Origin of the sequence: Hyphomicrobium sp., assembly GCF_041674905.1 — a bacterium.
Classification (GTDB): domain Bacteria; phylum Pseudomonadota; class Alphaproteobacteria; order Rhizobiales; family Hyphomicrobiaceae; genus Hyphomicrobium_B.
The window spans coordinates 55575-111977 of the sequence record NZ_JBAYUV010000008.1; the positions used below are offsets into that span (position 1 = coordinate 55575).

The following is a 56403-nucleotide window of genomic DNA, read 5'->3' on the forward strand; positions in this document are numbered from 1 at the left end:
CGCCAACGCTTCAGAATGCAGACTACTGACATCCGTATGCTGCTTCAACAGGCCTAACAGAACTAAAACTTCGTCATCAAGCTCCTGCCCGACTTTCTCTATCCGGCTTGAAGCTGCATCGTTGTCCTTTTTTCGGCGAATTTCATTGCCGGTGAGGAACTGCCAGGCTCCAGCCACGAACGCGACGAAGCAAACCGAGATCGTTCCCGCCAATATCGCGATCGCCATTGGATGCGACCCAAGGCGAATGATGCGGCCGCGAGAATCGACTTCCGCAACTTGCCAGCTGACGTCCGACCAGTCCGCCCAAGTCGAAAGGCCGAAGTCGGCGCGCATCCACAAGGTCCAAAGAAAATACGCAGAGCCGATTGCAAAAAGGCTCATCAGCATGATCACGGCGGAAAATGGGAACTGCCTGGATGTTATCGTGCCCATGGGTCCTGCTCAATCAAGATTGCAATATATTCGGTTGCGATATTAGAAAACGCCGTAGCTGTTTAATTCCCGCTTTTCTATTACCATTATCGGCAAGTTCACGGAATTGGATATGGCTGTTAAACTCGGCACCGCCGCGACATATCAAGCACAATTGGAAACATTGACCGCTACTTAAAACCAGTCGCAATTCGAAGGTATAACTGCTCGGTAAATACCTTCAGCAAGCTTCCGCTATAGCTTCCGGTCATCAGAATAATGAGAAATCCGGCGATGATCTTCGGCACAAACGTCAGCGTCATCTCCTGGACCTGCGTCAGCGCCTGAAAAAAAGCGACGCCGACGCCGATGATCATCGCGGACGCGATCACGGGGCCAGCAAGGATGATCGTCAACCAGATCGCCTGTTGAACAATCCCGAGCGCGTCACCCTCTGTCATTGATACCCCAATACGACGCCTTGGGTGATTGGAACTTCCTTGCCGTTATTGAGGATTGCCGTCGAGCCGGAGGAATCAATGCGCACCGACGTGACGACACCGGAGACAGACCCATCCGCCGAGGTCAACGACAATCCGATCATCGTGCTCGCCTGGGAAATGTTCGAATTCACGAGAAGCTGATCGAGCTTGGCATTTGTATTGATACCTTGCTCAACACTCGAGAATTGCGCGATCTGCGACATGTATTCGGTGGAGTCCGTCGGATTCAACGGATCCTGATTCCGGAGCTGAGCCACCATGAGCTTCAGGAAATCATTATAGTTCAGGGTGGAATTTTTGGTTGCGTCGTTTGACGCCGTGTTTTGCGTTCCAGACGAATTGCCTGTTGCGGGAATCGTGGTCATGCGACCTCCTTGCTCGGTTCATGCGTCCTTGCGCTTGCAGCCTCCAACGGAAGGAGCATACGTACTTTCTTCAAAGCTTCGAACGCCCGATCCGTGTCGAGCAAATCACTCACTTCGACCAAACTCTGCAGCATTTTTCCGTCGCTGATGCTGAGAAGAAGACTTGCGACGGACTCCTTCGCCATCGTGCGCGCTTTCATGTGCAGCGCCGGGTCCATCAGCATCATCTGCACCATGAAGTAGAGCTGGCGGAGTGGCGTCGTCGTTTCCTCGGGTTTCATGACGTGCTGCTCGAGGAGAAAGATGACGTCGTTCATCAGCTCGATGCTGACTTTGCGATCAACCTTGAGCACGCCACCGTTTACGAAAATGCGCTCGCCGGCACGCAGGGTGATTTTCAATCCGCCGGCCATCACAGACCTTCCGCGATGACGTTCGAGATGTCGATCAGCCCCGAGAAATTCTTTGATCTTCCACTGCTGATGGCGTCCGCCTCTTTTAACATCCAGATTCCGATCGATATCAAATTGGCTCTGATATCATCGGGAAGCGCGTTCTCAGGCTTGACGAGATCTTCAAGAAGGAAGCTCCAAAGCCGATTAAGAAAGCAGATTGCGTCGACGGCCTCGCGCGAATTCGCGCCGGCCTTTTCCGCGGATCTGAGCATGGAGACCGACTGCTCGATCGCAAGACGCTCGTTTTCGCGCTTGCGACCAGCCGAGTCACTCAACGTCTCTTCATATGAGAACTTATACATGTTTCAGTCCGGTCATTCGGTGCTGCATGCGCCGGGTTGTCACGAGAGGAAGTCCATGATGCTTAGCTTGCTCAGTCTATTCGTAACGCTGTAGGCAGCTTCGAGCGCGGTCGAGAGATCGGAGATTTGCGTCGTCACCTCGGCAGGATCGACCGATTCAAGCCCGCCGATCGACTTGCTGAGAAAATCTACCTGCGTATCGATCTGATCGTTTGCGTCGGACACGCGCTGCTGCGTCACGCCAAGAAAGGACTGAACCTTCGTCAGTCCTCCGATGCCGTTGCTGACAAGTTGCGTCGCCTGCTGCATGACAACTTTCTGCGCAGCGCTATTGAGATTCTGGAATCCGAGGCCCGCGACCATCGCGAACGCCTGGGCTAGCTGCCGAAAGGTCGGGTCATTCGCCGTGACGGAGGTATTCGCCGTTTCCGTTCGCGAGATTCGGCTGTTTACGGATTTGTCGGATGCATCCGACCAACTCGCCGACCAGTTCGTATCGGAGAACAGATTGGCGAACTCGTTGTTGAGGAAATCCTGCATATCGGAAGCCGAGATCGCGGAGACGCCCGGATCATCCGGCGTCATGCCGAACTTTGCCGCGAATGCGGCGCTGACCGCTTGCGTGCTCGTTGCCGGAGGATTTGCGAAAAAATTATCGAGCGGCTTGACGTCGGAATTGATGCCCGCGAAGAGATACTGACCGTTCATCGACGAATTGAGCTGGTCCTGAAGCGACTGCATCGCTGCGTTGGCCTGCTGCAGGATCGTATCGGGCATCGTGCCTGTCGACTGAGCCGGCGTCAGCGCGTTCAAGAACGTCTGGCTCGTCGTTGCGAGCGTATTAAGCGCCGCCTGCGACGCTTGCATACGCGTCAGGACCAGTGAGTTGGTATCTTTGATCGACTTGATTTGCGCCATGTCCTGGCGCAGCGAGACGGCAACTCCGGTCTGGGCGCCGAGTGTCAGCCCGACATCCGCATGACGCCCGGTCGCGAGTTCCTTCTGAGCATCGACAAGGCGTTGCTGAATTCTCGCGATCGAGGCTTTTGTCTCGCTCGATAAAGCTGCCGTCGATATGAACGTCGGTGCGAGCATGATTTTAGCTCAATGACTGGATGAGAGTTGAAAGCATTTCGTTGACGGTATTGATCAGCCGCGATGACGCTTGGAACGTCCTTTCCAGATCGAGAAGATTGGTCATTTCCTCGTCGAGATTGACACCAGTCGCTTGCGAGAGCGAAGACGTGGCGCGTTGCGCAACAGTGCTTCGATAGTCGGCCTCGGCAGTTGCCGACTGGCGCAGCGCCTCAAGCCAGGAAATCGAGTTTTTTGCGTAATCCATCACCGACGACGACGATGGGAGCTGCGTTGAAGCATCGAACGCTTGCCCTGAGTTCAGACTTGAAATCAGGCCCTGGATGCGATCCGTAAATGCCGGCGCATTCGCCGCATTATACTTGTAGCTCGCGCCCGAGATCCCGCCGTCGCGGATCAACTCGGCATTGCCGCCTTGGCCGGGATCCACGGCCGCGTTGATTTTGATTGAGCTTGCGAGGCCAGCGACCACGCCGGTCGGGAGCGCGGGTCCACCAGAATACGTAAAGAGACCGGTGGCCGCAGGCAACGTCGGCGTTGCGGATTGGTCTGTTTCGGAAAACGCGTTGATCAGCCCCCTTGCCATCTCATCGAGCTGGCTCTGGTAGGTCACCGTGATGTCGTCGCGAACGGACATCAATCCGGCGAGCTTGCCGGACTGAATCTCCAGGATATGCGATGTCCCTGCGATCGGAACGCCATCGGCATAGACGGCAGCGCCGGACGCTCCGGCTGCAAGGTTCTGCGTCTGCTGGAACGTGACTGCGCGCGGCACCTTGTCGAACAGCGTCACACCGCTATCGGTATAGATCGCCACGTCGCCGTAATCGCGCGAAACGGTTCGAATTCCGACTTCGCTCGAAAGTTGCTTCAGGACCGCGTCGCGCGAGTCGAGGATGTCCGTGATATCCCGACCATTGCTCGATCCGCGGACGACCTCGTTGTTGAGATTCTGAAACTGCGCGAGCAGATCGTTGATGTTGGCGACGGATGTCGCGATGTCAGCATCGGCCTGCTGCCGCACCTGCGCGACCGTGTTGGATGCGGAATTGAGCGCGTTTGAGACATCCTTAGCGGCGGAAACGACGCTTGCGGCAACCGCAGGGTTCTGTGGATCTCCGGAATAAGTTTGAAGCGTCGCGCTCAGCTTCGACATCAACGCCGCGGGCGAGTGCTCCTGATCGGTATCGTCGACGGTACGTTGCATCTGGCCGAGCGCAGACGCGATCGATGTCTGCGCCTGGCTCGCCGAATTGGCCGTCAGGTAGGTGTTGAAAAGCAGCTGGTCCGACGTGCGATCGATACGGGGAACGCTGACGCCGACGCCTGGGCCGCTGACGAGCGTCGCGGTTTTGCGTGTTGCGTCTGCGTCGTGAACGCGCGCGATGTTGCGCGACACCACCGAGATTTGCTCGGACGTTGCCTGCAGACTTGAGCGCGCCGTGTCGGTACTCAGCGTCAACGACATATGCGGGACCTTCCCCTAGAACTCCCGGCTACCGGACAAGATTGACGAGCACGTCCAACAGCTCCGTGCCGGTCTGAAACACCTTCGAGTTTGCCGTGTAGCTGCGTTGCGCTTCGACCATCGTCGTCAACTCGGAGGCGAGATCGACGCTCGATTTTTCAAGAGCACCGGAAACGATTTTTCCAAGTGATCCGGAGTTCGCGGTTCCGAGCTGAAGGTCGCCCGATTCCTTGTTCGTCGCGAACACGTTCCCGGAAATTGCCGTCAGGTTGTCGGGACTGGCGACGTTCGCCAACGGAATTTTGAAAGCGTCGACGCGGGAACCGTCAGCATAGACGGCGGTGACGATGCCTTGCGCGCTGATCTCGAGCCGATCGACCGCGGACGGTCCGTTGCCGTTTGCCGTGGCGTCGACCGGAATGTAGGCGCCGGCGAGCTGCGTAGTATTGCCCATATTGAAATTCAACGTTGCGCCATTGGGAACGTTGACCGAAAGCGTTGCGGGCGACGGCGATGTCAATTTTCCGGTGGTTCCGCTGAACGTCAGCGCCTGCGTCGTGAGTTGCGATGCGGCCGTATATGGGAATCCGCCTCCAGCGCTGGCTCCGGCATTGTCATAGACCGAGATTTCCCACTGATTGGGACCAGTCTTCGCCGAGTAAATATCGAGCGTAACCTTATGACCGAGATTATCGTAAGTGATGATCGACGTCTTGCCTGCGAAATCGGCGCCAGCCGCGTTCGCGGATGGAAGGCTGGTCGAGACGTCGGCATCGGAGGGCAGGTTGACTTGGAAGTTACCTGACGTCGATGGCGTCGCTTTCAATCCGAGACTTGCAGTGCCGACCGGAACCAGACCAGCGGCGCTATTGATGACCGACGTGCTTCCACCGTTCAGAAGATCGTATCCGAGCAATGTAAATCCGGCGGCATTGACGAGTTCGCCGTTCGTCGAAATGAAACTGCCGGCGCGCGTCAGGTAAGGTGTTCCTGACGGGCTCTGGACCATGAAGAAACCGTTGCCGCTAACGGCCAAGTCGGTCGGCGAGTTCGTATAGGTCAAGTCGCCCTGGTGCGTGATGGCACGGCGGGCAATGGTCGAGACGGAGCCGGGGACGTAGGATGCAACGTGACCTTCCGCGACGAGCGTCGCAAATTCCGCGGAAGCTTCCTTGTATCCTGTCGTGTTGACGTTCGCGATGTTGTCCGCGACGGTTCCCATACGGTCAGACTGGACAGCCATGCCTGAGATGCTGGTAGTCATTAATCCGTAAAGCCCCATCGGCACTCTCCTGCTCGGGAATGATAGATTGCTCAAGAGAAGCATTCGGGCCTTGCGTGAGACTGTTTGCAGTCTCTTCGGATGAGGACATTTGCGCCTCTCCGGAAAATTCCTTGAGGCGGTAACCGAGGAACCTCTGGGAATCGATGGGATCGTGACCGAGCCGCTGCTTCAACCGCTTGCGCAGACGGCTGATGTGGCTCTCGATGACGTTCTCGTGGATCTCATCGTTGAAGATGCCGTAGACGCGATTGAAGATCTGGGTCTTCGTTACGCGCGTGTTGCGGCTGAGGACGAGGCATTCGAGGATCCTACGCTCGCGTCGCGGCAGCGCCAGGACCTCGCCGTTCACCAGCGGGTCGCGGCCATCGAAAAAGATCCGGATGCCCGCGATGTCGACGCATTGCTCGGCCATCTTCATCCGGCGGCGGATCGCACCGCTGCGCGCCAGGATCTCGCGGACGTGGAATGGCTTGGCGAGCACATCGTCAAAACCGAGCGAAAAAAGATCGAGCGTTTCGCTCAACGCTCGTGCTTCGATCAGACCGATAAGGGGCGCCCGGCATCGTGCGCGGACGCGGGATGATATTTGCCGCCGATGTTCGACCGAACCGATCAGGAAGCCTTCGATGACGGAGAGGTCGGAATCGTTAACCGACTCAAACCATTCGGGAAACTCGACCGGATCAACTGCAACTGCTGCTATGCCCTCGCGCTCGAAACACGCGACGCAGCCCCCCGCGACCGTGGACCGGTCGTCCAAAACTACGAACATCAAGCCTCCCCGCCGTAATTCAATTCCCCACTTTTCAAGGAGATACAGTGATTCATGTGACTTATTAACAATTATTTCGTAATTGCATGCGTCGCAAATAACACACCAAATCAACTTGAAGAGTTTAATTCATAAGCCTCGATAGTTGTATGCGCTCGGCGTTGAAATAATCCCGTCCGCGCGCGGCGGCACCTGTGGGACGGCCCGCCATTGACATGCTTCTCAAATATTAAATCGATGCGTTCAATTCGAATAATTTAAATAGCGATATCGTAGAGAATTTGCGTTTCAATACGGGGTGATATTCATCGTCGTATTTGTGCCCAGTCGGGCTCCCGGCCTTACGGCGCATCACAGAAATTGAGTGTGATGAAACAGACGAAAACGCGCAAGATTCGCCGGGAGGCGCTCAACCGTGACATCGCGACGGCTGAGGACGTGCGCGGGTTCGAGCGACGCAATGATTTCCGCTATTCGGCAAGCCAACATGCGGCGATGCGGTTTCGCAACGCCAACATGATTTGCGATCTCGTCGATTTGTCTGAGACGGGGGCGAAGATCCGCATTATCGACGGAGCTGTACCCAACATCGACGAGCGGGTTGTTTTGACCCTGTTCGATGGCACGCCCGTCGACGGGCATGTCTCGTGGATAAAAGACAAATATATCGGTCTTGCCTTCCGCAGCCCGGTCATGAATGTCGATGATCGCCTCGACTTCGAGAACCTCGGCAGCGCGTTCTTCGGGAAAGCCGTTACGCTGCAGAAGTCGACGCGGCGCTCTTAACGCATCACCGCGCGACGTAAGCGTTCCGCAAGGCGCGCGTGTTAATTCAACGTTGAGGCCAGGGTCAGCTTTAGACGTATCATGCGCATTCGCACGCCGCTGCCCTCGAATTTCGAGGCGCTTCTTACGGATTTCTTCAATGACGCCGATGAGGCGGGAGAAATCCCGCAGCCTTTGCATCGCTTCTCCATCGGCAGTCTCGAAGCCGCATGGGACGTTGCGGCGCAGGCTCGCGCGTTGCCTCGGCGCGAAGAATACCATCGCGATGCTCGGCAAATGGCCTACCGCGACGAGAGTGAAATCCCGCTCGCGGCCTTGCTCGATCCGCACAGAATTCTGAGCGAGCTCGGGCTGCATTCCGATGCGACGGAAGGCGAAATCTCGATGCTCCGGCGAGAATTCGCGCTGCGCAATCATCCCGATCGCGTGCCTGCCGACCTCAGAGATATCGCGACACAACGCATGATGATCGCGAACGACCTTATGGACCGGCATCTCGCCAAGCTTCGCCGCTCGAACGGTTAACGACCGGTAGCCAGACTTTGTTAAAATGCGACCTGCCCCGTTCGCGATGTTGCGACGAATATCGCGTATGGTCTCCGGTATGGCTCGAGACGGCCGATCGAAATCACGGGGACTACGATGAGCGAGAATAGAGTCGATTTGCAAATCCTGCGCGCGCGCATGACGGGCCTTGGAGAGCGGCTCGACGGCGTCTGGTCAAGCCAGCTGCGCGAGCATCGCCATCTCGATCGCGACACAACGGAATGCGCGTACTGGCATTCGGGTTATCATCAGGCCCTCGCGGATCTCGTCAACCTCATCGAGGGCCCGCGTCCTATCTCCGGCATTTCGGGCAAGTCCAATCCGTCCCCGCTGGCCGGCCAGGGTGCAGAAAATTTCCAACCGGCATGAACTGGTGGAACATCTCGCATTCTTTTTCGAAGGCCTGCTGCGGCTGAGCGAAATGACGGAACTTGAACTGCGAAGCCGTGCCAATTCGCTGCTTTAATACTGCTTTCAGATCGTTGCCGTCGCTGCCAACGAACGTAATTGAAAAGCGGCCGAAATTATCGATGAAGCCCAGGGCATAAGCACCAGGGCAATTCTCGACCAGCTCTTCTTCGATCGTGTCGGCGACCAAATCGAACGGGCCTCGCAATCCCGTGCCGAGCACTTCCTGCTGCGTCATATCAACGGATCCTAAATATAGATCGCATTCGCCTGCCGCCCGCTCGCAACCTCGGCGGCAGATGACTTTTGACTGTCATCGCGCCGTCGTTGCTGCGACTGATCGGGCATTCCACCCTCACGCCGCGGCATGCCGTCGTCTTGCCGTCCACCTAGGTTCGCGCGCGCCTGACTTCCGTCCTGGAACGACGAGCCGCCGTTGTTCAGAGAACTGTTCAAGTTTGAATTAAAGCTTGCGGAAATATCGGAGACTTTCAGGCTCTTCACATCGTAGCCCGCATCGCGCAGGCTTTGCTCCAAGCCCTTGCGGTCGTCGTCAAGAAGTTTGGCCGTCGCCGCCTTGGACGTTTCGGCGTTGATATCGAGAGCGCTGGCTTTGAGAGTGAGCTTCAATCTCACCGTTCCGAGATCAGGTGGGGAGAGCGTCAAATCGATCGTTCTCAAAACCTGCCCTGCGACGGGCGGCCGGTCCGGTATCTGTCGCGGACTGAAGGTCTCGGCGCTGCCGCTATCGTCGGCAAGAGCCGTCAGCACGCCGCTACGAACCTGTTGCGTGGCAGCGGACATGATATCCGGTGTTTCCGGGGTTTCGTGGGTGATGTGCTCGGCGGGCGCCACGGCGGACGCGTCCGAAATTCGGCGTGGGCTTGCGTCGCTGGACCCAGACTGCTCGCGCGAGCCTGATCTGCCACCCTGGGCGCCGTTGAAGTTTTGCTGTGGCGCTGCATCAGCCGCAGGCGTCTGCTCTGCTCGCGCCGCGAGCGTCATATCGCTGGAGAGCTTGGCCATGCCGTCATCGCTTTTGCTCGCCGTAGCGGCGGCCAATGCAGACAACGGGTTTTCCGTAATTCCCTTGTTCGCCGAAGTTTCAGAAACTCTGGCGCGCGATCCGGCATTTGGATCGTCGAAAATCCAGTGCGCTTCGCGCGAATGAACCGCAATCGGTGCCGTGACTGTTTCTTCGACCGCTGGCTTAGTCGCGGGCGTCGTGTCTTGCGCCGCCATCAGCCGCTGCCTGGCGTCCAGCAACGCAACAATGCTGGCTTGCTTGAGTATGTGACCTGGAATTGTCGCGCTCTTGACGTTCGGCGCGGCGCTCTGGCTGTCGTCGTTCGACGTCTGATCCTGCGCGGCCCCTTGTGCAGGTGCCGTATTCCATACGGTGGGCGGATTTGCCAAAATCGTGGCTTGCGCATTTCCGGAGGACGCTTGGCTACCGAGCGTGTCGATGGTCGCCTCGAAAGATGTTTCCGAACCATCATCCCCTTCGTTTTCGCGATGGGGCTTTTCCGAAACTTTCGCGGATGTATCGACCGATTTTGAAGCGGCGCGCTGATCACGGACGTCTGCCTTGTCGGCGGGACGATCGCGCACCTGATCGTCCGCCACATCGGCATCGTGCGCCTTTGGGGTCGACCTCGAGGCGGCGCGCATTTGCGCACCCGGTTTCGACGAGCCCGACCGTGAAATCGTATCGATAATGCTTTGGCCCTGCGCGGCGCGAGAAGCGACTTCGGTCATTTTATATTCCCGGACATGATCATATCGGCTTCTTCGATCGCGGCATCGGCGCTTTTGACGGCACTCGAAACGCGCGACAACTCGTGCGGCGCACTCGAATTTTCAGCGCCCGCTTTATCACCGGCATTGCGGGTCTCGTTTCCTGTCGCAAATTTATCCAGCGTGACGGTTTTCGCGATGTATCCCGCGACCTCGTGAATTTCGACGTCGTTGCCCGAAAGGCGATCAGCCGTGATTTGATGCAAGGCCGTCAGCGCATCGGCCGCGCGCGTTGTCGGCGCGTTCGCCGCAGCTTCATAAAGCGTAGCTCGGACAAGATCTTCGGGCTTATCCGGCTTTAAAGACAGAGCTTCGCTCGCCGCGGCTCGTGCGAAAATGATCCGGCCGGACGGCAGGCTTTCCGCAGCCATCGCCAGGAGCAGATCAATTCTCGACTGACGATCTGCGGTCGATGTTGCCGCCGTGAGTTTGTCGACCATATCGCGACTATCGACTTCATCGCGCTTGGAGGCGGCGACCGAAAAGTCGCGAAAGAGTTTCCGGGCGTAGATGGATTTTCCAAAGCGCCGGAGATAGTCGGTCAGCAGCAGCATGGCGCGGGGCGTATCGCCCTTGCCGACGAGAACCGGAATTTCGCGCCGAACGGCCGCTTCCTCGATGGCAGTATGAGGACAGGCGAGACGTGCTTCATCGAGGAGCGCGAGGGCTTTTTCGTCGTCGTTGCCGATGTAAAGAGACGCTCGCGCCAATGCGAAGGGCCCGACCAGGCTGACGTCGAGGGAGCGCGGATCGACGTCGACCCAAAGTTTTCGCGCCGCGTTCGTCTGACCCTGCGCATACTTGATGATGCCTTGCGCCAGCGTGCGGTCGGCCTCATAGCGCGTCTCATCGTCGGCTACCGGCTTCAATACGCCGTAGTCGCCACCGCTCAGCACGTAAACGAACGCGTCGCGAACTTGGGAATGATTGTCCCAATCAAGCTTTTCGAAATTGCGCAAGACGGCGGAGATTTCCGTCAGGAGCCGGCCTTGATCCGCAAGCGCGCCGTCATCGCCGCGCACGACACGATCCTGGACGGCGCCCAACCGTTCCAGTAACCGGCCGAGATCGGCACCTTTTTGCGTATTGACGCCGAGACCGCCAATGGCTGCTTCCATTCTGGCATTTGCAGGTGCAGCTGGTGTCGCGGAACTCGCGGTTAGCATCGGCATCAGATAGACGTACGCGCCTGCCCCTATGCCGGAAAGCACGACCGCAGCGCCGGCGATCATTGCCAGGCGCTTCATTTCTTTGCCTCTTTGATGAGGATATCGATCCTGCGGTTTTCCGGCGCCTCGCGATCGGATGGGATCTTTGGATCTCGGTCGGCTCGGCCTTCGATCGCCGTGAAACGCGTTTCCGAAATGCCTCCGCGCACAAGCATATAGTAAGCCATTTGGGCGCGCGCGGCGGAAAGCCTCCAGTTGTCGTAATTGCCATTTTTATAGGCGCGGCTGTCAGTATGACCGCGAACAACGATGCTGCCGGGCAAGGATTTCAGAACGTCGCCAACCTTGCTCATGGCGAGAACCAGCGCCGGACGCGGCTTTGCGGAGCCGACTTCGAACATGCCGAAGTTGGCGCCATCGAGCAGACTGACGAGCAGCCCTTCGGACGTCGCTTTCACCTCGATCTCGGGCGCCGCGCGAGAGCCTTTCGCCAAGGCGCTGCTGATATCGTCTTGCAACTTTTTGGCTTTTTCTTCGGCGGCTTTATCAGCGGTCTCTAACGGCTTCGGCGCATTTGCGGCCTGGCTCTGATCCTTGGCGTTGACCGCGGCTCTGGCTTGCTTCGTGTCCTGCGCTTCCGGCGAACGCGCATTCTTCATTGCGTCCTTACCCGACACGCCGGAGGGCGGCGGGGACGCTTTCGATGTTTCCGCTTGAGGCACGGGAGCGGCCGGAAGCGGCTGCGTCGCGGGTTTTTCGGTGGCCGACGATTTTCCAGTCCGGCGATCGGCGCGATCAAACGGATCGCTGATGTTGCCGTCAACTGAACTCGCCGCCGTCATGGCCTGACTAGTTTTGGCTTCATCCGCGAGCTTATCCAGAAGCTCACCTGGATTGTCGAAGAGCGCTTCTTCTTTCTGCGCTTGCGAACTTTTTCCACCGGCTGCAGCGCTTGTCTTTTGCGCCTCCTCGTCCATCGCCTCGCCGACGTGGGCTTTGGTTGCCTTGGGCGGGCTAAGCTTTTGTTTTTGATCCGGCTGTTCGCTTAAGCCTTTTTCGCTATTTTCCTTATTTTGCTTGGTATCGATTTCGTTCAGGTCTTCAAGACCCTTGGGCGCAGCAAAGCGATCCGTCAGGCGCATCGGATTGAAGTAGGCCGCAACCTGGACAATGGTTTTCTTGTCGGCGGCATTGATCAGCCACATGACGAGGAAGAACGCCATCATGGCGGTCATGAAGTCGGCGTAGGCGATCTTCCAGACGCCGCCGTGATGCTCTTCTTCGTGGCTGCGGCGACGACGTACAATGACCAGCGGTTGCGATGAAACGTCTTCCTGGCCATTGCTCATGTCGACGCCTCAAGCTCCGAGATCCATGTGGCAATGTTCGCTTCGATGACCGTATCCTCGATGTGTGCGCGCACGTCGGACGACGCGCTTTCCGAATAGCCGATCTGAAACGCATCGTTCGGCAACGAGCCGCGCAGGTGCTGCAACATTTCGGCAGGAGCTTCGATATGAACTTTGGCGCCTTCGACGAGCGCTCGCGTGATGGCGCCTTCCAGGTCTCGCATGGCGCGCTCCCGCAATTGCTCGACCAGCCACGGGCGAAGAAGCGTTGCGACGCGCTCTCCGACACTGCGCTCGATCAGCTTCACTGCGCCGTCCAAACGCGCAGCAAGAACGTCGGCGCATTCTTGCCGGAAACCATTTCGTTCGAGATTCAGCCGTTCGAGAAACAGCGTCTCCGCTTCCGCAAGTCTCACGTCCGCGTCGGCCTGGGCTTCGGCGCGCCCCTCGGAGAGTCCCTGCTGATAGCCGTCGTCAAATGCGGTTTTGAGTTCGGTTTCGTGGTCGGGCTTCGCCTCGCCGGCGTGCGGACTATCGAAGTCCGAAAGCATCGGAAATGCCCGACTGAGCGCCCTGGCCGTCATCCGTTCTTGACCCAATGCTTCATGATGGCCGTGGCCTGATCTTCATCGCGATCGATGATCGCGCCGAGCTTTTCGACGGGGCCAAACGCCAGCGAACGGCCTAACGAAAACCCGTCGCCGGCAAAGCCCGACGAACCGAAATCGGCTTCGAACGGATTGGCCCCAGGTTCGAGCAGCGGCGACGCCATCTCCGGCATGTCGAGAGGCGCGGTGACGCCATCCGCCATCGCCGGTCCTGAGAGCGCCGCGATCGAGCCGCCTTCGATAGCGGTCGCGCTGCCGGTCAGCAGCATCCGCATCACGGGTTTGAATCCGGCGAGCACGACGATGGCCGCGACGAGAAGGATGGTCAGCGACTTTATTCCGGTTCCGGCAAGCCCCATCAGCATCGGGGTCCAGTCGCTGCTCGACGCCGAGGTTTCGCCGAAGGGCGATTGCGCGAATTCAACCGCCGCTACGCTGATGCGATCGCCGCGCTTGGTATCGAGACCCGCGGCGGACAGCGCGACCTTCTCTATTTCGGCAACCTGCTTGTCGATGTCTTCGCTTTTGGCATCCTTGCCGATGATTTCGGCTATGCGCTTCTTGTTGACGACAACAGCAAGCGAAATACTGTCGACCTTATAGCCTTCGCTCGTGGTCGAGGCGGAACGCGAACTGATTTCGTAGTTCGTTGTTTCCTCTTTTCGGTCCTGCGCCCGCTTGCTTTGCTCTTTTGAAGTTGGAGCCTCGTTGGGAATATTCTGCTCGACGCTGACATCGGTTTTGCCGGAACCATCGGTCGAGCTTTGTGCTTCCTTGATGACGCGCGTCGACCGTTCGACCCTGGATTCTGGATCATATTTCGTCTCGGTCGTCTGGTGCTTGTCGATGTTGAGGCGCGCGATCGCGCTCACTTCGAAATTGTCGATGCCGAGGTACGGCGACAGGGCGCGACGCACGCTATCTTGCACCTGCTTCGAGATCGTGCGCTCGAGATCGAGCATTTGGACCGGCACATCGCCGGTCGCGCTGCCGCTGCCGCCGAGTAACGTTCCGTCCGTGCCTATAACCTGGACGTCTTCCGGTTTCATGTCCGGAATGGCCGCTGCGATGAGATGCTTGATGGCGGGCGCCGGCGTTGCATCGCTCGCGACGTCGGTTTTAATGACGACAGATGCCGTCGGCGTCTGCTTTTTTGTCCGCAAGCCGTTTTGATCCGGCAGATAGATGTGTACGCGAGCGGCGCGAATGCCCTTCAAGTATTGGATCGTGCGCGAAAGCTCGCCCTCAAGTGCGCGGACACGCGTCACTTCCTGCATGAACGAGGTAAGACCCAGCGCGCCGAGTTTGTCGAAGAGTTCGTAGCCGGCGTTCGGACTTCCGGGCAGGCCTTTTTCGGCGAGCAAGGCGCGAGCCTGTTCGGCTTGCCCGATCGCCACACCGAGCTTCGTTCCGTCCAAGCTGGCTTCGAATGGAATTCCGGCCTGCGCCAGTTCGCGACCCATGCTGCTGATGTCCGGCGGGGTCAGGCCGACGTAAAGCGTCTCGAAGCTCGAGCGCGAGGCAAAATAGCTGCCGATCGAGATCAGCGCGAATACCAGAAAGCCCGCCGCGCCGAGCGCCATCAAGCGCTGCCGTCCCAGACCTGCGAGACTGCTATATAGATTCTGGAATTGACGCAAATCCATCTCTCGGACCCTACCGGCATGGTTCCAGGCCGACGGTAGAGAGCGAACCTTGTGTAAAGGTGACGGGCCGCCCGGTCCTCGCCTCGGCTGCAAAAGCAACCAGAGCGCGGACCGTCGACCCGTCTCGATAGAAAGGGACGTGAGATAGGTTCGGAGCCTGTCAGCGCCGAACCTTATTCATCAGCCGCGGAAGAGCGAGAGGATGTTCTGGCTCGACTGGTTGGCAATGCTGAGCGCCTGGACGCCGAGCTGCTGCTTAACCTGCAATGCCTGAAGTCTCGTCGATTCTTCGTTCATGTCGGCGTCAACGAGCTGCGAAACGCCCGTCGTGATCGAATCGCGCAGCGTCGACACGAAGTCGCTCTGCAGATTGATACGGGTCTGGTTGGCGCCAAGCCCGGTCGCCGCAGTCGTCATTTCGTCGAGTGCCTTGGAGACCGCCTGGACATAACCCGAGAGCGTCGCCTGGTCGGTAGCGCTGTTGGTCAGGCTGCTGATGTCGATGTTCATGAGCGACGTGCCGCCCGTCGCGACAACGGCGCCCGCCGAATCACGCTGCGAGTCGAGGATACCGCCGGCTCCGGTGCCGGTGCTGGCATCGAACAGAATGGCTTTCGACGTATCGACCGTGATGTAACCGATCGAGACGGTGCCGCTCGAATTGCGCGTGAACGACGAAACGATCGATTTCGTCGCGTTGTAGCCGGTAACCGAAGAGTCGACCGAGAGCCAGTTCTCGCCAGAGAAGCTTGCCGAATCGGCAACGCCCTTGAGCTGGTTCTGAAGTTCCGTGATATCCGACTGAATCTTGCTCTTATCGACGCCCGGTCCGAGAGCTGCGGCCAGCTTCTGCTTCATCTGCGAGACGAGATCGATGCTGCTGTTCATCGCGGTGTAAGCGACGTTGACGGTGCCCTTGCCAAGGCCGAGTGCGTCCTGAACCGTCGAAAGCGCGGCGTTGTCGGAGCGCATCGACGTCGCGATCGACCAATAAGCGGCGTTGTCGGAAGCGGAAGCGACGCGCAAGCCCGTCGAAATGCGGCTCTGCGTGGTCAGCATGTCTTTCGACGTCTGCTGCAGTGACTGCAGCGCGGTCATCGCTGCAACGTTGGTATTAATGCTATTCATGCCCATGTCCCTTGTCCTTCTACTCGGCACTTAATATGCGCGTTACTGGGGACATACCGGGTTTGCCGGCCTGGCAGATCGGCTTCATGCCTGTGGTTCGACTCGACCACTCTGTCATGGGCAATGAAGTACCGGAGAGTTATTTCTTAATGGTTACCAGCCGGGCCCGTGGCGAAAACAATTGCCAAGCCCAGGTGCCGCGGCGGCGCGAAAATTCGGCCGCTTTATGTGAAAGATTTGACGAGCGCTCCGACGAGCAAGCTCCAGCCGTCGACAAGAACAAAGAACAATATTTTAAGTGGTAGAGACACGACGGTCGGAGGCATCATCATCATGCCCATCGCCGTCATAATCGTTGCCACTACAAGATCGATGACGAGGAACGGCAGCGTTACCAGGAAGCCGATTTCGAAGCCACGCCGCAGTTCCGAGACCATGAACGCCGGAATGAGGACGCGGAGGTCGTCGGGGCCGGCTTTATTCGCATCGCCGAAACGCTCCGCCGAGAGGTCCTGGAAAATCGCGATGTCCTTCTCTCGGACGTTCGCTTTCATGAAGATGCGAAACGGCTCGGTCGTGCGCGTATAGCCGTCTTGCTGGCTGATCTTGTTCTCCACCATTGGCTTCACGCCATTATCCCAGGCCGCCTGGAAGGTCGGCGCCATGACGAACAGCGTCATGAACAGCGCAAGACTGACGAGAATCAAATTGCTCGGCGTCGTCTGAAGCCCAAGGCCCGACCGGAGGAACGACAGCGCGATTATAAATCGGGCGAATGACGTCACCATCATCAGCAGGCCGGGGGCCACCGACAGCACGGTCATCACGACCAGAAGCTGAACGATGCGGCCGGAGACCGATGCGTCGCCCGCAGGGAAAAGCGTGTTGAGGTCGATCGTCTGGGCGAGCGCCGCCGTCGGCGTTAGCGCTAAGAGAGCGAGCGCCAGCAGGATTAATCGCTTGCTCATTCGATCACGAACCCGCCGATCAGCAAGCCAAGGACTGTGCCCCGGCCACGGATTCTCGCGCGATCCTCGAGTTGCTCGCGCAGGTTCTGAAGTCCCCTGACGCCCTGGATGTCCGCAACCGTCAAGCCCTTGAGGTAGGCGATGATATCCTCGCGGACTTCGTTCTTCAGCAAACTGCCTTCGGATGTGCCGTGCACGGCGACAATCGATACGTCCAGGCGGACGCGCGACTTCGGTTCGCCGCTCAAGTCGACGATGATCGAGGGGATTGCAATTTCCAGCGCATCACTCGGAAAACGTCCGGCCGACGGCGTTTCAGGCGCGATGCTTACTGGTTTTGCGTCTTCTACAGGTATCGGCGCGGGGCCGACCGGAATGGCGAAATATCCGAACGCGCCACCGCCCGCGACACCGAGAACAATCGCCGCGATCATGGATTTCACGAGGTCCGCCGTGCTCGGTCCGGCGCTCGGAGCAATTCCATTACTTGGTATGAGCGCCTGCGCCATGTCCCGCCTCGATCCTAGAACGGCGCTACGATGTCGAGAATCTGCTGGCCATAAGCGGGCTGCTGAACCTCCATTACGCGGCCCCTGCCGCCGTAGGAAACCCGTGCTTCGGCGATTTTGTCGTAGGAGATCTGGTTGTCCGTCGAAATATCGCGCGGCCGGATGATGCCCGCCACGCTCAGGACGCGAACCTCGAAGTTGACGCGCACTTCCTGCGTGCCGCTGATGACCAGATTGCCGTTGGGCAGAACTTCGCTGACGACAGCGGCGACGAGAAGGTTGATGTTCTCTGACCGCGTGATGCCGCCTTTCGAGTCCGTGGACGTCGTGCGATCGAGATTGCCGTTCAAGCTGCCGGAACCCGCAGCGCCGGCGCCACCGAAGCCAAAATCATAGTCGAGTGCGGACGTAAGGCCGACGCTCGAATCGCGCTTGCGGTTGAGCGTGTTGCCGAGCGTCGCCTGATCCTTGATCTGGACCTTCACGGTGACGACGTCGCCGTTCTTGAAAGCGCGGGCGTCGCGAAACAGATCGGCGCCGGAATCACGCCACGTCGAGTTGCCCGAGGTATAAGCGGCCTTCGTTACCGGAAGCTGGACGTGCGGCAGGCGCTCAGGCAGCAAGCCGCTTCCGACCGGCGACATGACCGGCTCGCGGCCGACCTCTTTCAGCTGGTCCATCGCGCATGCCGGCAGCAGAAGCGCCAGACATGCCGCCGCGAACGCACGCGATTTTGGCCTATTGATGCTGGGCATTGGCCATCGACTCCAGCTTCGCCGCGACATCGCTAGCGCCGGCAATGATCGTCGTGATGCGCGAGGCTTTCGTTACCTCCATTTCCGCCAAAATGAGGCTGCTAACCTTCGGGGAAAGCTTCGCCGTGATGGCGGCTGCGGTTAATTCGTTCATCTCGGTCAGCTGACGCGCGGCCGCGTCAGGCTTCATCTTGCTGTAAATGTCCAAGAGCGCGGTCGTCGCGTGCGCGGTAAACTCTTCGCGCTTCTTGACCCAGCTTTTCAGCTCCGCCGTCTTGGCATCGAGAATTGCGACGCGGCCGGCGAGCTCCTTGCGCGCCTTTTCGAGATTGCTCGTCTGCTGCGCGATTTGCGCCGCGGCAGCCGCATCGACGACGCTTGAGCAATATTGCTCGGCTGGACTCAACTGCTGCGGCGTGGCGGGCGGCAACGGCAGCGAGTCGATGGCCTCTCTATCCTTGTCGGGTTTGGCGTCGCCCGTCGCCGAGGCAGGTGCAGCAAGCAGGATAGCAACGCTAAAGACAGCCGCGACGCAGCCATACCGCGCAACTTGCGATAATCGGGATGGATGTTGCGCGGCTGCGATCGTCATTGCACCACAAGCTCCGCCTGCAGCGCGCCGGACGTCTTCATCGCCTGGAGAATGGCAATGATGCCGATGGGCTTCAGCCCCATGCGATTGAGCGCCGAGACGAGTTCCCTGAGACTTGCGCCGCGTATGGTTTCGATGCTGCCGCCAGCCTCGTGAACATCGACCTCGGTATCGGGAACGGTCACTGTTTCACCATTTGAGAACGGCAACGGTTGCGAAACCTTGGGCTGCTCCTTCACGCGCACGGTAATGTTGCCGTGCGCGACAGCCACCGTCGAAATGCGCACTTCGCTGCCGATGACGATCGTTCCCGTTCTTTCGTCGATGACAACGCGCGCAGTCTGATCGGGATCAACTCTGATTTCGCCGATTTCCGCGAAAAGGCGCGTCGCGGAAAGACCGCGCGGGCGATTGAGCGTGATGCTTTGAAGATCTTCGGCCCGCGCGATCTTCATGCCGTAGCGCTGGCCGGCGAAGGCGTTGATCGCGTCCTGGATGCGGATAGCCGTCGTGAAATCCGGGTTGCGCAATTCGAGGACCAGCGGCATCCCCTCGATGGACATCCCGGGCGCGTTCTGTTCGACAATCGCGCCGTTCGGAATGCGTCCGCGCGTCGGAATGCCTGACGTGATGCTTTCGGCCGCGCCCTTCGCGAGATAACCGGAGATCGTCACCTGACCTTGCGCGGCGGCATAGATCACCTGATCGGCACCTGATAGCGATGTCAAAATCAGCGAGCCGCCCGCAAGCGATTTCGCGTCGCCCATCGATGAGACGGTAATGTCGAAGCGCGAGCCTTTGGTCGCGAAAGGCGGAAGCTCGGCGGTCACCATGACGGCGGCGACGTTGCGCGTGCGCGGCTCATACTGCGAGCCACGAATGTTGACGCCCATCCGATCGAGCATCGCTTGCACGGATTGCTGCGTGAACGGCGAGTTCCGCAGCGTGTCGCCCGTTCCGTTCAATCCGACGACGAGGCCGTAGCCCACAAGCTGATTGGTACGAATGCCTTTGACGTCGGTTATGTCCTTGATGCGCGTCGCGGCGCCGGCAGAGGCCGCTCCGAAAATCAAAAACAGCAATGCGACGCAAATTTTCATTGCTCGTCGACCGCCAGGGTTTGATCCGCCTGCACGCGCGCCTTGAACATGATGCCGCTCGCCGGATTGCGCACCGGAATGATTTCTCCGACCGCGCCGGCCTTTTGCGCAATGCCTTCGCCCACGATCGAAAGCGACTCCGAATTGTAGATGACTTTGTAGGACTTACCCTGCAGCACGGCATCCTGCTCGCGCACGGCCGATCGCGGCACGTATTCGTTGCGCAGCAAAGTTCGCCGCGCCATCTTGCCGATCAGATCCTTGGGATTTTCCCCGAAAACAGCGGCATTGGCGGAGCTGACGCGAACTTTGCGCTCGACGAGCGCATCCGCCGTGATCATGTCTCCGGGATAGATGACGTTGGTCGGCACGAAGACCGTGCGCACGGCATCTTCCGCAGATGCGACGCCGCCTAGCCCGATAAAAATAAGCGCGCCGAGCGCCAGCGATTTCATCATGGCATGTTCTTTGTGATGGTGCTGAACATGTCGCTGGCAGCGCTGATGACCTTCGAATTCATCTCGTAAGCGCGCTGCGCCGCGATCAGCTCGGTGATTTCCTTCACCGGATCGACGTTGGAGCTTTCGAGATAACCCTGGTGAATTTTGCCATAGCCCGGATCGCCGGGATTGCCGATCACGGCGTTGCCCGACGCCTGGTTCTCTCGAAACATGTTGCCGCCGAGCGCATCGAGGCCGGTCTCGTTCGCGAAGTTCGCGATGGCCAACTGCCCGAGAAGCTGTTGCTGCCCGGTTGCGCCGATGATCGCGTAAACCTGCCCGGCGGAATTGATCTGAACGTCGGTCGCGGTCTGAGGAATCGTAATGTTGGGAATGACGACGTTACCATCGAGCGTCACGAGCTGGCCGTTCGCATCCTTATTGAATGCGCCATCGCGTGTATAGAGAATCTCGTTGTTTTCGCCCTGAACCTGAAAATAGCCTCTTCCGTCGAGCGCCACGTCGAGCTTGTTGCTGGTCGGCGACAATGCGCCTTGCATCGAGAGATGGCGAATGGCGACGGTGCGGACGCCGAGGCCAAGCTGGTTGCCTTCCGGGATCATGGTGTCGTCGTCGCGCGCCAAGGTGCCAGCCGCGCGATCGGTCTGATAAAGAAGATCGGTGAACTCCGCGCGAGCGCGCTTGAAGCCCGTCGTATTGATGTTGGCGACGTTGTTGGCAATCACTTCGACGTTGGTCTGCTGTGCCGACATGCCCGTTGCGGCAATCGAAAGCGCTCTCATCGATTACGTCCTCAAATCTGCATTCGGCTGATTTCCTGGTACGCGCCCACGACTTTATCGCGAACCGCCACCACCGTCTGAAGCGTCTGCTCGGCCATCATGACGGCCTGCACGACCTGCTGCAGCGACGCCTGCCCCTTCATTCCGGCCGTCGCCGTCGTCTCGCCCGCCTTGATTGTCGAAACCGCATCAGCCGCCATCGAGGCGAGCGTATCGGCGAAACCCGTATCGGGCACAGCGCCGGCGGACGCGGGCGGCGTAATCGCAGGAGCACTCGTCGCCGCGGCGCCGCCGATGCGATTGATCTCGGGAGACAGCATCGCAATCGATAGGCTCATGTCGACCTCATCAAATCGATGGTCATGGAAACGAGTTCGCGCACCTGCTTGATGACTTGCGTGTTCGCGGTATAGGAGCGCGAGGCTTCGCGCATGTCGGCAAGCTCAACCAGCATGTTGACGTTCGGCATCTTGACCATGCCATTGCCGTCGGCAGCGGCGTTGCCGGGCATGTATTGCGTTTCGAACGGCGCTTCATCACGTGCGATCTGGTCGACCTGCACGAGGTCGGCGCCGGCGTTCTCGTCCATCACGCTTTGAAAACTGATCGTCTTGCGCTGATATGGATCGGCGCCGGGCGTCTTGCCGGTCGTCGACGCATTGGCGATATTTTCCGAGACGACCCGCATGCGCGCCGACTGCGCGAAGAGCCCGGAGGCCGCGGATCTTGTCGATGCGACGAGAGGATCGCTCATCTTCAGCCTTTCGTAACCGTGCGCAGCATGCCGGAGAACGTCCGCAGAATCTGCGTGTTCATGCTGTAGCCGCGCATCACATCGTTCGATTTCAGGAATTCCTGCTCGAGGCTGACGTCGTTGCCGGAAATCAGAACCTCGGCCTGCTGGGAATCGTTGTCTCGAGCTTGGACCAAGCCGTCACCGGACGGCGAGAAATGATCGCCATTCGTCACCGCCATCGGGACCGACTTGCGCATCGCGTCTTCGAAGCTTTCGACGTCCTTCGCCTTGTATCCGGGCGTGTTGGCGTTCGCGACGTTCTGGGAAATCACCGACTGGCGCTGTGTAAGCCACTCGTTTTGGCGAAATGCCAGGTCAAAGAGTTGCAGCGGCTGCATTCGGTGATCCTCGATATGGCTCTCTCCTTGTTTGCATGCGCCAGCTTGCGTCGGCCTGAACAGATGCCCGGCGGAGGGATGTCGCGGAACATGTCGCCAGTTTGCTTTTCAGTTCAGGCGGGCTTCGCCGAGCGCGTCATGCAGACGATTGGTGTTCTGATCCGGCGCGACCGATTCGCCATCGAACGAGATGTAGGTGATCTCGACGCCCGCCTCTTCCGCTTCGAGCTGCAAACGGAAATAGACGTGGATGGCCTGGTGGTGGAACTCCATGTCAAACGACACGCGGGGCTCGTTTCCCCAATCGATATAGACGTCCCCCGAATGGCCGAACTTCAGCGTTTCGGGTTTGAAGGACAGCTCGATCGAGGCTTGCACCAGCGCGCCGACGCTGCCGATCTGGCCAGACTTCAGGAAAGTGACGATATCGGGCAGGTCGATCAGCCGCAAATCGGCGGCGACGCTGCGAACGCTGTCGCCCAGAATCCGCTCACGTTCGAAAGAGTGATCGACGCGAACCTTTTGTATCATCGACGAGCGCCCTTCAGGTGCGGACAGGGTTGTGGTTATTCCGCCGTGCCTGCAGGCGGATCAAGATTTCCGCGATGGCCCGGTAGAACTCGGCAGGGATCATTTGATCCACCTCTACTTTTGCATAGAGGGACCTTGCGAGAGCCTTGTCTTCTATGACGGGAATTGCATTTTCTTCGGCGATCCTGCGGATTTTGAGCGCGAGGATGTCTTGTCCCTTGGCAACGACGCGCGGCGCGCCACCTTCCGAGCGCACGTAGCGCAGCGCCACCGCGAAATGTGTCGGGTTGGCGATGACGATCGTCGCCTTCGGCACGCCTTTCAGCATGCGTTGACGTATGCGGGCCCTGGCGATCGAGCGGCGCCGCGCCTTCATCAGCGGATCGCCTTCCATCTGCTTCTGCTCGTCCTTGATTTCCTGCTTCGCCATGCGCAACGAGCGCCGCCACAGAACGTGCGCGACGGGCAGGTCGAAAATCAGGAGGCTAAAGGACAGCAGCGCCAGGGCGGTCAGAAGCGCAACGACGCTTTTCTGTGACAGAGCCAGAATGGCGGTGGGGTCGTTCCAGATCGAGTTCGTGAAGTCGTGCCACATATACATCAGGATCGCGACGCTGGTCACGACGACCACGATCAATCTCAGCGACAGTTTCATGAACTCGAACAGGCCGGACAGGCTGAACATACGTTTCAGGCCCTTGCTCGGCGAAAGGCGCGAGATGTCAGGGATGACGCGCTTGGCAACTGGAATGGGAGGGTTCTGCGCTACGGAAGCCATCACACCGGCGGCGCCGAACGCCAGGATGATCGGCGCCGTGACGACAGCCGCCGCCCTGCCGACGACATCGAACAGCAGCATCACGTCGCCACCGTTCCCGAGCCGGATCGATCCGGCGTTCGCAAGCAGCCCGATCAGCAGGGTCGCGAGATGGGTTGTGAAGGTCTGTCCAAGCACAGCGATCACGAGCAGCGCCGCCATCAAATACAGGAAGTTCGGGACTTCGCGCGATGATGGGACATTGCCGTCGTTGCGCGCATCCGACAGCTTTTTGTCGGTTGCTTCCTCTGTCCGGCTTTGCTGGTCTTGTTCGGACACGGAAAGATCCTGCCGCTATCGGCTTAGGCGGCTGCCTGAGACGGAACCTCGATGGTGCCTTCCGCCGTCAGGCGCAGAACGGAATCGACGATCGCACGCCGCGCCTCGGCGACGTCGCGTGCCGCGACGTTCGCCGGACCCTGCAATTCGGCTTCGGCCATGCGTCGCGCACGCGGCGACAACGCAGCCAAGACTTTGTTTTGAAGTTCCGCATCCGCGCCTTGGAGCGCGATAACCGTCCGCTCGACGGGAATCCCATCCATCAGAACAGTCATGGCCCGCGCCGGAAGCATAACGAGATCCTCGAACTTGAAGAGCATCTTGCGAATGGCTTCGGCGTCCTTGGGCTTGATCGACGTCAGGTATTGCAGAATGGCGGCGGACTCATCCTTGTCCATGTTGTTCAAGATACCGGCCATCGTCAGATGCTTATCGGAGGAGCGGCGATCGTTGTCGAACAGCTCCGCGTGCAGCGACGTTTCAAGAGCCTCGATGACTTGCGGCGCGACCTGACCGAGCCCCAGAATGCGATTCATCAGATCGTTGCGCTCGGCGGGCGAGAAGCTTTTCAGAATGCTGGAAGCGCGTTCGCTTCCAAGCCGATCCAGGTAGTAGGCCGCGACCTGCGGCGACTGAGCCCGCATGTAGCCATGCAGAATGTCGTCCTGGAGAGCCGCAAACCGCGCCCAGATATCCTGATGCGTGACGAATGAATCGGCGTCGAGCGACGACTTGTTTTCGGTGATGACGTCGGTCACGAGACGTTTCACATCCTCGGGGCGTCCGACGAACGGCGTGCCGAGGCCAAGCTGGCTTTCGAATTCCTCGACGATCTTTTCCAGCTCTGACGCCGAGATCGTCGGCATGACCTCGGTCGAGCGAACGATGATGTTCAGCTCTTCCGGATTGAATTTTTTCAGGAGACCGCTTGCCCGCTCCTTACCAAGCGCCAAAAGAAGGACGCCGACTTTCTCGGCTCCCGTGAGGGGGCGCGAGGCGTTATGTGAGTCGGGTCCACCGTCGCGCGGCATCATGGGATTTGCCTACTTGCTCGGGCTGATCTTGCCGACTTGCGTCAGCACGACGCCGAAACGCGACGACGCTTCGTTGAGGATGACGACCTCACCGCGGGCGATCAGATGGCCATTCACGAGAATATCGACCGAATCACCAACCATCTTGTCGAGCTTGACGACCGAACCTTTCGCCAGCTTCGTGAGCGTTGCGACGGGCATTTTCGCGGAGCCGAGCACGACCTTCATCATCACGGGCAATCCCGCGATCATGGCGCTGTTGTCGGCCTCGACGTGCGGTTCGCCCATGCTTGCCGCATCCGAACCGGCGGGCATAATGTGCGGAAAGCCGCCCGCGCTTTCGGCGTCGGCAAAGCCGCTCGCGCCCATGCCGGCAAAGGGCTGATCGAAGTCCAGCACGGCAGGCTCGCCGCCGTGCTCCGTTTCATTCATGTCGCTCGCCGTCATCGCCTTGTGCCTTCGATTCGCTAGTCGCCAATTCGCGATACTTACCGTTCAACCCTGCCGCAGCCTTGTGCTACGCAACACCCTTAGAGGCCGTAGAATTCATCGATCGACTCTTTGTTCTGATCGAAGTCGTCCTCGATCCGTAATGTCAGTGTGCCGTCGCGCTTGCCGAGTTCGCACCAGAACAGCGGGATTTCATCCGCGTCGAGGCGAACGCGCGCCAAGGACGTGCTCGTCAGCTCGACGACGGAGCCCACCGCAAAGCGCTGGACTTCTCCGAGCGAGATAGGGCGTTCCTCCAGAATGCCGTTGAGGCCGATGAAGGCCCGCGCGATCTCTTCTGAAAGTTGCTTCGACCAGGACGAATCGTCATTCACGCGCGCGGAGGCGGGCGCGCCGGGCGCGGCCTCTCCGGAAGGCGTCGCGGTGAGCAGATCGCGGACGGGCTCGATCGCGGCCTGCGGAATGACGATCGTCAAAATTCCCGTCTGCCCGAAGTATTCGATCGCCAAGCGCGCCGTGATGACCGGAGACGATGTGCTCAGTTGCGGCTCGAGTTCGATCTTGTCGACGACGTCGCCAACTTCGAGCTGGACATCGACGAGGATCGAAAATGCGTGCGTAAGGGATCGCGCGACGCGTTTGAACATCACGCGGAGAATGTTGGCGTCCGTCTTGGTCAGTCTGCGTTCGGTAAGGCCGTTTTGAGGAAGGGCTTCGCAGCCCAGCGCCGATTCAACAAAAAGCGCGGTTAGCGTCGGATCGGAAATGAAATACAGCCAGTTGCGCCAGCGCTCGGCGCGGACAACGCCAGCGTAGGTATTGGCCGGAAGATTGCAGCTTTCGCCGATTGTCGAAGCGGAGAGATCGAGCAGCCGCGCCTTCATAGGCAACGACGAAACGCTGCCGAGCTCTTCGACCATCACGCGCGACAATTGACCGAATATCGTTTGCAGTCCCGGGAGTCGATCCGGCCGATTCTGGCCAGCCGAAAGGGCACGCTCCAGCGATTTGTGTGCGGCCATTAGCTTGGCGGGTGCGTCAACCGTCACGGCACGACCCGTCCTTTTGATCGACGACGATCTCGCTCAGCCGGCAGCGATGTCTTCGAACTCCGAGGGGCGCCGCAAGACATCATCAGGCCGCCTTTTTGCTTTCGCCTGCTCGCGCACCGCCGCTGATCGTCGCCGCCTCGACCTCGTTGATGGTCGGCCGCTCGTAAGCTGAGATGGCCTTGCGGCCGTGCTCGATCGCGACTTGCGGCATGGCGCCGTTCATGAACGCCAGCAGCGATTGCTTGACGATGACGTAAGACCGCAATCTCTTTTCGCGCACGATCTTGACCTTCGTGGCGAGGGGGCCGACGACGGCATAAGAGAAGAAGATACCTGCGAACGTGCCGACGAGGGCCGATGCGATCAGGTGGCCCAAAATCTCCGGCGACTGGTCGATCGCCCCCATGGCCTTCACAACGCCGAGCACGGCGGCGATGATGCCGAGAGCCGGGAGGCCGTCACCGACCGCGACGAGCGCGTGGTAGGCCTTGAGCTTGTCGTAGCGCGCCGTCTCGATCTCTTCGTCCATCAACGATTCGATTTCGTGGGTGCGGGCGTTGCCCATGATGATCAGGCGGAAATAATCGCAAATGAATGTCGTCAGCTCGTCGTCGGCGGTCACGCTCGGCGAGCGCTTGAAGACCTCTGAATCCTGCGGCGCGTCGATGATCATTTCCATCTCGGCCCGCGACTTGTCGCGCAGCTCGCGCATCATGAAAAAGAGAAGCGACAGCAGCTCGATGTGCTCATCCATCGTCGGCACGTCGTTGCGGAACGCCTGAGTGGTTGCTTTTCCGCAATCTTTGATTGTTTTCATAGGATTGGCGACGACGAACGTGCCGAGCGCGGCGCCGCAGATGATGACGTATTCCCAGGGCTGCCAGATGACCATGACGTGCCCGCCCATGGCCGTGAAGCCACCCAACATGCACGCCAGGGTGATGAATAGGCCGATCAGGATTGTCACGCGGGCACCCTCAAGAGATTCGTTCGGATATCCCATAAGTGGGGCTTCGCCTTGCGCGGGACTTACCCGCTCCGCCGGTTGGCGTTGCGGGAACCGGTCGTCAGTCCCCCACAAGCTCGTGTCCTTAAATTCTCGCACCCAGGACTGAAACAGCGTTTCCCAGTTGAGTCCGGATAGCGCCCGCGAGACAAACGAGCCATGCAATCGAACATTTATGTCGGGCTTTCCGCGCAACTCGCGCTTCAGCGCCGGCTCGATACCGTCGCCAACAATGTCGCGAACGCTTCGACGGCGGGCTTCCGGGCGGAAGAAATGTCGTTCGAAGAGCTTCTCACCAAATCCGGCCAGAAGTCCAGCCAGACGGGCGTCAGCTTTGTTTCCCAGGGCCGAACCCATCTTTCGACCGAGGGCGGCGAGATAACCCAGACCGATAATCCCCTGGACATCGCCGTCAGGGGCGACGCGTGGCTTGCGATACAAACGCCGACCGGCCCTGCATATACGCGCGACGGCCGCATGCAAATGCGTGCCGATGGCGTTTTGACCAACCTCGCGGGCGACCCCTTCCTCGATGCCGGCGGGACGCCGGTCCAGCTCAATCCGGACGGCGGTCCCATCACGGTCAACAAGGCCGGCACGATCTTGCAAGACGGCAATAATCTCGGCGCGTTTGGTCTTTACCGCATGCCGCAGGGAGCAAATCTCACGCGCGGGCATGGCGCTTCCGTTATTACCGACCAGCCCGCTGTTCCGGAGATCGACTTTTTACGCACGGGCGTCGTCCAGGGGTATGTCGAGAAATCGAACGTCAATCCCATTCTCGAAATGACCCATCTGACAACGCTGCAACGAAGCTTCGATGCTGTCAGCAACGTTCTGCGAGAAACCGAATCGTCGCTGCAGGACTCGTTGAAGACGATCGCAGGCTCATGATCGATCGCAGGGCCAACCCGTGACAGCAGCAACCGCCGCGACGGCGTTCGACCGGCTTGATACCCTGCTCGCCGCTGCTGCGGCCCGGCGGCCTGCGCATCGGATTTCGGGCAGGGTGGCGCGCATCAGTCCGACGTACATCGTCGTGACGGGGCTATCGAAATTCGTCTCCATTGGCGATGCGGTGTCGATTTCCGGCATCGGCGGATCGGTGCTGGCCGAGGTTGCGAGCATCGATGCTCAGGTCATCAACGTCACCCCATTCATCGCCGATCACCGGATCGAGCTTGGCGCGTCCGTCACTGCGCTGTCGGGCCAGCTGACGTTATCGCCGCATGAGTCCTGGCTCGGGCGCACGCTGAATGCCCTTGGCCACCCCATCGATGATCGCGGACCGCTCATTCCCGGCGAACGCGCCGTTCCGATCCAAGGCAGCCCGCCGGCCGCGATGCGTCGAAGCCGCCTCGGTGAAGCAATGAAGACCGGCGTCAAGGCAATCGACCTCTTCACGCCGATTTGCGCTGGTCAGCGCATCGGCATTTTTGCCGGATCGGGCGTCGGCAAATCGACGTTGCTCGCCATGCTCAGCCGTGCGCCCTCCAGCGACGTGACGGTTCTCGCGCTTGTGGGTGAACGCAGCCGCGAGGTTCGCGACTTTCTCGACGATACGCTCAGCGCCTCGCGCGATCGCGTCGTCTCCGTCGTTGCGACGTCGGACGAAAGCCCGATGATGCGCCGCCTGGCGCCCGCCGCCGCGATGTGCATCGCGGAATATTATCGCGACCAAGGCAAAAACGTTCTGCTGATCATCGATTCGCTGACGCGCTATGCGCACGCCATGCGCGAGCTGGCTCTTGCGTCCGACGAGCCGCCCGTCGCGCGGGGTTATCCGCCGAGCGTCTTCAGCGCACTGCCGCGGCTTCTGGAGCGCGCCGGAACCGGCGAAGAGGGCGCGGGCACGATTACGGCCGTGCTTTCGGTGCTCGTCGACGGCGACGACCACAACGATCCGATTGCCGATGCCGCGCGCGGAATTCTCGACGGACACATCGTGCTGGAACGGAGCATCGCGAGCCAGGGGCGGTTGCCGGCCGTCGATCCGCTGGCGTCGCTGTCGCGCCTCGCACCGAAGATTCGAACGAAACAGCAGTCGCAGTTTACGACACAACTGATCGAGAGCATTTCTCGTTTCGAGGATACGCGCGATCTCAGGTCTATCGGCGGTTACCGGCCCGGCACTGATCTGACGCTCGATCGGGCGCTCGAAACCGTGCCGCGCGTCTACGATGCCTTGAAACAGGATCTCAACGATCCTCCCGTCGAGGATGTTTTTGCGTTTCTTGCTCAAACCCTGTCGAACCCGCGCGCGAACGCTCCCCCGCCGCGTTAAGGCGATACATTTTTCGCGATGTGCGGGGGTGGACCTTGAGGTGGAAAACTCATGGCGACCAATCCCGAGGCCGTCGGCCGACTGCTCGCCAATAGCGCCCTCATGAACGGCGAGCGCGAGCTTTTACGCCACCGTGACGGTCCGCCGGCGGAGACATCGCAGTCGGTCTCGCATCAGCAAGCCCCGCCGATCGCCACCGACAACAAAGCCGTCACGACCGTCCTGCTGACGCTGCTCGACGAGCAACTGCATGCCATGGAAACTGCCGCCGCAGGGCAGGCAAGTGCGCAAAAATCAGCAGACAGCGCCGTCACCGCATCAAAGCTGGCGACGGCTCGGTATGCCACGGACGGATTTGTCGGGGGCGACGATCCCGGCTTGCCGCAGCCGATGATCGGCGCCGATCAAATGCGAATGCAGGCGACGCCCGCCGTGGTTTCCGCGGATCTGCAGACGTTCGTGCAGCGGTTCGCGGCATTCGCGGCAGGACGATCTCGCGCGGCTCACGATAATACCGGCGCTTCCCGCAGCGGCGCCGGGCCTAGCTCAGCGGTCTTCAGCCGCTTTGCGCCTTTAGGGCTTGCAGGGTTCGCTGCCGTGCTGCTGTTGCTTCTTGCGATCATCGTGCAGTGGGTGGCGCGCTAGAGCTTTTCCGCTTTTCGTTGAATCGCGGATCGGCTCTAGATCTTTGTTTTGTCGTGCTTCTTATCGGAAAACCGGTTCCCACTTTTCCGGAAGCACTCTAACGCGCCGCGCGTCCGCGACCGATCAGACGGCCTGCGGCTGCGTTTTAGGTTCAGCGTTCTTATCGTCGGACTCGCGCGTCGGCTGGCTTTTGCCGATGTGGGCGAGCAGCGCCAGCAAGGCCGGATCGCCGCCAAGATCGGTAAAGGCGCGCGTGGATGACGATCGCGGGTCCGTAACGCTATCGGCGAGACGGACGACGCTTGTCGAGTGCGACGCAACCGCGTACGGCGAGGCCGGGCTCTCTATGTCCGTCGCGGGAGCCGTGCTTGGTTGCTGCGCCATAGCGACGACCGACGCCGATTGCGCGGTTTGCGCTTCCGGCGTTCCCGATCCGAACCAAACAACTTCCTGCAGCCGACGCTGAACCAGACCGTCGACCGCAGCGCCTCCGGCCTTGTGGTATTGCAGGAATAGCGAGCGCGCCTTGTCCATATCACCACTCGAAACCGCGTCGCCGAGGCCGCCCTGGGTCCAAGCCGTTCCCGCGTTGTAGGTCAACGATGTCAGCGCCGCGCGGCTGCCATCATCCAGCCCTGGCGCGAAACGGTCGACGAAATCGGCGGCTTTCTTGATCTCTCCGGCGAAACGGCGATCGGCTTCCGCCTTGTCGATGACTTCGCCCGCATAGCGAGCGCGCGTGCCGTAGCCGTTCGAGTTCTGCGCGTAGTCCCAGCGGGCTTCGGCAGAAAAACCTTCGAATTTTTTAATGGCGTCGAGATAGCTCGGGTCCAGCATGAGCCATGCTTGCCATGCGGAGCTTGCAGCAAACTGGTCTGGGTTTGGGCGGGTCTGATCAGCGGCGCGCGCGGGCCACGTCTCTCAGAACGTCAGCCTCGAGTTGCACTTCGTCCAGACGATGTTTGAGAACGTCGCCGATGCTGATGAGGCCGACGACGATGCCGTTCACGACGACGGGCAAGTGACGGATGCGGCGCTGCGTCATGACGTTGGCGACGATCGCAACGCTATCTTCCGGCGCGCAGGTCACGACCGATCGCGTCATGAGATCGGATACACGCATTTCCGGCAAGCCGGTGCCGAACTCGTCGATGGCGCGCGCGAGATCGCGTTCCGAAACGATGCCCTGCAGACGGCCCTCGGCATCAAGGACGAGCATGGCGCCGACGGCTTCTTTTCTGAAACTATGCGCCAAGGCCCGCAAAGTTGCCTTCGGCTCGATCGTCTTCACAGCCGAGCCCTTGGTTTTCAGAATATCGGAAACGCGCATCTGATCGGTCCAATCAAGATCGGCCAACCCTTCGCAATTACCGGCGTGCAGGCGTTGCAGTGCCGATAACAGGGCAGCTTTATTTTCAGAATTCAAAAGATCGAGGCGGTGACGGTCGGGACCGGCGATAAGGTCCGGGAGACTTTCGACGACCACGCTTCCGGCGCCGAACGCCGGTGTTTCCTTGCAAAAGGCGCTGCGTGTCGTGATGACCGGGAAGCCCGCCGCGCGCGCAGCCTCGCGTCCGATTCGGCCTGCCTCAATGACCATGCAATGCTCAGGGCCGGTGTCGACCAGCGCCAGCGTATCGCGATAGAGACGCTCGCAATCGCCGCTGTAGAGGGCATCATCGGCGACGACGAGGTGGAAAACTTCTTGGCCTCGCTGACCTAGAACCGTTTCAAGAAGTTTATCCGTGTCGCGGCGGGACAGCGTTGAGACGAGGACGGGGCGCAAGCCTTCGGCGCGCGCCGTGACAACCAATTCACGAATACCGGACCGAGGTTCGATGCGGCTATCGGCCAGCATTTCGCTGAAAATCTTGGATGCACGCCGGTGCATTGCCTGAATGAGCAGAGTGAAGTCTTCAGTCTCGGGGCGGCCACGCAGAAGAGAGCGAACGTAATGCGCCATGCGCGCTTCGCCGCCGCCAAGCTTCGTCGTCAGCGCGAAACCTTCGCGGTCGCACGACCATCGATAATCGGATTCCGAGAAGGCTTTCGCGAACGCCCGCCAGCGCACGTCCTCGGTTTCCGCGAGGGCGCCGTCTGCCCGAATGATAATGACCTGAAGTGTCATCTGCTGCCGTTCGCCACCCAGGGCCTTATGGACCTAAGTACACCCCGCACGAGATCCCGCCAACGCGACGTAAAGTCTGTAAACAAGGCACAAATCTTGTGCAGCGACGTATGGGCGGCGGGCCAATCGCCGCGCCGGTTTCAAGACGGCGATGCAGCGTGGTGGAAAGAAACGAGATTTATTTCGGCCGTTCAGCCGCTTCCGGTCAGCGCAACTCGTCGCGCAACCAGGGCATCGTCTCGCGAAGACCCGTCAGGACCGAGCGCTCCAGCGCCTCCTTGCAGGCGCGCGTCAGTTCGCGCGGCAACGTGCCGAGTTCTTGTCTCCGGCTGACCAAAGTCAAGGTCCGCCTCAGGCTTGGCCCCGGTAGCGGAGCGGTGCGTATGCGATTGCCGTCGAACGCCGTTTCCGCGACGCAGACCGGTGTTGAAATCGCAAAGCCTTTGCCGCGCGCGACCATATCCGTCACGCCGAATGGCGTGTCGAATTCAAGCCCGTTCGGAAAATCGATGTTCAACCGGCGGAGATGGCGCTCGATGTCGATGCCGGTTCTGGATCGCGCGCTGTAGCGCAAGAACGGCAGCCGATCCGCCGCCTCGGCAAGGTCGGCGATCGATCTCGGTATTTTCGTCTTTTCTGGAAAGACTAAAATGTAGGGCTCGTTCAACAGCTCGAAGCGGTCCAGACCCTCGATGTCGCTCATGTCGTCGACGCCGATGAACAGATCGAGATTGCGCGTCAACAGGGAACCTGCGTGCGAGGCCGTCAAGCCTGACTGGATCGATACCTGCTCGGCGTGTTCGGTAAGGAATGAAGCGACGGGGCCGGTCAAGGCGCGCGACAGACTATCGACCAATCCGGCGCGAATGAGCGCGAGCCGTCCGCGTGCCGTATGCCGGATCGCCGTCGTGATCTGACGTGCTTCCGAGAGCAGCGCGGACGCACGCTGACGCATGATCTCGCCCGCAGGCGTCAATGCGATCGGACGAACGCTGCGGTCGAAAAGTTTGACCCGCATTCTGGTTTCGAGATCGGCAATGGCCTGCGAGATCGCGGGCTGCGTCAACGAAAGTTTTTTTGCTGCCGCCGCCATCGAACGCGCTTCGCACACGGCCAGAAAAGCTTCGAGCGCGTGCAGGTCAAACGGAAGACGGTTTTGGCGAACTGTCATGGTCCCCCACATAATAAGAATGACTTATATTAAGGTCAATTCCCTGCTGATGTACAAGGCATCGTGTTGGTATTACGACGTTCCCATGCCACCCGCGACAGGGACTTGAAGAACAGCCATGGCGTCTGATCGCTATTCAATATTTCCAGTTCTGCTCGAAGCTTTCCGGGGTCAAACCGGATGGCGCCCAGCTTGGCGCAAAGCCACTGCGAAGCCCGCCTACGACGTCGTTCTCGTCGGCGCCGGCGGACACGGCCTCGCGACCGCCTATTACCTCGCCAAACGCTACGGCATTAAAAATATTGCCGTCGTCGAAAAGGGCTGGGTCGGCTCGGGCAACATCGGGCGCAACACGACAATTGTCCGCTCGAACTACCTGCTTCCCGGCAACGTGCCGTTCTACGAGACGAGCATGAAGCTGTGGGAAGGCCTCGAGCAAGACATCAACTATAATGCGATGGTTTCGCAGCGCGGCATCCTCAATCTCTATCACTCGGATGGCCAGCGCGACTCCTACGCCCGTCGCGGAAACTCCATGCGGATGCATGGCATCGATGCCGAGCTTCTCGATGACGAAGCCGTCCGCCGCATGTATCCGTGGCTGAACTTCAATGACGCCCGCTTCCCGATCAAAGGCGGATTGCTGCAGAAGCGCGGTGGCACGGTGCGCCATGACGCGGTCGCCTGGGGCTACGCTCGTGCCGCCGACCAGCTCGGCGTCGACATTATCGAAAATACGGAAGTCACCGGCTTCCGGATGGACGCCGGACGCATCACTGGCGTCGAGACGTCGAAGGGCTTCATCGCGGCGAAAAAAGTCGGCCTCGCATGCGCGGGCAATTCCTCGCGTGTCGCGGCACTGGCCGGTCTCAATCTCCCGATCGAGAGCCACGTACTGCAGGCGTTCGTATCGGAAGGCATCAAGCCGTTCATCGACGGCGTCGTCACCTTCGGCGCGGGCCACTTCTATATCAGCCAGTCCGACAAGGGCGGCCTCGTGTTCGGTGGCGATCTCGACGGTTATAATTCCTATGCACAGCGGGGTAATCTGCCTGTCGTCGAGGATGTCATCGAAGGCGGCATGGCGCTGATGCCGCGCATCGGCCGGGTCCGGCTGCTCCGTTCGTGGGGCGGCATCATGGACATGAGCATGGACGGTTCGCCGATCATCGATCAGACGCCGATCAACGGTCTCTATATCAATGCCGGCTGGTGCTACGGCGGTTTCAAGGCAACGCCCGCCTCGGGTCTCTGCTTCGCGCATTTGATCGCGAAAAACGAGCCGCACGAGGTTGCGCGCAGCTATCGCCTCGATCGTTTCCGCACCGGCCACATGATCGACGAAAAAGGCATGGGCAACCAACCCAATCTGCACTGAAGGCTAAAAAACCATGCGCATCAGATGCCCGCATTGCGGCGAACGTGCCCTCGACGAGTTTTCGTATCTTGGCGACGCGAGCCTCACGCGGCCCGATCCGGCTTCGCCGGACGCGGCCAACGAATTCTACGCCTATGCCTACGAGCGCCGAAACATTGCCGGTCCGACGCAAGAGCTTTGGTATCACCAAGCGGGATGCCACGCTTGGCTCGTCGTCACGCGCGATACGCGCTCCCATGAAATTTCCGACGTGAAGCTGGCCGAAGACGTCGCGTCGCAACGCAGCAAAACGACGGCAGGTGCAGCATGAGCGGTAATCAGTCGTTCCGGCTTTCGAAGGGTGGTCTCGTCGACCGTTCGAAGCTTCTGAGATTTTCTTTTGACGGCATGGAGTACGATGGTTTCGGCGGAGACACGCTAACCTCGGCGCTTCTGGCGAACGGCGTGCATCTGGTCGGCCGTTCCTTCAAATACCATCGCCCGCGCGGCATCCTCTCGGCCGGATCGGAAGACCCGAACGCGCTTGTCGAGCTGCGCTCCGGCGCGCGCCGCGAGCCCAATACAAAAGCGACCACGGTCGAACTTTATGATGGGCTCGAGGCGACCAGCCAAAACCGTTTCCCATCGCTGAGACTCGACGTGATGGCCGTCAACGGCCTGCTGTCGCCGGTTTTCTCGGCCGGCTTTTACTACAAGACATTCATGTGGCCGGCGTCGTTCTGGGAAAAGCTGTACGAGCCGATGATCCGTCGTGCCGCCGGTCTCGGCCGCGCCGCGATGGAGGACGATCCCGACATCTACGACAAGGCGAACGCATTCTGCGATGTGCTGGTCGTCGGCGCTGGACCTGCCGGACTGATGGCGGCGCTCGCTGCTGCCCGCTCCGGTGCGCGCGTCATTCTCGCCGATGAAAGCTTCACGCTCGGCGGACGTCTTCTCGCCGAGAACCGCTCGGTCGACGGCAAGAGTTCGGCCGAATGGGCGAAGGGTGTCGTCGCAGAGCTTGCGGCATTGCCGAATGTCCGCCTGCTTCCGAGAACGACCGTGTTCGGCGCCTATGACGGCGGCACGTTCGGCGCGGTGGAACACGTTGCCGATCATCTGCCGAAGCCAGCAGAGGGTCAGCCGCGGCAGAGACTCTGGCGCATCGTCGCGAAGCAGGTTGTCGCCGCGCAAGGCGCGACGGAACGGCCGATCGTTTTTGGAAACAACGATCGCCCTGGCGTCATGCTTGCGAGCGCAGCGCGGACCTATATCAACCGTCACGGCGTTGCCCCGGGCCGCATCGCGGTCGTCTTCTCCAGTAACGACGACGGCGCTTCGACCATCAACGATCTCACGGCGGCAGGCATCACGGTTGCGGCTCTCGTCGATCCGCGCCCGGCGCTTCCGCAAGTAATCAAGGCGCGCGCCGACGCGCTCGGCATTCGCGTCTTTACCGGCGGCGTCGTTACCGATGCGATTGGGCGGTCTCGCGTCAAGGGCGCCCGCATCATCGACTCATCGGGCGGCGTTCACTCGGTTTCCTGCGATCTGCTCGTCGTCTCCGGCGGCTTCAGCCCGAACGTGCAGATCACGACGCATCTTGGTGGCCGTTCGCAATGGCGTGACGATATCGCCGCGTTCGTGCCCGGAACGATGCCGAAGACTCTGGCTGCGGCCGGTGCCGCGAACGGTTCATTCTCGCTCTCGTCCTGTTTGTCCGAAGGCGCGCGCACCGGCAGCGCGGCAGCTTCGAACGCGGGCTTCGATGCGAAGCCGATCGCCGTCCCGTCCTCCGACGACGAACCGAGCGGCGTCACGGCGTTCTGGCATGTCGAGGGTGCGAAGCACAAAGCCTTCGTCGATTTCCAGAACGACGTCACGGCGGCCGATGTTGCTCTTGCGGAGCGCGAAGGCTATCGCTCCGTCGAGCATCTTAAGCGCTACACGACGCTCGGCATGGCGACCGATCAAGGACGGACTTCGGGCGTCAACGGCATGGCGATCATGGCGCGGCTGACGGGCAAGTCCATTCCGGAGACGGGGATCACGACCGCGCGTCCGCCGTACACGCCGGTTTCACTCGGCGCGCTTGCGGGCGAGCATCGCGGCAAGCACTTCAAGCCGTTCCGTCTCACGCCCTCGCACAATTGGGCGAAGGCCCAAGGCGCGGTTTTCATCGAAGCGGGATTGTGGCTCCGCTCTCTTTATTTCTCTAAGCCGTTCGAATCCGACTCGCTGACGTCGGTCATCCGCGAAGTCAACGGCGTGCGTAATGGCGTCGGCTTCTGCGATGTGTCGACGCTCGGCAAGGTCGAAGTTCACGGGGCTGACGCCGGGAAGTTCCTGGACCGCGTCTACATCAACATGATGAGCACACTTGCGGTCGGCAAAGCGCGTTACGGCGCGATGCTGCGGGAAGACGGCATCATGATGGACGACGGCACCGCGGCGCGCTTCGCGGAGGATCGCTATTTCGTCACGACGACGACGGTCAACGCCATCAAAGTCGTGCAGCATCTCGAGCTGTGCAAGCAGTGGCATTGGCCCGATCTCGACGTGCAGATCGTGCCGTCGACGGATCAGTGGGCGCAATACTCGGTTGCCGGTCCCCGCGCGCGTGAACTCATCTCGCGTATCGTCGACAAGCCCTTCGACGTTTCGAACGAAGGTCTTCCGTACATGGGCGTCGCCGAAATCACGGCGCTCGGCGGACTGAAGGCGCGAATTTACCGGCTGTCGTTCTCGGGCGAGCTTGCTTATGAGATCGCCGTTCCGGCGCGGCACGGCGATTTGCTCGCTCGTTCGCTGATGGAAAAGGGCGCCGACCTTGGGGTCACGCCCTATGGTACGGAAGCTCTCGGCGTCATGCGTATCGAGAAGGGCCACGTCGGCGGACCGGAAATCAACGGCATGACGACGGCGGCCGATGTCGGCCTCGGAAAAATGGCGTCGAAGAAGAAAGACTATATCGGCCGCGTTCTGTCGGAGCGCTCCGGCCTCACCGATGCGAACCGTCCACGTCTCGCCGGCTTCCGGCCCGTCGATCGCGCCGCGCGGTTGAGATCGGGCGCCCACTTCGTCAACCGCGATGCGGAGCCGACGGCCGCCAACGATCAAGGCTATTTGACTTCGGTTGCCTACTCGCCTTCGAACGGACATTGGATCGGACTCGGGTTCCTGAAGAATGCCGAGTCGCGCATGGGCGAAATCGTCCGCGCGTATGATCCGGTTCGGGGTGGCGATACCCTGGTCGAAGTCGTGTCACCCATATTCGTCGATAGCGAAGGAGCGAGACTCCGTGTCTGATCCTCACAACGAAGCGGCTTTAAAGCGCAACGGCCTGAAAATTTCGAAGCGCGAAGACGTCGCCATGACGCATGTCGCTCTCAGGCGCGGCATGCAGTCTGAACTCGAAAAGCGGGCGAATGCTTTGTTCGGCACGGCGCTTCCGCCGACGGCACGCGCTGTCGAAGGAGCGGGCAAGCTCGTCGTCTGGGCCGGGCCGGAGCAATGGCTGGTTGTCGAACCCAAATCCGGCGGCAAAGATCCGAGCGCGGAGTTGGCGGAAGCCCTCAAAGGCGTTGCCTCCGTCGTCGATGTCGGCGACAGCCGGGTTCTCTTCCGGGTTGAAGGTCAAAAAGCGACCGAGGTGCTTATCCCCGGCATGGCGATCGATTTTCACGATCAGGTCTTCAAGCCTGGAGACGTCGCCATCACGCATGCGTCGCATCTCGGCGTCATCGTTTGGCGGCTTCCGGACGGCAAAGGCTACGAATTTGCCTGTGCCAGGACTTACGCCGTCGCATTTTCGCAATGGCTGTATGATACCTGCGGGAAGTTAATACCGGCCTGATTGGACCTATTCCAACCTGTGCAAACCAGCCGCGACAACGGCTGGGTAGAATTCTTGTCCGAGACGTGCCAACTTGCGCCCGCCGTGAGGCCAGGACCGCTGGTCTAGCGCGGTGTGGAAGGGCATTCATGTCGGATAAGACTCGAAAAACTCAGGTGGCAATCGCCGAGCCCGAGCCCCTTGCGACGGGCTCGAACGCTCCCGGCGCCGCGGAACACACTCTCGAGCAAGCCATCGGGCACCAGGTCCGGCATCATCGCAAGCAGGCGGGATTAACCGTCGCGGAACTCGCTGTTGCGGCGCAAATCTCGCCCGGCATGCTGTCCAAGATCGAAAACGGGCAGATTTCCCCGTCGCTCAGCACGTTGCAGATGCTCGCGGCGGCCTTGAACGTGCCCCTCACCGTACTTTTCTCGTCTTTCGAGCAGCGCCGCGACTGTTCCTATGTCCGGTCGGGCGAAGGCGTCGTGATCCGTCGCCGAGGGACGAAAGTCGGCCATCAATATCAGTTGCTTGGGCACTCTCTCGACGGCGATGTCGTGGTCGAGCCCTATCTCATTACGTTGTCCGACGACGCGGTTGCCTATACCGGCTTTCAGCATGAAGGCGTCGAGTTCATCTTCATGCTGACGGGCGAAGTTGAATATGCTCATGCCGATCGCAGCTATCGACTCAGCGCGGGCGACGCCATTCTGTTCGATAGTGCAGCGCCGCATGGTCCGGCGCGTCTGATCGAGGCGCCGATGACCTATCTTTCGGTCATCATCTATCCGCGTCAGTAGGCTGGCATTCCGCAGAATTTTTCCCAACAAACCGTGGCTCTTTTTGTTTGATTGGCGCGTCGGCATTGCGCGCGCTTCCGACCCTCTGATCGGCAGGCTATTTTTTCCAAACGAACAGCGAGGTCATTGACCCGTCACAAAAGGCATGCCCTTTACATCGACCGGTGCGCATGCGCGTCGCCGCATAGATTTTTTTATTGCGTTGCAACGACATGGCAACCGAGCAACTTGCGAGCTACGACGTCTCATCCGGGAGGCGCTCGCGCGCTTGGCTTCGCGATCGAACGTTATCTTCGCGGGTCTGCTGGACCCTGACGACGATCATCGCCGTAGGTCTCATTTCCTATCACTGCCGTTATGAAGGCTGGCTACAGACGATCGTGTTCGCGGGGGCCGTGACCGCTTCGCTTTTCAGCCTCGCGCTGCTGCTGTCGCGGCGCGTGCTTTTTTCCATCGTGCTCGTCGCCCTCCTCGTGGCAACGATCGTCATGGCGGCGGACGTCAAGCGCCACTACATCGAGATGGTGCTGCACGCTTATGACGTCGTTTTCTATCTGACGTCGTGGTCGACGCTCGTTTTTCTGTGGGCCGACCATAAGCTCATGCTGCTGGCACTTGCGGGCATGGCGATGCTGGCTGCGGGGTCCGGACTTTTCCTGTGGCAAATCGACGGAACGCGCGTGCCGCGCGCGATCAGCGGCGTCCTGTTTATTTTTTGTGTCGCCATCGCCGCTACGGCGAGCTACGCCAAAGGCGAGCGACGGAACACCTCATTTTTCTGGGATAATCAATATCTTGCGTCCTTTTATTCGTCGTGGCCGGAGACCATCGCAACGCTGTGGCGCGGGCAACTCCTGGACGCGCTGAAGGCGCAGCCGCTGCCGCCGTTCGCTGTTCCGGCGACGTGCGAGCCGTCCGAAAAACCACCCCACGTCATCCTGATCCATCAAGAGAGCGTGGTGCCGCCGTCGTATTTTCCGCAAGTCGAGTACGACACGGGCCTCGATCCCTTTTTCAAATCCTTCGACGGCCGCTTGCACAAATTGCGCGTCGAGACGTATGGCGGCGCGTCGTGGCTGACGGAGTTCTCCGTTCTGGCCGGGGTCTCGACCTATTCGTTCGGCGGTATGCGGACGTTTGTGCAATCGCTGATGGAAGGAAAAATTCACGACGCGGTGCCGCAAGTTCTGGCGCGCTGCGGTTACAGGAACAGCCTTTTCTATCCGGTGCCCAAGGATTTCGTTGCCAGCGGCAGGTTCTATTCGACAATCGGCATTCCGGACATCTTCGACTACCGCGCCCAAGGCGCGAAGCGCTTCAACGAGCGCGATCGCTTCTACTATCAGCGCGTTCTCGATAATATCGAAGGCAATCTTGCCAAGTCGAAAAGCCCGCTATTCACGTTCGTCGTCACGTCGGCCACGCACCTACCCTATACCTATAAGTATGCTCCCGACGTGGATGTGCCCGGTGGCGCTGCCGGAACCGATCCGGAAATGAGCGAATATCTGCGCCGCCTTGCGATGGCGCATATGGACTACGATGAATTCCGCTCGCTGCTGGCGAAGCGCTTTCCGAAAGAGCGATTCCTGATCGTTCAATACGGCGACCATCAGCCGATTGCGACGCGCACGCTGCTCGGTTTCGACAAAGGCTCGGCGGCGGAAGATATTCATTTGACGCCCGAGAGCGCAGGCCTCTTGACCTACTATTCAGTCGACGGCGTCAACTACGAACCGCCGCCTCTGCCCGACGAGGATGTCGTGGAAGTGCCCTACCTCGGCACCATCCTGCTCAATTCGGCCCGGCTACCGTTGCCGCCGTCCTATCAGGCGCGGCTCGATCTCATGAGCCTTTGTGATGGCCGCTACTACACCTGCGCGAAATCGAAAAGCATCCTGTCGTTCCACCGCAGGCTGATGGATTCTGGCTTGATCGACAGCCAGTGACGCGCCGTTGACCATGATTGCCGCCATTGCTGGTATTTCGGCGCTGTGGCACGTTTGCGTCTATAGTCCTATCCAGTCTGTTTTCGAACAGGCGGCACAGCAAAAGCCGAGCGTTGAATGTCGACTAAATCCACTCGCGCCGCTTGCGGCATCCGGGCCGTCGCAAGTTCTCTCCCGACGCGTGAGGCGGTCGCCGCTGCACGCTCTGAACTTGCCGGCGAAATCCTACAGCACGTCATCGTTTTTTTTTCGAACGAGCACGACCCTGAAATCCTGCTCGACGCCTTGAAGCGCAGTTTCCCCGATACGCCCGTTTCCGGGTGCAGCACGTCAGGCGAAATCGGCCCCCTCGGCATGATGAAGGGCGGGATTGTTTTCATCGCGTTTCCGGAAGCCGGCTTCCGCCTGATGAGCGCGGTCATCGCCGATATCGACAAGGGCGGCGTCGAGCGCGCCTCCGAAATCGCGCGGCGCCTTCGCATCCAAATGATCGGCTCGGCGAGCCAGTCCGCAAAAGAACATATCTTCGCGCTGGTGCTGGTCGACGGATTGTCGAATGCCGAAGAAGCGTTGATCGCCGCACTCGATCTTTCACTCGACGGCATCGAGCTTGTCGGCGGCTCGGCCGGGGACGGACTCGTTTTCCAAGATACGGTGCTGATCTATCGCGGCAACGTCGTTCGCCGGGGAGCCATTCTTTTCGTCATCGAGACGGAAGCTCCCGTGCGCATCTTCAAAACGCAGAATTTTGAACCAACACCCGTCAAGCTCGTCGTCACGGCGGCCGACACGGCGAACCGGATCGTCTACGAGCTCAACGCGGAGCCGGCGGCGGCGGAATATGCGGCGGCGATCGGTCTGCGGCCGGACGAACTCGGACCCTACACATTTGCGTCTTATCCGTTGGTCGTAAAAATCGGCGGCAACTATTATTGCCGCTGTATCCGCACCGTGAATCTGGATGGATCGTTGTCGTTCTTTTGTGCCATCGACGAAGGTCTGGTTTTCACGGTCGCACGCCCCCGTGATATGCTGCGGACAACGTTAGAAGCACTCGAAGGTGTCGATGCCGCACTCGGCGGCACTGATTTCATCCTGGGCTTCGATTGCATTTTGCGCCGCCTCGACGCGGAAAGTCGGCAAGTGCGTCACAAAGTAGAAGAGATCTATCAGCGTTTCGGCGTGGCCGGGTTTCATACGTACGGTGAGCAATTCAACGCCATGCATCTCAACCAGACACTCACCGGGATCGCCTTCGCCACGTCCATCGATAAGCCGCGTGACCCATGACGGATGGCACACCGACTGATCACTTACCGCAAACGCCTTTGGAGTTCGGCCGGGCGTTCGACAAGCTGCGCAAAATCAACGACGCCCTGATGAAGCGCGTCGAGCGCTCGATGGACCAACAAGCCAACGCGTTTTCGCTCTTCCAGACTGCGATTAATCAGGAAACGCAGATCAGGATCAGAACGGAAGAGCTGAACAACGCTTTGACGAAGCTTGCGCAAGCGAACGTCGAACTCAGCGCAGCGCGCGATGCGGCAGAGCGTTCAAACGTCGTCAAGACGCGATTTTTCACCGCCGTCGGACATGATCTCCTGCAGCCGTTGCACGCCGCGCGCCTGACGTTATCGGAACTGATGGATACGCAGTCGGAGCCCGACCACAAGCAGCTCACCAATAATATTTCCAGCGCGCTCGTCACGATCGAGGAACTCCTGACGAGCATCCTCGATATTTCCAAGCTCGAAGCCGGCGTTTTCGTGCCGAACATCCAGACGGTGGCGCTCGGTGCGATTTTCGAGCAGCTTGCTTGCAATATCGAGCCCGTTACCCGCCGCAAGCGTCTTGATTTCCGCTGGCGGCCGACCAACCTCGGCGTTCGTTCCGATCCGCTGATGCTCCGGCGAATCGTCCAAAATCTGCTTGCCAACGCCGCTCACTATACTGAAGTGGGCGGTGTGCTGCTGGCGGCGCGACGGCGCGGATCTGAGGTCGAGATTGAAGTCTGGGATACCGGCCCCGGCGTCGCTCCGCAAGAACGCGAGCGCATCTTCGAAGAGTTCCATCGCGGCGAAGCTTCCGAGAGATCGGGCGGCGCCGGCTTCGGGCTTGGGCTCGCGATCGTGCGGCGCATGTCGGACTCGCTGGGGCATGAATTGAAGCTTCAATCGCGCGTCGGCGTCGGTTCGCGGTTTTCGATCACGGCGCCCTATGCGGCGCCGCTCTCGAAAGCGGAGCCGAAAGCTCAATCTTTGCCGTCGAACAACAATTATCTCGTTGCCCGGCCGCTGATCGTGATCGACAACGATCTCGGCGTGCTCGGAGCCATGCAGACACTGCTGTCGCGATGGGGCGCCGACGTTCGCTTGGCGCGCGATCTCGACGACGTGAACGAGATTCTTGCCGACCCGGCGTTTTCACCCGCCGTCATTCTTGCCGACTATCATCTTGACGGCAGCGTGCTCGGCATCGAGGCGGTCGTGCGTATCCGGCAGTCCTTTGGAAACAAGATTCCAGCGATCCTGATCACTGCCGACCGCACTCAGGCGACCGCTGATGCTGCACGGCAATTCGATTGCGCGCTTCTGCACAAGCCGGTGCGACCGGCCGAGCTTCGCGCGCTGATGCAGCATCTTCTGGCGTGAGCGTCAGATTTTATCGTCCGTCTCGCCGATAACGGATTCGAAATCGATCTTTTGCGCCTCGATGACGGCCTGCGTCCGCGACGATACGTTGAGCTTGCGCAGAATCTCGGAGACGTGAGCCTTAACCGTTGTTTCCTCGATCTGAAGCTCGTGCGCGATCTGCTTGTTCAGCAATCCCTGGCGGAGCATGCGGAGAACGCTCAACTGCTTCGGCGTTAGCATCTTGAGGCGATGGACGAGATCGCCGCGCGCCTCGGAGTTGGCCGGCGCCTCGGGAGGCTTGTAGCCTTTCGGAAGCGTCAACGAGCCTTCCATGACATCTTTCAGAGCCGAGGCAATTTCGGATCGATCCGCGGATTTCGAAATAAATCCAGCTGCGCCGTAGCGCATGACATCCTGAACGATGCGCGGGTCTTCGAGTGCCGAGACAACCACGATCGGCAAGCTCGGGTGCAGCTTTCTGAGTTCGAGCAAGCCTTCGAAGCCGCGCGTTCCAGGGAGCGCCAGATCAAGCAAAACGACATCGAACGGCGTCCTGCTGTCGAGAACTTTTTTCGCCGCCTCGATCGAGACGGCATCACGTGTTTCGGTATCGGGAAACGCGCTGACGATGGCTCGCTGCAGGGCTTCTACGAAAAGCGGATGATCATCGACGATCAAGATACGTGCCGGTACGGCCAAACTTCACCTCCAAGGCCCTTCGCGTTCCCTTTTTGGACCGCTTTTTGTCGCGTCAACCGCGACCTTCGGCCATTCATCTCACGCCACTCATGCCTTGGATGGAACGCCCTCCAAATTCGACTTTGGTCGTAGCGCAGTTTCCGGCACGCCCGCAACCATTCGACGAATAGCGTAAAGTGAGACGCCCTTCGTATAAGCGCTCATTAAAGATACGTTCCTCCGCTGGCCGTGGCGCCCGCGGTCGACCCGGGGATGAAGCTGGCGCCGCCGCCCCCTGACGATATGAGGCTGAGGCCGCTGGCATTGTACCTCTGCCCCGTAACACCGTAGGCTCCGAGAGAGAATGTGGTCTGCTGGAAATTCACGAGAGCCATGTACTGCGCGTAGGCGGTGGCCGTGAATGTAACGCTCGCATCAAGAGTTATCGTCGCGTTATTAAAGTCGATGGTTGCCGAGTATCCGCCGATCGCAAAATATGAGGCGCTTCCAGAGATTGTGAACGATCCTGACTTGCCGTGGAGACGCGCCCCGTTGTCGATACGCAAGTGAGAGCCCGCACAAGCTCCGAAGCGCCAGTTGTTTAATTGAAGAATGCCAATTCCGCTCAGCGCGATGGAGTTGCCCGACGTTACCGTCTGCGTCTCAAATCCGCGCATTTGATAGGTGGCGAACGTACTCTCTGCACTGATCCGCGAGCCGGTCCCCATCAGGAGACAGTTCCCCGGCGTTGATGTGTTACCAACAATCGTAATCGGGCCGGTTCCGAGATATGGCTTTAAGGTTATGGCTCCGGCGTATGTGCCGTCAGCAACATTGATGGTCACGTTATAAATTGAGAGGTCAAGCGCACACGCCGTATCAATCGCCTTCTGGATCGTCAGAAAAGCGCCGCCTGACGTGTTGGCCAGTCCGTTGTTGCTGTCGCTACCATCAGTGCGGACATAATAGGTCCGGTTCGCCGTCAGAACTTCGCGTGGGCCGCCTGAGATGGGGAACGAAACACGGCCCGTATTGCGGTCGATTTTAAGGGCCTCGTACCACGTCGAGCCGTCGGGGCTCACCTTGAAGTGAAAATCATCGTCGCCCGCGAGACCCATCTCGGCGCGGCCGGAATAGTTCGTCTGGTAGAGCACGGATGCCGTGTCGGCCGCCGCCGCCTTGTTGATTTTCTGCTGATGACCGTTGCCGGTATTGTCGAAGAGACTCGCCGGGCTCTTGATTGCGAGCTTGTTCGTCACATCGGCCGTGGTGTTAATCCCGACGTGCGTGAGGTTGTCGAATGCGTCCGGTAAATCACCCGGTCCGCCGCTGGAAAGCTCCGTCCATGCGCCGTCCTGATAAACGAGGAGAGCGTCTTCGCCTGCACACCACGCACGCCAACCCTCTTGCGGCCCATAAAACGCCCATGCCCCGTCCTGATACGCCGCGACCTTGCCGTCGTGGTCCGTCCAGCTGCCGCTGGCGTCCGCCGCCACGATGAAGCGGCTGCCATTGTCGGGCGTCGCGGGCGGTACGCTCAGCGTCCGGCTGGCGACGGAGAGGTGCACCAGGCAGTCGATGGCGCGGATGGCCTCATTGTGCGTCACATGCTTCTGGGCCTGAGCCGGCAGAATGTAAGGAAGCGCAAGGTTCGGCGTATCGTTCATAAGCAGCACAAATCCCAAATAACTCTCCGCGGGTCTCAAAATACGGCTGCGCGGAAGGGCGGGGATAAGTTTTTTTCCGGGACGACGCGTCCGCCGCATGCGACATCCGATGCGGGCTCGATTGCCCGGCGGATCGTGACGATCTAAGCCGCTCCAGGCAGGAGAATTACGCGTATGAAATTTCTGGTCACGGGCGTCGCGGGCTTCATCGGTTTCCACACGGCGATGCGTTTGCTCGAGCGTGGCGATGTCGTTATCGGCGTCGACAATATCAACGATTACTACGATCCGAAGCTCAAAGAGGCGCGCCTTGCCAAGCTCGAAGGGCGCAACGGATTCTCGTTTCATCGATTGAATATCGCCGATGCGCCGGCGATGGCCGCGCTGTTTCAAGCGGAACGGCCCGATAAAGTCATTCACCTCGCGGCGCAGGCGGGCGTTCGCTACGGCCAAGAAAATCCGAACGCCTATATCGAGTCCAATATCGTCGGCACGCAGAGCATTCTGGAAGGCTGCCGGCACAATGACGTCAAGCATCTGGTGTTTGCGTCATCAAGCTCCGTCTATGGTGCGAATACCGCGATGCCGTTCAGCGTACATGACAACGTCGATCATCCGCTGAGCCTCTACGCGGCGACGAAGAAAGCAAACGAGCTGACCGCGCACACCTACGCTTACCTCTATCAGATCCCGGCGACGGCGCTGCGCTTCTTCACGGTCTACGGACCGTGGGGTCGTCCCGATATGGCGCTGTTCAAATTCACGCGCCAGATTCTTGCAGGCGAGCCGATCGAAGTCTTCAACAACGGACATCATGCGCGCGACTTCACCTACATCGACGATATCGTCGAAGGCGTACTGCGCACGGCGGACAACGTCGCGGAGCCAAATCTGGATTGGAGCGGAGAAAAGCCCGATCCGGCGACGTCGATGGCGCCGTATCGGGTCTACAATATCGGCAATAACAATCCGGTCGAGCTGATGGATTTCATCGCGGCGATTGAACGTGCCCTCGGCCGCGAGGCAAAGAAGATTTTCCTGCCAATGCAGCCGGGCGACGTAGCAAAAACATTCGCCGACGTGGATGATCTCGTGCGCGATGTCGGCTTCAAACCGGCGACGCCGCTTGATGAGGGCATCGCGCGCTTCGTCGCCTGGTATCGGTCCTATTACGGGTGAGGCCGTTATTTGCCGCGGGGCTTCGCGCGCGTGGTCGGGCTGGCGTTTGCGGGATCATCGGGCCAGACGTGTCTCGGATATTGTCCGCGCATATCAGCTTTGACGGCGGCCCACGATCCGATCCAGAAACCCGGCAGATCGCGCGTGATCTGGATCGGCCGATGCGCCGGAGACAACAGATAGAGCGTCAACGGCAATTGGCCGCGCGCGATCGCCGGATGCTCTTTCAGCCCGAATAATTCCTGCACGCGGATGTGCAGCGCCGGTGCGCCTGCGCCTTCGTAGTCGAGCGCATGACTGTTGCCGCTCGGCGCTTCGAAATGCGTCGGTGCTTCGGCGTCGAGGCGCTGCCGCATCGACCACGGAAGCAGGGTGGCAATTGCTTGCTCGAGCGTCGAGCCGTCGATTTCCGAGACGCGTGTCTTGCCGGACAGATAGGGAAGCAGCCACTCTCCGACGCTTGCGGACAGAGCCGCATCCGACAAATCCGGCCAACTTTCGTCGTTCGCTCGAAGAAATCCGATTCGGCTTCTGAGTTGAAGCTGCGCCTTCGACCACGGCAGAGCTCCAACGCCGATATCCGCGATGCCTCTGGCAAGAATGGGCGAGGCATCTTCGTCGGGACGAACGGGCCGCGACTTGCTTCTGATTTCTATGGCTCCGAGGCGTCGGACGCTGCGGGCTTTGACCGACCTCTGCTCGCGGTCGAACGTCAGCTCGTCGTCGCTTTCAATTCGATCTCCGGCCAAGGCCAAAACTTCCGCTTCGTCCGTCGCCGCCGCGAGCATGATCCGCGTTGCAGCGGCGCGTCCCTGCAATTCCGCGACGACGAGATACGGCGCGGCGGCGAGCGGATGCGCTGTGTCGATCAAACCGGCGCGGCCGTTCGCCAGCAAAAAGCTGCCGCGCTTGCCGCGATTTTTCGCGATCCGTTCCGGATAGGCGAGCGCCAGCAATTCCGCAGCCGAGAGCGTTGAATCTTGCGCACCGTTCGCGGCGGCACGCGCCCACTGGCGAGACAGCGCTTTCATATCTTGCGCGCGACGCGATCGGTCGCGACGAAAATTTTCGAGACGCGTCGCGATGTCGAGGTCGTTGCCGCCGATGCCGCGCTCGACAAGAACGGCCGCAAGCTCGGCGGCGTCCTGAGCCGCGCCGCGCTCGCCGGCCTTTAGCAGCATGCGCGCTAAGCGCGGGGGCAATGGCAGCGCGCGAAGCCGCCGGCCTTCTTGCGTGATATGGCCATCGGCGTCGAGAGCGGCGATGGCGTTGAGCCCTGATCGCGCCGCAGCCAGAGCGCCGTCGCTCGGCGCGTCGAGCCAGCGGAGCGAGCGCGGATCGTTCGTGCCCCACTCGGCGCAATCGAGCAGCAGGCCCGACAGATCGGCGACGCGGATTTCCGGCTCGGCGAACGGCACCAGGCCCTGCGTCTCGGGTTCATCCCACAGCCGGTAACTGATCCCAGGTTCGGTCCGGCCTGCACGCCCGCGACGCTGATCGGCGGACGCGCGCGACACGCGCACGGTTTCAAGCCGCGTCACGCCGACGTCGGGCTCGAAGCGCGGCACGCGCGCCAGGCCGCTGTCGATGACGACGCGCACGCCTTCAATCGTGATCGACGTCTCGGCGATCGACGTCGCGAGGACGATCTTGCGGTGTCCGGTTTTTGCAGGCGATATGGCGCGATCCTGGGTCGCGGGATCGAGGGCGCCATAAAGCGATGTGATATCGATCGTCTCAGGAAGATTGAGCGCGCGCAGGCGCTCGGCGACGCGCGTGATCTCGCCCTGACCCGGCAAAAATACCAGGATCGATCCTAAGTCCCGTTCGAGCGCGCGCCGAACCGCATCGATCACGTCATCCTCGATGCGTTGCGCGCGGCGTCCGAGATAGCGCGTCTCGATCGGGAATGCGCGGCCGTCGCTGGCGACGACCGGCGCATCTCCCAGAAGCTCCGCGACACGCGACGCTTCAAGCGTCGCCGACATCACCAGGATTCTCAAGTCCGGGCGCAAAGCGGCGCGTGCATCGAGCGCCAGCGCCAAGCCGAGATCGGCGTCCAGCGAACGCTCGTGGAATTCGTCGAACAGCACGGCGGCGACGCCCGAAAGCTCGGGGTCGTCGAGGATCATGCGGGTGAAGACGCCTTCCGTCACAACTTCGATGGCGACGTTCGCGCTCGTTTTTGACGCGAGCCGGGCTCTGAGGCCAACGTCGTCTCCGACACGCGTGCCGAGCGTGCCCGCCAAGCGTTCCGCCGCAGCGCGCGCCGCAATCCGGCGAGGCTCGAGGACGATGATCTTGCGCCCGTTGCGCCACGGCTCGTCCAGCAGAGCCAGCGGTACGCGCGTCGTCTTGCCTGCGCCGGGAGCCGCGACAAGGACGCCAGCTCCGTGCGTGCGGAGCGCGTTGCGCACGTCATCAAGAACGGCATCGATCGGAAGCGGCGCGGAGACTATCAGACCGGCCATGATGTGAACGGGCGTTAGACGGATTTCGTCGCGTTGCGGATCGCGGCGATGTTGGCGGCATAGCTTTTCTGTGATCCGCCCTTGAATACGGCGGAGCCCGCAACGAGCACGTTAGCGCCGGCCTTGACGACCTCCGGCGCGGTTTCCGGCGTCACACCGCCGTCGACCTCGATGTCGATCGGCCGCGAGCCGATGAGCGCTTTCACGCGCCGGATCTTCTCAATCGCCGACGGAATGAAGGACTGCCCGCCAAAGCCCGGATTGACCGACATCAGCAGGATGAGATCAATTCGGTCCAGACAATATTCAATGACGTTTTCCGGCGTCGACGGGTTGAGCGACACGCCCGCTTTTTTCCCGAGCGCGCGGATCGCCTGCAACGATCGATCGAGGTGCGGCCCCGCTTCGGCGTGAACGGTGATGATGTCGGCACCGGCGGCGGCGAAGTCCGCGAGATAGGGATCGGCCGGTGCGATCATCAGGTGCACGTCGAAGATTTTCTTCGAGGCGCCGCGCACGGCCTTGATGATCGGCGCGCCGAACGTGATGTTCGGAACGAAGTGGCCGTCCATCACGTCGCAGTGAATCCAGTCCGCTCCGGCCGCGTCGACCGCGCGGATTTCGTCGGCGAGCTTGCCGAAATCGGCCGACAGAATGGACGGTGCGATCAAAACAGGGCGAGTCACGGATAACCTTCCAATCTTCGTTCTGGTCTTCGTTCTGCTCGCATCAGAGCGCGCGGCGGCGGCGCTCGACGAGCTGCAGGATTAGCGGCGTCAGAATGAGCTGCATCGCCAGATCAAGCTTGCTGCCCGGAATGACGATCGAGTTGGCGCGGGACATAAAGCTATCGTGCAGCATCGACAAGAGATAGGCGAAATCGATGCCGCGCGGCTCCTTGAACCGGATGATCACCATCGATTCGTCGGGCGTCGGAATCCAGCGCGCAATGAACGGATTGGAGGTGTCGACCGTCGGGATGCGCTGAAAGTTGATGTCGGTGTGGGCGAACTGCGAGCAGATGTATTCCACATAGTCCGGCATACGCCGCAGGATAGCTTGCGTGACGCCCTCGGTCGTGTAACCGCGCTCGGAACGATCGCGCTGGATCTTTTGAATCCATTCGAGATTGATGACCGGCACGACACCGATTTTCAGATCGGCATAGCGCGCCACGTCGACCTCGTCGGTTACAATCGCTCCGTGGAGACCTTCGTACAGGAGAAGATCGCTGTCCGGCTCGAGATGGGTCCAGGGCGAAAACGTGCCTATGGCCGCGCCGGTGTTGCGCTGATCTTCGGCGTTGTGACAATAGACGCGCGTTTTGCCGGTTCCGGTTTCGCCGTAGGTGCGGAATAGCTGCTCAAGCTCTGACAGCAGATTGGCTTCGGCGCCGAAGTGGCTGAAGTGGTGGTTGCCGCGTTCGGCAGCCGCCTTCATGGCAATGTCCATATCCTCGCGATTGTAGCGATGGAAGGCGTCGCCCTGGATGAACGCGGCTTTCACCTGCTCGCGGCAGAAAATGTACTCGAACGTATGGCGCACCGACGATGTGCCAGCGCCCGACGAGCCGGTAACGGAGATGATGGGATGCTTGATTGACATCGGCGGAATTCAAACCGTCATTGCAGGGAAATGGATGGCGCAGTCATGGTAGCGCCCGGAACAAACCACGACGTCCGAAAAGGGGCGAGCGATCGCCTTTGAATTCCTGGCCGCTGTAAATTCGCACCACCCGATCGACCTCATAGCGTGATCCGCAAATCAGCGGCGTTTTTTGATGCAGCGAAATCGGGACAACGTCGAGCACGCGCTCGCGGCCTGTCGTGGCTTTGCCGCCCGCCTGTTCGATCAGCCAGCTGAAGGGATTGGCTTCGTAGATCAAGCGAATGCGGCCTTGATGGAAACCTTTGCGCCGATCACTGGGATAAAGATAGATGCCGCCGCGGGTCAGGATACGGAAGATGTCGGCGACGGGCGAGCCGGTCCAGCGCATGTTGAAATCGTGACCGCATGGGCCGTTCGCGCCGTTCTCGCAATCGTGGATATAGATGCGGATCGGATCATCCCAGTGACGCGCGTTCGATGAATTGATCGCGTATTCCGTTGTTTCCGCGGGCATCGTAACGTTGCGCGACGTCAGGTGGAACGTGTTCGTGCTACGGTCGAGCGTAAAGATCTGGGTGCCGAGGCCGACCGTCAGCACGAGCGCCGTATGCGGCCCGTAGACCGCGAAGCCTGCCGCAAGCTGATGCGAACCGGGCCGCAGGAATGCCACTTCTCCGACAGATGCGGGGTGACGCGGGAGGATCGAAAAAATAGTGCCGAACGAGACGTTGGCATCGACGTTCGAAGATCCATCGAGCGGGTCGGTTGCAACCAGGAGCGGAGCGTCGGAATTCAATGTGATCGGCTGTTCGGATTCTTCCGAGGCCAGCGCCGCAACCGGTGCCGCCTTGAGCGCCTCGGCGATCATTCCATTTGTGAGAAGATCGATTTCTTTCTGTTCGTCAAACTCGCCGGCCCGCGAGACGACTTGACCTAACTTACCGCCGAGTGCACCGCGCGCCACAAGATCGGAGATCCGTATGCTCGTCTCGGCCAAGGCCAGAACAGTATCCGCGACGTGACTGCGCGTGCGACCGTCCAGCGTCCAATCCGACAGATAGTCCTTCAGTGTCGCGAGACCCATCGCACTCCTTCCGGCACAACTCTTGGCCGCCGCAGCGTTCGCCTATCTAATCCTACTTGGATCGGAGAAGCGAGCGGACAAGCGCGCATTCAATGTGCATAGGCAAGCGGGTCTAGAATTTTGCTGGGCTGCAAAACAGGGGGCGAATTGACCGCGCGACGTCGTAACAGCCACGGTTTTCAAGACCGTTGGGAATGCGCGTTAATCATTGGCTTGCGACGGCTGGCCGGGAGAGCTTGCGCTATAAGTGGGCTCTAAACCTTGAACTCGTCGATGGTCGTCACTGCCTGTCTCAGCGCTTCCGACCAGGCATTCGACAGTTTGCGGAAATAGGCATCGTCCGGGCCGATACGGATCTCACGCGTGATATCGAGGGCGTCCCGTTCGTAGACGACAAGATCGATCGGCATACCGACGGACAGATTGGAGCGGAGCGTCGAGTCAAAGGAGAGCAAAACGACCTTCACGGCTTCTCCGAGGCGCATGTCGGCGCGGGCGACGCGGTCCAGGATCGGCTTGCCGTACTTGTGCTCGCCGATCTGAAAGAAGGGCGTGTCGTCGGCGGCCTCAATGAAGTTTCCCTCCGGATAGATCTGAAACAGGCGCGGCTTCTCGCCTTCGATCTGGCCGCCGAATATAAAATGCGTATTGAAGCCGACCCTCGACGCCTCGAGCGCGGCGCCGTCGATGCGGCGGGTCTCGCGTATCGCGTCGCCGACAATGCGCGCCGCACGGTACATATTCGCCACGTTGTAGAGATTGGGCACGTCCGACTCATCGTCGCCCAGGCGTTCATTCAGAAGATTAACGACGGTTTGCGTAACCGCGAGGTTGCCGGCGCTCATCAGAAAGAAGACGCGGTTGCCGGGCTTTCGCCAGATCTGCAACTTGCGATATTGCGCGATGTTGTCCAGGCCCGCGTTCGTGCGCGTGTCGGCTGCAAAGACCAAACCGCGCTCAAGTCGGAGCGCCACGGCATACGTCATTCGTCGTCTCCGTCGGGCAGCTACTGCTGTTGACTGATCTGCTGCTGAACTTCGACGATCACGTCAAGCTTTTCCTCGGCGATGCCGTGACGCATGCCGCGAATAGGGGCCGCAAACGACGCATCCAGGCCGGCGGCAAGACGGACATAGAGATCGGTCGGGCAGACGCCGTTGGCCGGGTCGAAGCCAACCCAGCCGAGATCCTCGATCCAAACCTCGGCCCAGGCATGATTGGCCTCCGCAGGCTCATCGCCACCGCTGAAAAGATACCCGCTGACGTAGCGCGCCGAGATGCCCAATGAGCGGACAGCGGATATGAAGACGTGGGCGTGGTCCTGACAGACTCCGGCTCCATCGCGTAAGGCGTCGGCCGCCGTCGTGTGGCTGTTCGTTGCCCCTGTCCTGTACTCAATGGCTTCGCGGACAGCGGCCATCAGGTCGTGCATGCCGCGAAGTCCGGCGGCGGGATTCGTCATGCGTGCTAGGCTGCGAATATCGTCGTTCGCCAACGTCTTAGCCGTCTGCCGGCGATAGACGCTTAATGGTGCGAGCTCGGCGAGGCCGCGAACGACGCCGGCGCAATCCTCGGTCTCGACGATGCCCTTCGCGATGACCAGCGATTCCGTTTGCGCGCCCGCGCAGCTCGCGAGGTGCACCATGTTTCCGAAGCCGTCACGAAACGGCCGTGCGGCATCGATGCCCGGCGCGATGATACGCCAGTCGACAACGCGCTGCCCTTGGAACGACGGCGGCGTCAGGCGCAGCGCCATGATCGCGTAGTTCGTCACCTCACTGTAGGTATATCGCGAAACATGGCCAATCGAGATGCGCATCGTTTGGGCCTCAATCGATGAAATGGTAGGCGGCGGAGATTTCGTTGCCGAGCCTGTTGTTACGCCCGATGAAGTCCTGGACGAACTCGTGCAGTCCGGATTGAAAAACGGCTTCGATATCGGCTTCAAGCAGAAGATCGCGAGTCGCCTCGACCGTCGCGTGGCAATCGTGGCGCGCGCCGTAAAGTGCGGCGAGATCGCGGAGCGCTACGGTCAGTTCATCGTAGCAGGCGCGCAGAGAGCGCGGCATCTGCCGATTGAGGATCATGAAATCGGCGATCTTCAGCGGCCGGTATTGATCCTTGAACACCCAGCGATAGCTGCGATGCGCCGATACCGAGCGCAACAGAACGGACCATTGAAAGTTGTCCTTGCCGCTTCCGACCATCTCGCTCGACGGCAGGAGATGATAATATTTGACGTCGAGAATGCGGGCCGAGCTGTCGGCGCGCTCGAGGAAGGTCCCGATTTGGCTGAAGTAGAACGTGTCGTTGCGCAGGATCGTATTCAGCATCGCGCCGCGATAGAGAGCAGACCGGGCACGGACCCAGTCTAGCAGCTCCGGCAACGAATTCGACGTGATCGTCGCCGGTTTTATGGCCTGAAATTCGAGGCACGAACTATTCAGGCTCTGCCACATCTCGCGCGTCAACGAGGTTCTCTGCGCACGGCCGTTGCGGCGGGCGCCTGCGAGGCACGCCGCGATGCTTGAAGGGTTCGACGTATCGAACAGCATGTAGTCGATGACCTTGCGCGAAACGAGGTCGCCGTGGCGCTGCATATACCCTTGCATGCAGCCCGCGCTCTCGAGCGTCGAGCGCCATTCCTCGTGGAAGCCTTCGCCTTCGCGCGGCAAGAGCACGATGCGATAGCCGACCTCCAGCAAGCGCGCGATGTTTTCGGCGCGTTCGATGTAGCGGGACAGCCAATAGAGATCGTTTGCGGTTCGTCCGAGCATGCGCCCTTTATTCCTGTAGCACCCACGTATCTTTCGTGCCGCCTCCCTGGCTGGAATTGACGACGAGGGAGCCTTTCTTCAAAGCCACGCGCGTCAAGCCGCCCGGGATCAAACGCACCTGATCGCCGACGAGCACGAATGGCCGCAAATCCAGGTGACGCGGCGAAACGGCGGAGCCCGCGAGCGTCGGACCTGTCGATAATGCAAGCGTCGGCTGGGCAATGTAGTTGCAGGGATCGGCCAGAATTTTCGCGCGGAAGGCGTCGATTTCTTCCGTCGTCGAACGCGGCCCGACGAGCATGCCGTAACCGCCCGAGCCGTGGACTTCCTTCACCACGAGTTCGGGTAAGCGAGACAAAACGTATTTGAGGTTTTCCGGATCGCGGCAATTGTAGGTCTCGACGTTGCCGAGGATCGGGGCCTTGCCAGTATAAAATTCGATGATCGCCGGTATATAGCTGTAGATCGCCTTGTCGTCCGCGATGCCCGCTCCCGGCGCGTTGACGATCGTCAGACGGCCTGAGCGATAGACATCGAAAAGACCCGGAACGCCCAGAAGCGATGT

59 protein-coding genes (2 of these 59 running past the window's edge) are annotated in these 56403 nt (G+C 60.1%); 14 read left to right on the forward strand and 45 right to left on the reverse strand.

Features of this window, described 5'->3' with window-relative positions:
• The 9 genes from WC026_RS05350 to WC026_RS05390 form a co-directional block, all read right to left on the reverse strand.
• Window positions 1–435, reverse strand: partial view of a GGDEF domain-containing protein gene (locus WC026_RS05350; protein ID WP_372709796.1) — the start only. It extends 684 nt beyond the left edge of the window; only the first 435 of its 1119 coding nucleotides appear in the window; it begins with the start codon at window positions 433–435; its stop codon lies beyond the left edge, outside the window.
• A 170-nt stretch (window positions 436–605) separates the two neighbouring features.
• A complete protein-coding gene (locus WC026_RS05355; protein ID WP_046847570.1) occupies window positions 606–875 on the reverse strand; it encodes a flagellar biosynthetic protein FliQ in 270 nt (89 codons plus the stop codon).
• On the reverse strand, window positions 872–1282 hold the full coding sequence (gene flgD, locus WC026_RS05360) for a flagellar hook assembly protein FlgD (RefSeq protein WP_372709797.1): 411 nt from the start codon (window positions 1280–1282) through the stop codon (window positions 872–874). Before flgD ends, WC026_RS05355 begins: the two co-directional genes overlap by 4 nt.
• Window positions 1279–1695: a flagellar biosynthesis repressor FlbT gene (gene flbT / locus WC026_RS05365; protein WP_372709798.1), complete on the reverse strand. Its 417-nt coding sequence runs from the start codon at window positions 1693–1695 to the stop codon at window positions 1279–1281. Before flbT ends, flgD begins: the two co-directional genes overlap by 4 nt.
• Window positions 1695–2039 carry a flagellar biosynthesis regulator FlaF gene (gene flaF / locus WC026_RS05370; protein WP_372709799.1) on the reverse strand — a complete coding sequence of 115 codons (345 nt, stop codon included), beginning with the start codon at window positions 2037–2039 and terminating at the stop codon, window positions 1695–1697. Before flaF ends, flbT begins: the two co-directional genes overlap by 1 nt.
• Before the next feature lie 39 nt (window positions 2040–2078).
• Window positions 2079–3134: a flagellar hook-associated family protein gene (locus WC026_RS05375; protein ID WP_372709800.1), complete on the reverse strand. Its 1056-nt coding sequence runs from the start codon at window positions 3132–3134 to the stop codon at window positions 2079–2081.
• A gap of 4 nt (window positions 3135–3138) precedes the next feature.
• Entirely contained in the window at window positions 3139–4602 is a 1464-nt protein-coding gene (gene flgK / locus WC026_RS05380; protein ID WP_372709801.1) for a flagellar hook-associated protein FlgK, read from the reverse strand.
• Window positions 4603–4630: 28 nt separating this feature from the next.
• On the reverse strand, window positions 4631–5884 hold the full coding sequence (locus tag WC026_RS05385) for a flagellar hook protein FlgE (protein ID WP_372709802.1): 1254 nt from the start codon (window positions 5882–5884) through the stop codon (window positions 4631–4633).
• The gene (locus WC026_RS05390; protein WP_372709803.1) at window positions 5829–6659 is read right to left on the reverse strand and encodes a response regulator transcription factor; all 831 of its coding nucleotides are present in this window, start codon (window positions 6657–6659) and stop codon (window positions 5829–5831) included. Before WC026_RS05390 ends, WC026_RS05385 begins: the two co-directional genes overlap by 56 nt.
• Before the next feature lie 369 nt (window positions 6660–7028).
• On the opposite strand from WC026_RS05390, the gene WC026_RS05395 reads away from it, so the two are divergent.
• The gene (locus tag WC026_RS05395; RefSeq protein ID WP_372709804.1) at window positions 7029–7445 is read left to right on the forward strand and encodes a PilZ domain-containing protein; all 417 of its coding nucleotides are present in this window, start codon (window positions 7029–7031) and stop codon (window positions 7443–7445) included.
• Between the two features lie 81 nt (window positions 7446–7526).
• On the forward strand, window positions 7527–7970 hold the full coding sequence (locus WC026_RS05400; RefSeq protein WP_372709805.1) for a molecular chaperone DnaJ: 444 nt from the start codon (window positions 7527–7529) through the stop codon (window positions 7968–7970).
• A 313-nt stretch (window positions 7971–8283) separates the two neighbouring features.
• On the opposite strand, the gene WC026_RS05405 is transcribed toward WC026_RS05400, so the two are convergent.
• The 23 genes from WC026_RS05405 to motA all read right to left on the reverse strand — a co-directional run bounded on the left by WC026_RS05405 (window position 8284) and on the right by motA (window position 27527).
• Entirely contained in the window at window positions 8284–8637 is a 354-nt protein-coding gene (locus WC026_RS05405) for a hypothetical protein (protein ID WP_372709806.1), read from the reverse strand.
• Window positions 8638–8648: 11 nt separating this feature from the next.
• Window positions 8649–10157, reverse strand: a complete 1509-nt coding sequence (locus WC026_RS05410) for a flagellar hook-length control protein FliK (protein ID WP_372709807.1) — start codon at window positions 10155–10157, stop codon at window positions 8649–8651.
• Window positions 10154–11443 (reverse strand): hypothetical protein, encoded by a 1290-nt coding sequence (locus WC026_RS05415; protein ID WP_372709808.1) that lies wholly within the window; start codon window positions 11441–11443, stop codon window positions 10154–10156. The genes WC026_RS05410 and WC026_RS05415 overlap by 4 nt, the downstream gene beginning before the upstream one ends.
• The gene (locus tag WC026_RS05420) at window positions 11440–12714 is read right to left on the reverse strand and encodes a MotB family protein (RefSeq protein WP_372709809.1); all 1275 of its coding nucleotides are present in this window, start codon (window positions 12712–12714) and stop codon (window positions 11440–11442) included. The genes WC026_RS05415 and WC026_RS05420 overlap by 4 nt, the downstream gene beginning before the upstream one ends.
• On the reverse strand, window positions 12711–13298 hold the full coding sequence (locus WC026_RS05425; protein ID WP_372709810.1) for a hypothetical protein: 588 nt from the start codon (window positions 13296–13298) through the stop codon (window positions 12711–12713). Before WC026_RS05425 ends, WC026_RS05420 begins: the two co-directional genes overlap by 4 nt.
• Complete coding sequence (gene fliF, locus WC026_RS05430; protein ID WP_372709811.1) at window positions 13295–14968, reverse strand: flagellar basal-body MS-ring/collar protein FliF; 1674 nt, start codon at window positions 14966–14968, stop codon at window positions 13295–13297. The genes WC026_RS05425 and fliF overlap by 4 nt, the downstream gene beginning before the upstream one ends.
• Before the next feature lie 180 nt (window positions 14969–15148).
• Window positions 15149–16102, reverse strand: coding sequence for a flagellin (locus WC026_RS05435; protein WP_372709812.1), 954 nt, complete (start codon window positions 16100–16102; stop codon window positions 15149–15151).
• 218 nt (window positions 16103–16320) lie between these two features.
• Window positions 16321–17064 carry a flagellar type III secretion system pore protein FliP gene (gene fliP, locus WC026_RS05440; RefSeq protein WP_372709813.1) on the reverse strand — a complete coding sequence of 248 codons (744 nt, stop codon included), beginning with the start codon at window positions 17062–17064 and terminating at the stop codon, window positions 16321–16323.
• Window positions 17061–17573 carry a flagellar basal body-associated protein FliL gene (fliL, locus tag WC026_RS05445; RefSeq protein WP_372709814.1) on the reverse strand — a complete coding sequence of 171 codons (513 nt, stop codon included), beginning with the start codon at window positions 17571–17573 and terminating at the stop codon, window positions 17061–17063. The genes fliP and fliL overlap by 4 nt, the downstream gene beginning before the upstream one ends.
• Window positions 17574–17587: 14 nt before the next feature.
• On the reverse strand, window positions 17588–18328 hold the full coding sequence (flgH, locus tag WC026_RS05450) for a flagellar basal body L-ring protein FlgH (protein WP_372709815.1): 741 nt from the start codon (window positions 18326–18328) through the stop codon (window positions 17588–17590).
• The gene (locus WC026_RS05455) at window positions 18312–18920 is read right to left on the reverse strand and encodes a MotE family protein (protein WP_372709816.1); all 609 of its coding nucleotides are present in this window, start codon (window positions 18918–18920) and stop codon (window positions 18312–18314) included. Before WC026_RS05455 ends, flgH begins: the two co-directional genes overlap by 17 nt.
• Entirely contained in the window at window positions 18917–20020 is a 1104-nt protein-coding gene (locus WC026_RS05460) for a flagellar basal body P-ring protein FlgI (protein ID WP_372709817.1), read from the reverse strand. The genes WC026_RS05455 and WC026_RS05460 overlap by 4 nt, the downstream gene beginning before the upstream one ends.
• Window positions 20017–20478, reverse strand: a complete 462-nt coding sequence (flgA, locus tag WC026_RS05465) for a flagellar basal body P-ring formation chaperone FlgA (RefSeq protein ID WP_372709818.1) — start codon at window positions 20476–20478, stop codon at window positions 20017–20019. Before flgA ends, WC026_RS05460 begins: the two co-directional genes overlap by 4 nt.
• Window positions 20475–21263, reverse strand: a complete 789-nt coding sequence (flgG, locus tag WC026_RS05470) for a flagellar basal-body rod protein FlgG (protein ID WP_372709819.1) — start codon at window positions 21261–21263, stop codon at window positions 20475–20477. The genes flgA and flgG overlap by 4 nt, the downstream gene beginning before the upstream one ends.
• A gap of 11 nt (window positions 21264–21274) precedes the next feature.
• Window positions 21275–21601, reverse strand: coding sequence for a flagellar hook-basal body complex protein FliE (locus WC026_RS05475; RefSeq protein ID WP_372709820.1), 327 nt, complete (start codon window positions 21599–21601; stop codon window positions 21275–21277).
• The gene (gene flgC / locus WC026_RS05480) at window positions 21598–22017 is read right to left on the reverse strand and encodes a flagellar basal body rod protein FlgC (protein ID WP_372709821.1); all 420 of its coding nucleotides are present in this window, start codon (window positions 22015–22017) and stop codon (window positions 21598–21600) included. Before flgC ends, WC026_RS05475 begins: the two co-directional genes overlap by 4 nt.
• Window positions 22018–22019: 2 nt before the next feature.
• A complete protein-coding gene (locus tag WC026_RS05485) occupies window positions 22020–22397 on the reverse strand; it encodes a flagellar basal body protein (protein ID WP_372709822.1) in 378 nt (125 codons plus the stop codon).
• 108 nt (window positions 22398–22505) lie between these two features.
• A complete protein-coding gene (locus WC026_RS05490; protein ID WP_372709823.1) occupies window positions 22506–22928 on the reverse strand; it encodes a hypothetical protein in 423 nt (140 codons plus the stop codon).
• A gap of 13 nt (window positions 22929–22941) precedes the next feature.
• Complete coding sequence (locus WC026_RS05495) at window positions 22942–24024, reverse strand: flagellar biosynthesis protein FlhB (RefSeq protein ID WP_372709824.1); 1083 nt, start codon at window positions 24022–24024, stop codon at window positions 22942–22944.
• Between the two features lie 23 nt (window positions 24025–24047).
• Complete coding sequence (locus tag WC026_RS05500; RefSeq protein ID WP_372709825.1) at window positions 24048–25058, reverse strand: FliG C-terminal domain-containing protein; 1011 nt, start codon at window positions 25056–25058, stop codon at window positions 24048–24050.
• Between the two features lie 9 nt (window positions 25059–25067).
• Window positions 25068–25505 carry a FliM/FliN family flagellar motor switch protein gene (locus WC026_RS05505; RefSeq protein ID WP_372709826.1) on the reverse strand — a complete coding sequence of 146 codons (438 nt, stop codon included), beginning with the start codon at window positions 25503–25505 and terminating at the stop codon, window positions 25068–25070.
• Window positions 25506–25588: 83 nt separating this feature from the next.
• The gene (locus WC026_RS05510; protein ID WP_372709827.1) at window positions 25589–26557 is read right to left on the reverse strand and encodes a FliM/FliN family flagellar motor switch protein; all 969 of its coding nucleotides are present in this window, start codon (window positions 26555–26557) and stop codon (window positions 25589–25591) included.
• An 85-nt stretch (window positions 26558–26642) separates the two neighbouring features.
• Complete coding sequence (gene motA / locus WC026_RS05515) at window positions 26643–27527, reverse strand: flagellar motor stator protein MotA (RefSeq protein ID WP_372709854.1); 885 nt, start codon at window positions 27525–27527, stop codon at window positions 26643–26645.
• A gap of 198 nt (window positions 27528–27725) precedes the next feature.
• Here motA and flgF point away from each other — a divergent pair, with 198 nt between their 5' ends.
• Genes flgF through WC026_RS05530 form a run of 3 tightly spaced genes read left to right on the forward strand, consistent with a single transcriptional unit; the run spans window position 27726 to window position 30495 of the window.
• Window positions 27726–28460, forward strand: coding sequence for a flagellar basal-body rod protein FlgF (gene flgF / locus WC026_RS05520; protein ID WP_372709828.1), 735 nt, complete (start codon window positions 27726–27728; stop codon window positions 28458–28460).
• A 19-nt stretch (window positions 28461–28479) separates the two neighbouring features.
• Window positions 28480–29850, forward strand: a complete 1371-nt coding sequence (locus tag WC026_RS05525; RefSeq protein WP_372709829.1) for a FliI/YscN family ATPase — start codon at window positions 28480–28482, stop codon at window positions 29848–29850.
• A gap of 51 nt (window positions 29851–29901) precedes the next feature.
• Window positions 29902–30495, forward strand: coding sequence for a hypothetical protein (locus tag WC026_RS05530; protein WP_372709830.1), 594 nt, complete (start codon window positions 29902–29904; stop codon window positions 30493–30495).
• A gap of 123 nt (window positions 30496–30618) precedes the next feature.
• Here the strand turns inward: WC026_RS05530 and WC026_RS05535 are convergent, their stop codons facing one another.
• The 3 genes from WC026_RS05535 to WC026_RS05545 form a co-directional block, all read right to left on the reverse strand.
• A complete protein-coding gene (locus WC026_RS05535) occupies window positions 30619–31332 on the reverse strand; it encodes a lysozyme (RefSeq protein ID WP_372709831.1) in 714 nt (237 codons plus the stop codon).
• Between the two features lie 58 nt (window positions 31333–31390).
• Window positions 31391–32623: a CBS domain-containing protein gene (locus WC026_RS05540; protein WP_372709832.1), complete on the reverse strand. Its 1233-nt coding sequence runs from the start codon at window positions 32621–32623 to the stop codon at window positions 31391–31393.
• Between the two features lie 205 nt (window positions 32624–32828).
• A complete protein-coding gene (locus WC026_RS05545; RefSeq protein WP_372709833.1) occupies window positions 32829–33794 on the reverse strand; it encodes a LysR family transcriptional regulator in 966 nt (321 codons plus the stop codon).
• 118 nt (window positions 33795–33912) lie between these two features.
• On the opposite strand from WC026_RS05545, the gene WC026_RS05550 reads away from it, so the two are divergent.
• The 8 genes from WC026_RS05550 (at window position 33913) to WC026_RS05585 (ending at window position 44392) form a co-directional block, all read left to right on the forward strand.
• Entirely contained in the window at window positions 33913–35172 is a 1260-nt protein-coding gene (locus WC026_RS05550) for a sarcosine oxidase subunit beta family protein (RefSeq protein ID WP_372709834.1), read from the forward strand.
• 13 nt (window positions 35173–35185) lie between these two features.
• On the forward strand, window positions 35186–35482 hold the full coding sequence (locus tag WC026_RS05555; RefSeq protein WP_372709835.1) for a sarcosine oxidase subunit delta: 297 nt from the start codon (window positions 35186–35188) through the stop codon (window positions 35480–35482).
• The gene (locus WC026_RS05560; protein ID WP_372709836.1) at window positions 35479–38463 is read left to right on the forward strand and encodes a sarcosine oxidase subunit alpha family protein; all 2985 of its coding nucleotides are present in this window, start codon (window positions 35479–35481) and stop codon (window positions 38461–38463) included. The genes WC026_RS05555 and WC026_RS05560 overlap by 4 nt, the downstream gene beginning before the upstream one ends.
• Complete coding sequence (locus WC026_RS05565) at window positions 38456–39010, forward strand: sarcosine oxidase subunit gamma (protein WP_372709837.1); 555 nt, start codon at window positions 38456–38458, stop codon at window positions 39008–39010. The genes WC026_RS05560 and WC026_RS05565 overlap by 8 nt, the downstream gene beginning before the upstream one ends.
• A 128-nt stretch (window positions 39011–39138) precedes the next feature.
• Window positions 39139–39792: a helix-turn-helix domain-containing protein gene (locus WC026_RS05570; protein ID WP_013217074.1), complete on the forward strand. Its 654-nt coding sequence runs from the start codon at window positions 39139–39141 to the stop codon at window positions 39790–39792.
• Between the two features lie 212 nt (window positions 39793–40004).
• The gene (locus WC026_RS05575) at window positions 40005–41741 is read left to right on the forward strand and encodes a sulfatase-like hydrolase/transferase (RefSeq protein ID WP_372709838.1); all 1737 of its coding nucleotides are present in this window, start codon (window positions 40005–40007) and stop codon (window positions 41739–41741) included.
• 117 nt (window positions 41742–41858) lie between these two features.
• Window positions 41859–43031 (forward strand): FIST N-terminal domain-containing protein, encoded by a 1173-nt coding sequence (locus tag WC026_RS05580; RefSeq protein ID WP_372709839.1) that lies wholly within the window; start codon window positions 41859–41861, stop codon window positions 43029–43031.
• Window positions 43028–44392 carry a hybrid sensor histidine kinase/response regulator gene (locus WC026_RS05585; RefSeq protein ID WP_372709840.1) on the forward strand — a complete coding sequence of 455 codons (1365 nt, stop codon included), beginning with the start codon at window positions 43028–43030 and terminating at the stop codon, window positions 44390–44392. Before WC026_RS05580 ends, WC026_RS05585 begins: the two co-directional genes overlap by 4 nt.
• Window positions 44393–44395: 3 nt before the next feature.
• Here the strand turns inward: WC026_RS05585 and WC026_RS05590 are convergent, their stop codons facing one another.
• Together WC026_RS05590 and WC026_RS05595 are read right to left on the reverse strand one after the other, a co-directional pair.
• Window positions 44396–45073, reverse strand: coding sequence for a response regulator (locus tag WC026_RS05590; protein WP_372709841.1), 678 nt, complete (start codon window positions 45071–45073; stop codon window positions 44396–44398).
• 203 nt (window positions 45074–45276) lie between these two features.
• Window positions 45277–46719, reverse strand: coding sequence for a DUF2793 domain-containing protein (locus WC026_RS05595; protein WP_372709842.1), 1443 nt, complete (start codon window positions 46717–46719; stop codon window positions 45277–45279).
• A gap of 174 nt (window positions 46720–46893) precedes the next feature.
• On the opposite strand from WC026_RS05595, the gene WC026_RS05600 reads away from it, so the two are divergent.
• The gene (locus WC026_RS05600) at window positions 46894–47898 is read left to right on the forward strand and encodes an NAD-dependent epimerase (RefSeq protein ID WP_372709843.1); all 1005 of its coding nucleotides are present in this window, start codon (window positions 46894–46896) and stop codon (window positions 47896–47898) included.
• Between the two features lie 5 nt (window positions 47899–47903).
• Here WC026_RS05600 and hrpB read toward each other — a convergent pair whose 3' ends face one another.
• The 8 genes from hrpB to WC026_RS05640 all read right to left on the reverse strand — a co-directional run.
• Window positions 47904–50369 carry an ATP-dependent helicase HrpB gene (gene hrpB / locus WC026_RS05605; RefSeq protein WP_372709844.1) on the reverse strand — a complete coding sequence of 822 codons (2466 nt, stop codon included), beginning with the start codon at window positions 50367–50369 and terminating at the stop codon, window positions 47904–47906.
• A gap of 14 nt (window positions 50370–50383) precedes the next feature.
• Window positions 50384–51055, reverse strand: a complete 672-nt coding sequence (gene rpe, locus WC026_RS05610) for a ribulose-phosphate 3-epimerase (RefSeq protein WP_372709845.1) — start codon at window positions 51053–51055, stop codon at window positions 50384–50386.
• 43 nt (window positions 51056–51098) lie between these two features.
• Complete coding sequence (locus WC026_RS05615; RefSeq protein WP_372709846.1) at window positions 51099–51974, reverse strand: phosphoribulokinase; 876 nt, start codon at window positions 51972–51974, stop codon at window positions 51099–51101.
• A gap of 43 nt (window positions 51975–52017) precedes the next feature.
• The gene (locus WC026_RS05620) at window positions 52018–53061 is read right to left on the reverse strand and encodes a class 1 fructose-bisphosphatase (RefSeq protein ID WP_372709847.1); all 1044 of its coding nucleotides are present in this window, start codon (window positions 53059–53061) and stop codon (window positions 52018–52020) included.
• Between the two features lie 254 nt (window positions 53062–53315).
• Window positions 53316–54047, reverse strand: coding sequence for a peptidase (locus WC026_RS05625; RefSeq protein WP_372709848.1), 732 nt, complete (start codon window positions 54045–54047; stop codon window positions 53316–53318).
• A 20-nt stretch (window positions 54048–54067) separates the two neighbouring features.
• Entirely contained in the window at window positions 54068–54880 is an 813-nt protein-coding gene (locus WC026_RS05630) for a transglutaminase domain-containing protein (protein ID WP_372709849.1), read from the reverse strand.
• 10 nt (window positions 54881–54890) lie between these two features.
• Window positions 54891–55838: an alpha-E domain-containing protein gene (locus WC026_RS05635; protein WP_372709850.1), complete on the reverse strand. Its 948-nt coding sequence runs from the start codon at window positions 55836–55838 to the stop codon at window positions 54891–54893.
• Between the two features lie 7 nt (window positions 55839–55845).
• A protein-coding gene (locus WC026_RS05640) for a circularly permuted type 2 ATP-grasp protein (protein WP_372709855.1) crosses the window boundary here: on the reverse strand, window positions 55846–56403 show its 3' end. It continues 837 nt past the right edge of the window; 558 of the gene's 1395 nt are visible here — the last part of the coding sequence; the start codon falls outside the window, past its right edge — the gene reads right to left on this strand; the stop codon is at window positions 55846–55848.

Coding starts and splice junctions, on each gene's coding strand:
- WC026_RS05355 (WP_046847570.1), bottom strand. CDS start 875: ATGACAGAGGGTGACGCGCTCGGGATTGTTCAACAGGCGATCTGGTTG.
- flgD (WP_372709797.1), bottom strand. CDS start 1,282: ATGACCACGATTCCCGCAACAGGCAATTCGTCTGGAACGCAAAACACG.
- flbT (WP_372709798.1), bottom strand. CDS start 1,695: ATGGCCGGCGGATTGAAAATCACCCTGCGTGCCGGCGAGCGCATTTTC.
- flaF (WP_372709799.1), bottom strand. CDS start 2,039: ATGTATAAGTTCTCATATGAAGAGACGTTGAGTGACTCGGCTGGTCGC.
- WC026_RS05375 (WP_372709800.1), bottom strand. CDS start 3,134: ATGCTCGCACCGACGTTCATATCGACGGCAGCTTTATCGAGCGAGACA.
- flgK (WP_372709801.1), bottom strand. CDS start 4,602: ATGTCGTTGACGCTGAGTACCGACACGGCGCGCTCAAGTCTGCAGGCA.
- WC026_RS05385 (WP_372709802.1), bottom strand. CDS start 5,884: ATGGGGCTTTACGGATTAATGACTACCAGCATCTCAGGCATGGCTGTC.
- WC026_RS05390 (WP_372709803.1), bottom strand. CDS start 6,659: ATGTTCGTAGTTTTGGACGACCGGTCCACGGTCGCGGGGGGCTGCGTC.
- WC026_RS05395 (WP_372709804.1), top strand. CDS start 7,029: ATGAAACAGACGAAAACGCGCAAGATTCGCCGGGAGGCGCTCAACCGT.
- WC026_RS05400 (WP_372709805.1), top strand. CDS start 7,527: ATGCGCATTCGCACGCCGCTGCCCTCGAATTTCGAGGCGCTTCTTACG.
- WC026_RS05405 (WP_372709806.1), bottom strand. CDS start 8,637: ATGACGCAGCAGGAAGTGCTCGGCACGGGATTGCGAGGCCCGTTCGAT.
- WC026_RS05410 (WP_372709807.1), bottom strand. CDS start 10,157: ATGACCGAAGTCGCTTCTCGCGCCGCGCAGGGCCAAAGCATTATCGAT.
- WC026_RS05415 (WP_372709808.1), bottom strand. CDS start 11,443: ATGAAGCGCCTGGCAATGATCGCCGGCGCTGCGGTCGTGCTTTCCGGC.
- WC026_RS05420 (WP_372709809.1), bottom strand. CDS start 12,714: ATGAGCAATGGCCAGGAAGACGTTTCATCGCAACCGCTGGTCATTGTA.
- WC026_RS05425 (WP_372709810.1), bottom strand. CDS start 13,298: ATGACGGCCAGGGCGCTCAGTCGGGCATTTCCGATGCTTTCGGACTTC.
- fliF (WP_372709811.1), bottom strand. CDS start 14,968: ATGGATTTGCGTCAATTCCAGAATCTATATAGCAGTCTCGCAGGTCTG.
- WC026_RS05435 (WP_372709812.1), bottom strand. CDS start 16,102: ATGGGCATGAATAGCATTAATACCAACGTTGCAGCGATGACCGCGCTG.
- fliP (WP_372709813.1), bottom strand. CDS start 17,064: ATGAGCAAGCGATTAATCCTGCTGGCGCTCGCTCTCTTAGCGCTAACG.
- fliL (WP_372709814.1), bottom strand. CDS start 17,573: ATGGCGCAGGCGCTCATACCAAGTAATGGAATTGCTCCGAGCGCCGGA.
- flgH (WP_372709815.1), bottom strand. CDS start 18,328: ATGCCCAGCATCAATAGGCCAAAATCGCGTGCGTTCGCGGCGGCATGT.
- WC026_RS05455 (WP_372709816.1), bottom strand. CDS start 18,920: ATGACGATCGCAGCCGCGCAACATCCATCCCGATTATCGCAAGTTGCG.
- WC026_RS05460 (WP_372709817.1), bottom strand. CDS start 20,020: ATGAAAATTTGCGTCGCATTGCTGTTTTTGATTTTCGGAGCGGCCTCT.
- flgA (WP_372709818.1), bottom strand. CDS start 20,478: ATGATGAAATCGCTGGCGCTCGGCGCGCTTATTTTTATCGGGCTAGGC.
- flgG (WP_372709819.1), bottom strand. CDS start 21,263: ATGAGAGCGCTTTCGATTGCCGCAACGGGCATGTCGGCACAGCAGACC.
- WC026_RS05475 (WP_372709820.1), bottom strand. CDS start 21,601: ATGAGCCTATCGATTGCGATGCTGTCTCCCGAGATCAATCGCATCGGC.
- flgC (WP_372709821.1), bottom strand. CDS start 22,017: ATGAGCGATCCTCTCGTCGCATCGACAAGATCCGCGGCCTCCGGGCTC.
- WC026_RS05485 (WP_372709822.1), bottom strand. CDS start 22,397: ATGCAGCCGCTGCAACTCTTTGACCTGGCATTTCGCCAAAACGAGTGG.
- WC026_RS05490 (WP_372709823.1), bottom strand. CDS start 22,928: ATGATACAAAAGGTTCGCGTCGATCACTCTTTCGAACGTGAGCGGATT.
- WC026_RS05500 (WP_372709825.1), bottom strand. CDS start 25,058: ATGATGCCGCGCGACGGTGGACCCGACTCACATAACGCCTCGCGCCCC.
- WC026_RS05505 (WP_372709826.1), bottom strand. CDS start 25,505: ATGACGGCGAGCGACATGAATGAAACGGAGCACGGCGGCGAGCCTGCC.
- flgF (WP_372709828.1), top strand. CDS start 27,726: ATGCAATCGAACATTTATGTCGGGCTTTCCGCGCAACTCGCGCTTCAG.
- WC026_RS05530 (WP_372709830.1), top strand. CDS start 29,902: ATGGCGACCAATCCCGAGGCCGTCGGCCGACTGCTCGCCAATAGCGCC.
- WC026_RS05535 (WP_372709831.1), bottom strand. CDS start 31,332: ATGCTGGACCCGAGCTATCTCGACGCCATTAAAAAATTCGAAGGTTTT.
- WC026_RS05540 (WP_372709832.1), bottom strand. CDS start 32,623: ATGACACTTCAGGTCATTATCATTCGGGCAGACGGCGCCCTCGCGGAA.
- WC026_RS05545 (WP_372709833.1), bottom strand. CDS start 33,794: ATGACAGTTCGCCAAAACCGTCTTCCGTTTGACCTGCACGCGCTCGAA.
- WC026_RS05550 (WP_372709834.1), top strand. CDS start 33,913: ATGGCGTCTGATCGCTATTCAATATTTCCAGTTCTGCTCGAAGCTTTC.
- WC026_RS05555 (WP_372709835.1), top strand. CDS start 35,186: ATGCGCATCAGATGCCCGCATTGCGGCGAACGTGCCCTCGACGAGTTT.
- WC026_RS05560 (WP_372709836.1), top strand. CDS start 35,479: ATGAGCGGTAATCAGTCGTTCCGGCTTTCGAAGGGTGGTCTCGTCGAC.
- WC026_RS05570 (WP_013217074.1), top strand. CDS start 39,139: ATGTCGGATAAGACTCGAAAAACTCAGGTGGCAATCGCCGAGCCCGAG.
- WC026_RS05575 (WP_372709838.1), top strand. CDS start 40,005: ATGGCAACCGAGCAACTTGCGAGCTACGACGTCTCATCCGGGAGGCGC.
- WC026_RS05580 (WP_372709839.1), top strand. CDS start 41,859: ATGTCGACTAAATCCACTCGCGCCGCTTGCGGCATCCGGGCCGTCGCA.
- WC026_RS05585 (WP_372709840.1), top strand. CDS start 43,028: ATGACGGATGGCACACCGACTGATCACTTACCGCAAACGCCTTTGGAG.
- WC026_RS05595 (WP_372709842.1), bottom strand. CDS start 46,719: ATGAACGATACGCCGAACCTTGCGCTTCCTTACATTCTGCCGGCTCAG.
- WC026_RS05600 (WP_372709843.1), top strand. CDS start 46,894: ATGAAATTTCTGGTCACGGGCGTCGCGGGCTTCATCGGTTTCCACACG.
- hrpB (WP_372709844.1), bottom strand. CDS start 50,369: ATGGCCGGTCTGATAGTCTCCGCGCCGCTTCCGATCGATGCCGTTCTT.
- WC026_RS05615 (WP_372709846.1), bottom strand. CDS start 51,974: ATGTCAATCAAGCATCCCATCATCTCCGTTACCGGCTCGTCGGGCGCT.
- WC026_RS05620 (WP_372709847.1), bottom strand. CDS start 53,061: ATGGGTCTCGCGACACTGAAGGACTATCTGTCGGATTGGACGCTGGAC.
- WC026_RS05625 (WP_372709848.1), bottom strand. CDS start 54,047: ATGACGTATGCCGTGGCGCTCCGACTTGAGCGCGGTTTGGTCTTTGCA.
- WC026_RS05630 (WP_372709849.1), bottom strand. CDS start 54,880: ATGCGCATCTCGATTGGCCATGTTTCGCGATATACCTACAGTGAGGTG.
- WC026_RS05635 (WP_372709850.1), bottom strand. CDS start 55,838: ATGCTCGGACGAACCGCAAACGATCTCTATTGGCTGTCCCGCTACATC.